Source organism: Nocardioides eburneus, from assembly GCF_040838215.1.
Lineage (GTDB): Bacteria > Actinomycetota > Actinomycetes > Propionibacteriales > Nocardioidaceae > Nocardioides > Nocardioides eburneus.
Genome location: NZ_JBFPJR010000024.1, coordinates 1 through 57,671, shown reverse-complemented (window position 1 = coordinate 57,671; position 57,671 = coordinate 1). Strand labels below are relative to the sequence as shown.

General features: G+C 70.6%; 53 protein-coding genes (1 of these 53 running past the window's edge). 50 read left to right on the top strand and 3 right to left on the bottom strand.

Going from position 1 to position 57,671, the window contains the following annotated elements:
* Positions 1–1,891, bottom strand: the 5' portion of a protein-coding gene (locus AB3X52_RS13785; protein ID WP_367994662.1) for an HAD-IC family P-type ATPase. It extends 539 nt beyond the left edge of the window; the window shows 1,891 of its 2,430 coding nt (coding positions 1–1,891); it begins with the start codon at positions 1,889–1,891; its stop codon lies beyond the left edge, outside the window.
* A gap of 128 nt (positions 1,892–2,019) precedes the next feature.
* On the opposite strand from AB3X52_RS13785, the gene AB3X52_RS13780 reads away from it, so the two are divergent.
* The 9 genes from AB3X52_RS13780 to AB3X52_RS13740 all read left to right on the top strand — a co-directional run bounded on the left by AB3X52_RS13780 (position 2,020) and on the right by AB3X52_RS13740 (position 11,684).
* Complete coding sequence (locus tag AB3X52_RS13780) at positions 2,020–2,790, top strand: YebC/PmpR family DNA-binding transcriptional regulator (RefSeq protein ID WP_367994672.1); 771 nt, start codon at positions 2,020–2,022, stop codon at positions 2,788–2,790.
* Positions 2,791–2,957: 167 nt separating this feature from the next.
* Positions 2,958–3,509 (top strand): crossover junction endodeoxyribonuclease RuvC, encoded by a 552-nt coding sequence (gene ruvC, locus AB3X52_RS13775; RefSeq protein WP_367994661.1) that lies wholly within the window; start codon positions 2,958–2,960, stop codon positions 3,507–3,509.
* Positions 3,506–4,102 carry a Holliday junction branch migration protein RuvA gene (ruvA, locus tag AB3X52_RS13770; RefSeq protein WP_367994660.1) on the top strand — a complete coding sequence of 199 codons (597 nt, stop codon included), beginning with the start codon at positions 3,506–3,508 and terminating at the stop codon, positions 4,100–4,102. The genes ruvC and ruvA overlap by 4 nt, the downstream gene beginning before the upstream one ends.
* A gap of 5 nt (positions 4,103–4,107) precedes the next feature.
* Positions 4,108–5,199, top strand: coding sequence for a Holliday junction branch migration DNA helicase RuvB (ruvB, locus tag AB3X52_RS13765; RefSeq protein WP_367994659.1), 1,092 nt, complete (start codon positions 4,108–4,110; stop codon positions 5,197–5,199).
* 165 nt (positions 5,200–5,364) lie between these two features.
* Positions 5,365–5,748, top strand: a complete 384-nt coding sequence (yajC, locus tag AB3X52_RS13760; protein WP_367994658.1) for a preprotein translocase subunit YajC — start codon at positions 5,365–5,367, stop codon at positions 5,746–5,748.
* Between the two features lie 2 nt (positions 5,749–5,750).
* Entirely contained in the window at positions 5,751–7,478 is a 1,728-nt protein-coding gene (gene secD, locus AB3X52_RS13755; RefSeq protein ID WP_367994657.1) for a protein translocase subunit SecD, read from the top strand.
* Positions 7,478–8,740 carry a protein translocase subunit SecF gene (gene secF, locus AB3X52_RS13750; protein WP_367994656.1) on the top strand — a complete coding sequence of 421 codons (1,263 nt, stop codon included), beginning with the start codon at positions 7,478–7,480 and terminating at the stop codon, positions 8,738–8,740. The genes secD and secF overlap by 1 nt, the downstream gene beginning before the upstream one ends.
* The gene (locus tag AB3X52_RS13745; protein ID WP_367994655.1) at positions 8,737–9,294 is read left to right on the top strand and encodes an adenine phosphoribosyltransferase; all 558 of its coding nucleotides are present in this window, start codon (positions 8,737–8,739) and stop codon (positions 9,292–9,294) included. The genes secF and AB3X52_RS13745 overlap by 4 nt, the downstream gene beginning before the upstream one ends.
* A gap of 158 nt (positions 9,295–9,452) precedes the next feature.
* On the top strand, positions 9,453–11,684 hold the full coding sequence (locus AB3X52_RS13740; RefSeq protein ID WP_367994671.1) for a RelA/SpoT family protein: 2,232 nt from the start codon (positions 9,453–9,455) through the stop codon (positions 11,682–11,684).
* A gap of 128 nt (positions 11,685–11,812) precedes the next feature.
* On the opposite strand, the gene AB3X52_RS13735 is transcribed toward AB3X52_RS13740, so the two are convergent.
* Both AB3X52_RS13735 and AB3X52_RS13730 read right to left on the bottom strand, forming a co-directional pair.
* Positions 11,813–12,730, bottom strand: a complete 918-nt coding sequence (locus tag AB3X52_RS13735) for a type IV toxin-antitoxin system AbiEi family antitoxin (protein WP_367994654.1) — start codon at positions 12,728–12,730, stop codon at positions 11,813–11,815.
* 221 nt (positions 12,731–12,951) lie between these two features.
* Entirely contained in the window at positions 12,952–14,187 is a 1,236-nt protein-coding gene (locus AB3X52_RS13730; protein WP_367994653.1) for a DUF349 domain-containing protein, read from the bottom strand.
* A 161-nt stretch (positions 14,188–14,348) separates the two neighbouring features.
* Between AB3X52_RS13730 and AB3X52_RS13725 the strand changes: the two genes are divergently transcribed.
* From AB3X52_RS13725 to metK, 41 genes are all read left to right on the top strand, one after another.
* Positions 14,349–15,032, top strand: coding sequence for an MBL fold metallo-hydrolase (locus AB3X52_RS13725; RefSeq protein ID WP_367994652.1), 684 nt, complete (start codon positions 14,349–14,351; stop codon positions 15,030–15,032).
* Positions 15,029–16,417: a histidine--tRNA ligase gene (gene hisS, locus AB3X52_RS13720; protein ID WP_367994651.1), complete on the top strand. Its 1,389-nt coding sequence runs from the start codon at positions 15,029–15,031 to the stop codon at positions 16,415–16,417. Before AB3X52_RS13725 ends, hisS begins: the two co-directional genes overlap by 4 nt.
* Complete coding sequence (gene aspS, locus AB3X52_RS13715) at positions 16,414–18,201, top strand: aspartate--tRNA ligase (RefSeq protein WP_367994650.1); 1,788 nt, start codon at positions 16,414–16,416, stop codon at positions 18,199–18,201. Before hisS ends, aspS begins: the two co-directional genes overlap by 4 nt.
* 278 nt (positions 18,202–18,479) lie before the next feature.
* A complete protein-coding gene (locus AB3X52_RS13710; protein WP_367994649.1) occupies positions 18,480–19,502 on the top strand; it encodes an ABC transporter permease in 1,023 nt (340 codons plus the stop codon).
* A gap of 89 nt (positions 19,503–19,591) precedes the next feature.
* Positions 19,592–21,343, top strand: coding sequence for an ABC transporter substrate-binding protein (locus AB3X52_RS13705; protein WP_367994648.1), 1,752 nt, complete (start codon positions 19,592–19,594; stop codon positions 21,341–21,343).
* A gap of 165 nt (positions 21,344–21,508) precedes the next feature.
* Positions 21,509–22,525 (top strand): ABC transporter permease, encoded by a 1,017-nt coding sequence (locus tag AB3X52_RS13700; RefSeq protein WP_367994647.1) that lies wholly within the window; start codon positions 21,509–21,511, stop codon positions 22,523–22,525.
* 6 nt (positions 22,526–22,531) lie between these two features.
* Positions 22,532–23,587, top strand: a complete 1,056-nt coding sequence (locus AB3X52_RS13695) for an ABC transporter ATP-binding protein (RefSeq protein ID WP_367994646.1) — start codon at positions 22,532–22,534, stop codon at positions 23,585–23,587.
* The gene (locus tag AB3X52_RS13690) at positions 23,587–24,774 is read left to right on the top strand and encodes an ABC transporter ATP-binding protein (RefSeq protein ID WP_367994645.1); all 1,188 of its coding nucleotides are present in this window, start codon (positions 23,587–23,589) and stop codon (positions 24,772–24,774) included. Before AB3X52_RS13695 ends, AB3X52_RS13690 begins: the two co-directional genes overlap by 1 nt.
* 125 nt (positions 24,775–24,899) lie before the next feature.
* Complete coding sequence (locus tag AB3X52_RS13685; protein ID WP_367994670.1) at positions 24,900–26,282, top strand: replication-associated recombination protein A; 1,383 nt, start codon at positions 24,900–24,902, stop codon at positions 26,280–26,282.
* An 11-nt stretch (positions 26,283–26,293) separates the two neighbouring features.
* Positions 26,294–26,833 carry a hypothetical protein gene (locus AB3X52_RS13680; protein WP_367994644.1) on the top strand — a complete coding sequence of 180 codons (540 nt, stop codon included), beginning with the start codon at positions 26,294–26,296 and terminating at the stop codon, positions 26,831–26,833.
* Positions 26,830–27,117 (top strand): DUF6167 family protein, encoded by a 288-nt coding sequence (locus AB3X52_RS13675; protein WP_367994643.1) that lies wholly within the window; start codon positions 26,830–26,832, stop codon positions 27,115–27,117. Before AB3X52_RS13680 ends, AB3X52_RS13675 begins: the two co-directional genes overlap by 4 nt.
* Before the next feature lie 23 nt (positions 27,118–27,140).
* Positions 27,141–29,840 (top strand): alanine--tRNA ligase, encoded by a 2,700-nt coding sequence (alaS, locus tag AB3X52_RS13670; RefSeq protein WP_367994669.1) that lies wholly within the window; start codon positions 27,141–27,143, stop codon positions 29,838–29,840.
* The gene (gene ruvX, locus AB3X52_RS13665) at positions 29,840–30,316 is read left to right on the top strand and encodes a Holliday junction resolvase RuvX (RefSeq protein ID WP_367994642.1); all 477 of its coding nucleotides are present in this window, start codon (positions 29,840–29,842) and stop codon (positions 30,314–30,316) included. The genes alaS and ruvX overlap by 1 nt, the downstream gene beginning before the upstream one ends.
* Positions 30,309–31,490, top strand: a complete 1,182-nt coding sequence (gene mltG, locus AB3X52_RS13660) for an endolytic transglycosylase MltG (protein WP_367994641.1) — start codon at positions 30,309–30,311, stop codon at positions 31,488–31,490. The genes ruvX and mltG overlap by 8 nt, the downstream gene beginning before the upstream one ends.
* A gap of 23 nt (positions 31,491–31,513) precedes the next feature.
* The gene (locus AB3X52_RS13655; RefSeq protein WP_367994640.1) at positions 31,514–32,410 is read left to right on the top strand and encodes a shikimate dehydrogenase; all 897 of its coding nucleotides are present in this window, start codon (positions 31,514–31,516) and stop codon (positions 32,408–32,410) included.
* Positions 32,407–33,135, top strand: coding sequence for a prepilin peptidase (locus AB3X52_RS13650; RefSeq protein WP_367994639.1), 729 nt, complete (start codon positions 32,407–32,409; stop codon positions 33,133–33,135). The genes AB3X52_RS13655 and AB3X52_RS13650 overlap by 4 nt, the downstream gene beginning before the upstream one ends.
* A 194-nt stretch (positions 33,136–33,329) precedes the next feature.
* Positions 33,330–34,508, top strand: a complete 1,179-nt coding sequence (gene aroC, locus AB3X52_RS13645; protein WP_367994638.1) for a chorismate synthase — start codon at positions 33,330–33,332, stop codon at positions 34,506–34,508.
* A 19-nt stretch (positions 34,509–34,527) separates the two neighbouring features.
* Entirely contained in the window at positions 34,528–35,043 is a 516-nt protein-coding gene (locus tag AB3X52_RS13640) for a shikimate kinase (protein ID WP_367994637.1), read from the top strand.
* 4 nt (positions 35,044–35,047) lie between these two features.
* The gene (gene aroB / locus AB3X52_RS13635) at positions 35,048–36,163 is read left to right on the top strand and encodes a 3-dehydroquinate synthase (protein ID WP_367994636.1); all 1,116 of its coding nucleotides are present in this window, start codon (positions 35,048–35,050) and stop codon (positions 36,161–36,163) included.
* A complete protein-coding gene (locus AB3X52_RS13630) occupies positions 36,163–36,612 on the top strand; it encodes a type II 3-dehydroquinate dehydratase (protein ID WP_367994635.1) in 450 nt (149 codons plus the stop codon). Before aroB ends, AB3X52_RS13630 begins: the two co-directional genes overlap by 1 nt.
* A 193-nt stretch (positions 36,613–36,805) precedes the next feature.
* Complete coding sequence (gene efp, locus AB3X52_RS13625) at positions 36,806–37,372, top strand: elongation factor P (protein ID WP_367994634.1); 567 nt, start codon at positions 36,806–36,808, stop codon at positions 37,370–37,372.
* A 9-nt stretch (positions 37,373–37,381) separates the two neighbouring features.
* Complete coding sequence (gene nusB / locus AB3X52_RS13620; RefSeq protein ID WP_367994633.1) at positions 37,382–37,819, top strand: transcription antitermination factor NusB; 438 nt, start codon at positions 37,382–37,384, stop codon at positions 37,817–37,819.
* Positions 37,820–37,960: 141 nt separating this feature from the next.
* Entirely contained in the window at positions 37,961–39,274 is a 1,314-nt protein-coding gene (locus AB3X52_RS13615; RefSeq protein ID WP_367994632.1) for a MinD/ParA family ATP-binding protein, read from the top strand.
* Between the two features lie 49 nt (positions 39,275–39,323).
* The gene (locus tag AB3X52_RS13610) at positions 39,324–40,340 is read left to right on the top strand and encodes an NADPH:quinone reductase (protein ID WP_367994631.1); all 1,017 of its coding nucleotides are present in this window, start codon (positions 39,324–39,326) and stop codon (positions 40,338–40,340) included.
* 111 nt (positions 40,341–40,451) lie between these two features.
* Positions 40,452–41,066 carry a bifunctional pyr operon transcriptional regulator/uracil phosphoribosyltransferase PyrR gene (gene pyrR / locus AB3X52_RS13605; protein WP_367994630.1) on the top strand — a complete coding sequence of 205 codons (615 nt, stop codon included), beginning with the start codon at positions 40,452–40,454 and terminating at the stop codon, positions 41,064–41,066.
* Positions 41,063–42,016, top strand: coding sequence for an aspartate carbamoyltransferase catalytic subunit (locus AB3X52_RS13600; RefSeq protein WP_367994629.1), 954 nt, complete (start codon positions 41,063–41,065; stop codon positions 42,014–42,016). Before pyrR ends, AB3X52_RS13600 begins: the two co-directional genes overlap by 4 nt.
* Positions 42,013–43,320: a dihydroorotase gene (locus tag AB3X52_RS13595; RefSeq protein ID WP_367994628.1), complete on the top strand. Its 1,308-nt coding sequence runs from the start codon at positions 42,013–42,015 to the stop codon at positions 43,318–43,320. The genes AB3X52_RS13600 and AB3X52_RS13595 overlap by 4 nt, the downstream gene beginning before the upstream one ends.
* 121 nt (positions 43,321–43,441) lie before the next feature.
* Complete coding sequence (locus tag AB3X52_RS13590) at positions 43,442–44,113, top strand: DUF2397 family protein (RefSeq protein ID WP_367994627.1); 672 nt, start codon at positions 43,442–43,444, stop codon at positions 44,111–44,113.
* Positions 44,104–44,358, top strand: coding sequence for a FitA-like ribbon-helix-helix domain-containing protein (locus AB3X52_RS13585; RefSeq protein ID WP_367994626.1), 255 nt, complete (start codon positions 44,104–44,106; stop codon positions 44,356–44,358). Before AB3X52_RS13590 ends, AB3X52_RS13585 begins: the two co-directional genes overlap by 10 nt.
* A gap of 24 nt (positions 44,359–44,382) precedes the next feature.
* Positions 44,383–44,808 carry a type II toxin-antitoxin system VapC family toxin gene (locus tag AB3X52_RS13580; RefSeq protein ID WP_367994625.1) on the top strand — a complete coding sequence of 142 codons (426 nt, stop codon included), beginning with the start codon at positions 44,383–44,385 and terminating at the stop codon, positions 44,806–44,808.
* A gap of 88 nt (positions 44,809–44,896) precedes the next feature.
* Entirely contained in the window at positions 44,897–46,243 is a 1,347-nt protein-coding gene (locus AB3X52_RS13575; RefSeq protein WP_367994624.1) for a TIGR02679 family protein, read from the top strand.
* A gap of 119 nt (positions 46,244–46,362) precedes the next feature.
* A complete protein-coding gene (carA, locus tag AB3X52_RS13570) occupies positions 46,363–47,499 on the top strand; it encodes a glutamine-hydrolyzing carbamoyl-phosphate synthase small subunit (protein ID WP_367994623.1) in 1,137 nt (378 codons plus the stop codon).
* Between the two features lies 1 nt (position 47,500).
* Positions 47,501–50,881: a carbamoyl-phosphate synthase large subunit gene (gene carB, locus AB3X52_RS13565; RefSeq protein ID WP_367994622.1), complete on the top strand. Its 3,381-nt coding sequence runs from the start codon at positions 47,501–47,503 to the stop codon at positions 50,879–50,881.
* Positions 50,878–51,960, top strand: a complete 1,083-nt coding sequence (locus AB3X52_RS13560; RefSeq protein ID WP_367994621.1) for a quinone-dependent dihydroorotate dehydrogenase — start codon at positions 50,878–50,880, stop codon at positions 51,958–51,960. Before carB ends, AB3X52_RS13560 begins: the two co-directional genes overlap by 4 nt.
* A gap of 4 nt (positions 51,961–51,964) precedes the next feature.
* The gene (pyrF, locus tag AB3X52_RS13555; protein ID WP_367994620.1) at positions 51,965–52,801 is read left to right on the top strand and encodes an orotidine-5'-phosphate decarboxylase; all 837 of its coding nucleotides are present in this window, start codon (positions 51,965–51,967) and stop codon (positions 52,799–52,801) included.
* Positions 52,802–52,846: 45 nt separating this feature from the next.
* Positions 52,847–53,380, top strand: a complete 534-nt coding sequence (locus tag AB3X52_RS13550) for a hypothetical protein (RefSeq protein WP_367994619.1) — start codon at positions 52,847–52,849, stop codon at positions 53,378–53,380.
* A 237-nt stretch (positions 53,381–53,617) separates the two neighbouring features.
* Positions 53,618–53,935 carry an integration host factor, actinobacterial type gene (mihF, locus tag AB3X52_RS13545; protein ID WP_367994618.1) on the top strand — a complete coding sequence of 106 codons (318 nt, stop codon included), beginning with the start codon at positions 53,618–53,620 and terminating at the stop codon, positions 53,933–53,935.
* Positions 53,932–54,600: a guanylate kinase gene (gene gmk, locus AB3X52_RS13540; protein ID WP_437440552.1), complete on the top strand. Its 669-nt coding sequence runs from the start codon at positions 53,932–53,934 to the stop codon at positions 54,598–54,600. The genes mihF and gmk overlap by 4 nt, the downstream gene beginning before the upstream one ends.
* Before the next feature lie 8 nt (positions 54,601–54,608).
* Positions 54,609–54,923: a DNA-directed RNA polymerase subunit omega gene (rpoZ, locus tag AB3X52_RS13535; protein WP_367994617.1), complete on the top strand. Its 315-nt coding sequence runs from the start codon at positions 54,609–54,611 to the stop codon at positions 54,921–54,923.
* A 55-nt stretch (positions 54,924–54,978) separates the two neighbouring features.
* The gene (coaBC, locus tag AB3X52_RS13530) at positions 54,979–56,196 is read left to right on the top strand and encodes a bifunctional phosphopantothenoylcysteine decarboxylase/phosphopantothenate--cysteine ligase CoaBC (RefSeq protein ID WP_367994616.1); all 1,218 of its coding nucleotides are present in this window, start codon (positions 54,979–54,981) and stop codon (positions 56,194–56,196) included.
* A 139-nt stretch (positions 56,197–56,335) separates the two neighbouring features.
* Positions 56,336–57,538, top strand: a complete 1,203-nt coding sequence (gene metK, locus AB3X52_RS13525) for a methionine adenosyltransferase (RefSeq protein WP_367994615.1) — start codon at positions 56,336–56,338, stop codon at positions 57,536–57,538.
* Positions 57,539–57,671: the final 133 nt, after the last annotated feature.

The following is a 57,671-nucleotide window of genomic DNA, read 5'->3' as shown; positions in this document are numbered from 1 at the left end:
AGGCGTTCTTGACCAGGAAGAGGCAGGCGGCGCGCTCGATGTTGGCGATCACCCGTCGCCCTTCGGCCACCACGTCGGGCAGGTGCGCGAACCGGCCGTCGAGCAGCACCAGTTGGGCCACGGCGCGCGTGGCCGGGGCCCCGTTCCCCATGGCGACGCCGATGTCGGCGTCCTTGAGCGCGAGCGCGTCGTTCACGCCGTCCCCGGTCATCGCGACGACGTGGCCGCGGCGCTGCAGCGCGGTGACGATCGCCCGCTTCTGGTGGGGCGCGACCCGCCCGAAGGCGCTGTGCTCGCCGATGACCGCGGCCAGCTCTTCGGGGTCCTCCGGGAGGGTGCGGGCATCGACCGCGTCGGCGGCGCCCGAGACTCCGGGCACGCCGACTGCCGCCGCGACGGCGCCGACCGTGCGCGGGTTGTCGCCCGAGATCACCTTCAGCGCGACGCCCTGCTCGGTGAAGTAGCGCATGGTGTCGGCCGCGTCGTGCCGGATCCGTTCGGCGAGCACGACGAGCGCCGCCGGTTGGAGGTACGACGGCAGCGACGGCGCGCCCCCGTCGGCCGCGCCACGGCCGGGCGCGGCGTCGGACCGGGCGAGGAGCAGCACCCGCGCGCCCTGCTCGGCGAGGGCGTCGGCGGCGCTGCGGGCCTGCTGCTGCGGGCCCGGCGTGGGTGCGGGCAACACCATCTCGGGCGCCCCGAGCACCCAGGTGACCCGGCCGCCGGTCACGACCGCCGACCACTTGCGGGCCGAGGAGAACGGCACCACGTCGGCGGCGCGCCAGGTGGGAGCGGGCATCGCGGCACCGATCGCGGCCGCTGTGGCGTTCGGGTCGCGGGCGGCCAACAGCGCCAGCGCCTGTTCGATGTCGGCCGCCGGGACCCCGAGGGGCTCGACCCGGTCGAACGCGACGTCTCCGTGGGTGAGCGTGCCGGTCTTGTCGAGACAGACCACGTCGACCCGCGCGAGACCCTCGACGGCGGGCAGCTCCTGGACGAGCGTCTGCCGGCGCGCCAGCGCGAGCGTTCCGAGCATGAAGGCGAGGCTGGTGAGGAGAACAAGGCCTTCGGGAACCATTCCGACGAGCGCGGCGACGGCGCCGGTGACCGCGTCCTGCCAGGTCTCGTTGTCGGTGCTGTGGAACTGGCTCCACAACAGCACCGGGCCGACGACGAGCATCATGACCGAGATCCAGCGAAGGATCCGGTTCGTGGCCGCCACGAGCTCGGAGTGGGTGACGGTGAAGCGCCGCGCCTCGGTGGCGAGCCGTGCGGCGTACGCCTCGTCGCCGACGGCGCCGGCACGGAACCGCCCGCCGCCGGCCACGGCGATCGCCCCGGACCGCACCTCGTCGCCTGCGGCCTTCGCGACCGGGTCCGACTCTCCGGTGAGCAGCGACTCGTCGACCTCGAGCCCGGTCGCCTCGAGGAGCAGGCCGTCGGCCGGGATCTGGTCACCGGCCCGGATGACGACGAGGTCGTCGGCGACGACGTCCTCGACCGCGATCTCGCCGAGGGCGCCGTCCCGGACGACCCGGGCGCGGGGTGCGTTGAGGATCGCGAGCCGGTCGAGGGTGCGCTTCGCGCGCACCTCCTGCACGACGCCGATGAGGGTGTTGGCGAGCACCACCAGGCCGAACAGGGCGTTCTGCCAGCGTCCGGTGACGGCGATGACGACGAAGAGGGTGGCGAGCAGGCCGTTGAACGGGGTGAGGACGTTGGCTCGCACGATGTGGAGCAGCGGTCGGCTGGTGCCGGTGTCCGAGGCGTTGGTGCGCCCCGCCGCCACCCGCTGGGCCACCTCCGCGGTGGACAGCCCGGAGGTCGACGTAGGTCGGCTCGGCGACGGCGACTCCGTCGCGTCCGTGCGCTCCGGCGACTCACTGGCCACGTCCTGACAGTAGCGGCACGCCCGGTTCCTGGGGTGCTCGGTAGAATGCAGCGGATCGCCGGGGCGGCGATCCGTACGACCGATCGCAGCCACGCGCGCAGATGCGCAGCAACCAGGACGGGGAAGAGATGAGCGGCCACTCGAAATGGGCGACCACCAAGCACAAGAAGGCGGTCATCGACGCGAAGCGCGGCAAGCTCTTTGCGAAGCTCATCAAGAACATCGAGATCGCGGCGAAGATGGGCGGCCCCGACCCGGCCGGCAACCCCACGCTCTACGACGCCATCCAGAAGGCGAAGAAGCAGTCCGTCCCCAATGACAACATCGACCGCGCCGTCAAGCGCGGCGGTGGGCTCGACGGCGGCGCGGTCGACTACACGACGATCATGTACGAGGTCTACGGACCGCAGGGTGTTGCGCTCCTCGTGGAGTGCCTGACCGACAACAAGAACCGCGCCGCGATGGAGGTCCGCACCGCCGTCACGCGCAACGGCGGAACCATGGCCGACCCCGGCTCGGTCTCGCGGCTCTTCAACCGCAAGGGCGTCGTCGTGGTGCAGAAGAGCCAGGAGGGCAAGGAGGTCACCGAGGACGACGTCCTCGAGGCCACCCTCGACGCGGGCGCCGAGGAGGTCAACGACCTCGGTGAGGCTTGGCAGGTCGTGTCCGAGGCGAGCGACGTCGTCGCGGTGCGTACGGCGCTGCAGGCGGCCGACATCGACTACGACTCCGCCGACGTGGAGTTCGTCGCCAGCATGGACATCCCGGTCGCCGACGCGGCCGCCGCGGGCAAGGTCTTCAAGCTCGTCGACGCGGTCGACGACCTCGACGACGTGCAGAACGTCTTCACCAATGTCGACGTGCCCGACGAGGTCATGGCCGAGCTCGAGGACGCCTGAGCAGCCTGTCCAGGAGTCGACGCAGGGCCCGACAGCGACGTGCTGGCGGGCCCTGCGTCGTCCCGGGCCCGCGTGTCGTACGACGGCCTGTCGGAGGCACCGGATAGCGTGGCGCTGCGAACAGGCGTTCGACGGCAGGCGAGAGCCAGGAGAGGGACGGTGGCGTCGTGAGGGTGCTCGGGATCGATCCCGGCCTGACCCGTTGCGGGATGGGCGTCGTCGACGGTGAGCTCGGCCGGCCGCTCACACTCGTCGACGTCAACGTGCTCCGCACGTCCTCGCAGGTGCCGGTCCCGGAGCGGTTGGTCACGATCGAGAAGGGCATCGACGCCTGGCTCGACGACTACCGTCCCGACGCCGTCGCCGTCGAGCGGATCTTCGCCCGCTCCGATGTCAGCACCATCATGGGCACGGCCCAGGCGAGCGGACTCGCCATGGTCTGCGCGGCCCGTCGGGGGCTCCCGGTCGCGCTCCACACGCCGAGCGAGGTGAAGGCTGCCGTCTCCGGCAACGGACGCGCCGACAAGGCGCAGGTCGGTGCGATGGTGACCCGCATCCTGCGGCTCCCCGCCATGCCGAAGCCTGCCGACGCCGCGGACGCGCTCGCGCTCGCGATCACCCACATCTGGCGCGGTAGCGCCCAGGCACGGATCGATGCGGCCCTGTCGCGGGCCGCGCAGACGCGGCCGGGACGGGCCGCTGGGAAGGCAGTTCGATGATCGCGTTCGTGCGGGGGCGGGTCGCCGCCGTGACCCTGTCCAGTGCCGTGCTCGAGGTGGGGGGAGTGGGCCTCGAGCTGCAGTGCACTCCCGGCACCCTTGCCACCCTCCGCAGCGGTGCGGAGGCGACGCTGCCGACCAGCATGGTGGTGCGGGAGGACTCGCTCACCCTGTTCGGCTTCGTCGACGAGGAGGAGAAGAGCCTCTTCGAGCTCGTCCAGACCGCCTCCGGGGTCGGCCCGAAGCTCGCGCAGGCGATGCTCGCCGTGCTCTCCCCGGACGGCATCCGGCAGGCGATCGCCGCGGACGACGTCAAGACCCTCACCAAGGTGCCCGGGATCGGCCAGAAGGGCGCCCAGCGGATCATCCTCGAGCTCAAGGACCGGGTCGGCCTGCCGTCCGGCGGGCGTGCTACGTCGACCGCGCCCGCTGCCGCGCCGTGGCGCGACCAGGTCGCGGAGGCGCTCGTCGGACTCGGCTACAACGCCAAGGACGCGGACAAGGCCGTCGAGGCCGTGAGCGACCAGGCCGGTGACACGCCCGACATCTCGACGCTGTTGCGTGCGGCTCTCCGCACGCTGTCGAAGGCCTGATCGTCGTGCCGTTCCACGAGGACGAGCTCGAGGCGGCCGAGGAGGCGCACTTCGAGTCGCTGGCCACGCCGTCGCTCACGGCCGCTGAGGCGGAGGGCGACGAGCGCGCCGTCGAAGCGGCGCTGCGCCCGCGCTCGCTCGACGAGGTGGTCGGGCAGGCTCGGGTGCGTGCCCAGCTCGGGCTCGTGCTCGAGGCCGCACGGCAGCGGGGACGGACCCCCGACCACGTGCTGCTCTCCGGTCCTCCCGGGCTCGGGAAGACCACCCTCGCGATGATCATCGCGGCGGAGATGTCGTCGCCGCTGCGACTGACCAGTGGCCCCGCGATCACCCATGCCGGCGATCTGGCCGCCATCCTCTCGGGGATGAACGAGGGCGACGTCCTCTTCGTCGATGAGATCCACCGGATGTCGCGCCCTGCCGAGGAGATGCTCTACATGGCGATGGAGGACTTCCGGGTCGACGTCGTCATCGGCAAGGGGCCGGGTGCGACCGCGATCCCGCTCGACATCCCGCCCTTCACGCTGGTCGGCGCGACCACCCGCGCCGGTCTGCTGCCCGGCCCGCTGCGCGACCGCTTCGGCTTCACCGGCCACCTCGAGTTCTACGAGCCCGACGAGCTCGACCTGATCGTCCGCCGCTCCGCGGGCCTCCTCGGCGTGGAGCTGACCGACGAGGGGGCCGCCGAGATCGCGTCCCGCTCCCGCGGCACGCCCCGGATCGCCAACCGACTGCTGCGCCGGGTGCGCGACTACGCCCAGGTGAAGGCGGACGGGATCGTCACTCACCCGGTGGCCCAGGCAGCGCTCGACCTCTACGAGGTCGACCCGCTCGGCCTGGACCGCCTCGACCGCGCCGTCCTCGACGTCCTCTGCCGTCGTTTCGGCGGCGGCCCCGTCGGCATCTCGACACTCGCCGTGGCGGTGGGGGAGGAGCGGGAGACGGTCGAGGAGGTCGCCGAGCCCTTCCTGGTCCGCAACGGCTTCCTGGCCCGTACGCCGCGGGGCCGGGTCGCGACCGCGGCCGCCTGGAGCCATCTCGGGCTGAGCGCACCGCCCGGCGCGGCCTTCGGGGACGAGGCGCTCTTCGACGAGTGACGTCCCGGCGTACGCCGTCGGCGGCTGCGCGCGAGGAGACCGTGACCAGGGCGTGACCGGCGCGCGAGCGTGCGATTCGTGAAGGCGTCTGTTGCCCTGGTTACACTTGCCCGTCGGTCGGACCCCCGGCCCCGTTCCCCATCTTTGGTTGGAGATTCGTTCCCCGTGGCCACGCTGCTCCCCTTCCTCGTCATCATCGTCGCGTTCTGGTTCCTGCTGATTCGGCCTCAACAGAAGAAGCAGCGTCAGGTCCGCGAGATGCAGTCGACCCTGGCGGCCGGTGACGAGGTCATGCTGACCTCCGGCATCCTCGCCACGGTGGCCGACGTCACCGACGACCACATCCTGGTCACCATCGCCGAGGGCGTCACCGTCAAGGTGGTCCGCGCGGCGATCGGCCAGGTGCTGCCCAAGGCTCCCCTGGAGACCGAGGAGCCCGAGGAGTCGGTGAGCCTCGAGAAGACCGCCGACACCACCGACGCGACCGACGTGACCGGCGCCGCCGAGGCGGAGGCCCAGCCGGTGACCCAGCGGGAAGAGAACGAGTAGACATGGCACGCAAGACCGCGCGGCCCGGACGCACCCTGGCGGTGTTCTTCCTGGCCCTTGCGATCATCTACGCGCTGGTGGCCGCCGGCGGGTCGTGGAAGCCCGAGCTCGGGCTCGACCTGCGTGGCGGGACCGAGATCGCGATGACCGCCAAGGCCACGGACGGTGGCTCCGTGAGCCGTGACAGTCTCAACGAGGCCCGCGACATCATCGACCAGCGGGTCAACGGGAGCGGCATCACCTCCGCGCACGTCACGACCGAGGGCGGCAACGTCATCAAGGTCAGCATCCCGGGCTCGGGGGCCGTGCAGCGTGAGCTCGCCGAGCGCGTGCGCCAGACCGCCAAGCTGCGGTTCCGGTTGGTGGCATGCTCACCGAACGCCGGGTGTGGGGGCGCGGCGGCGTCGAGCACGTCCGGTCTGAGCCAGTCGCTCCCGAGCGGTGCGGCGTCCAACGGCGCCAACCGTGCCCCGGTCGCGTTCGACGACAAGTCGGGCGCGAGCGGCTCGCCGAGCCCCTCGAGCAAGCCGTCGGCCACGGCGAACGCGTCGAGCAGCGCGTCGTCCAGCCCCTCCGCCTCCGCCTCGGCCAGCCCCTCGACGACGTCTGGCAGCAGCAGTGACAACGCCGTCGTCTCGGTCGACTCCGCGGTGAAGTTCATGCGCAGCGTCCCGCAGGCATGGCAGACGAAGTACGCCAGCTTCAGCTGCCCGACCACGGGCAGCAAGCAGGTCGTGGACGACCCGTCGAAGCCGCTCCTGACCTGTGACGCCCAGACCCACGAGAAGTACCTCCTCACTCCGGCGATCATCGAAGGGTCCCAGATCAGCGACGCCGACTACGGCATCCCGCAGAACGCCGTCGGCGCCAACTACGCGGTCACCCTCGACTTCCACGGCAAGGGCCGCTCCGCGTTCGCGGACGCCACCGGTGCCATCGCCGGCACGGGTGAGCTGTTCGCCATCACGCTCGACGGCTCGGTCATCTCCGCGGCGACCGCGGACAGCCGGATCAACGGCAGTGCCCAGATCACCGGCAGCTTCGACCAGGAGACCGCCAAGTCGCTGGCCAACAACCTGAAGTACGGCTCGCTGCCGCTCGACTTCCCCCAGGACAGCATCCAGACCCGCAACGTCGGTCCCTCGCTCGCCGGCAACCAGCTCCATGCCGGACTGTGGGCCGGGGCCATCGGCCTGCTCTTGGTGATGATCTTCTGCCTCATCTACTACCGCGGCCTCGGCATCGTGGTCGTCGGCTCCCTGCTCGTGGCGGGCCTGGCGACGTACGGCATGGTGCTGCTGCTCAGCAAGACCGCCGGCGTCACCCTCGACCTGCCCGGCATCGCGGGCCTCATCGTGGCCGTCGGCATCACCGCGGACTCGTTCATCGTCTACTTCGAGCGCATCCGTGACGAGATGCGCGACGGCAAGTCGATGCGCGTCGCGGTCGACGCCGGCTGGATCCGGGCGCGGAACACCTGCCTGGCGGCCGACGCGGTCTCGTTCCTGGCGGCGCTGACGCTCTACATCTTCGCCAGCAACGAGGTGAAGGGCTTCGCGTTCATGCTGGGCCTCTCGACGGTCATCGACCTGATCATCTTCTTCTTCTTCACCCACCCGACGGTCAAGCTCCTCTCCGGTGTGCGGTTCTTCAACCGCGGCCACACGCTGTCCGGGCTCGACAAGGAGGCTCTCGGGATCGGGGGCGTCGCCATGGGAGGCAAGGCCTGATGAGCAAGCTCACCCGCTTCGGCGGCGACCTCTACTCGGGCCGCAGGTCGATCAACTTCGTCGGCCGTAGGTGGCTGTGGTACGCCATCTCCGCCGTCATCGTCCTGGTCGCCGTCCTCGGTCTGACGGTGAAGGGGATGAACCTCGGCATCGACTTCAAAGGCGGCACGCGCTACACCGTGACCGTCTCGGGTCAGGCGACGCAGTCTCTGGCCGACCAGCTGCGCGACGCGGTCGGCTCGACGGGCGTGCCGGAGGCCGAGACGCCGACCGTCATGACCGCCGGCGACCACTCGGTCGTCATCGAGACCAAGACGATCGATGAGGCCTCGACCGACGACGCGAAGGTCACCGACGCGATCACCACGACGGCCCACGTCAAGGCCAACGACATCAGCCGTGTCGGGGTCGGTGCCAGCTGGGGCAAGCAGGTCGCGACGAAGGCCGCGACCGGGCTCGTGGTCTTCCTGATCCTGGTCGTCCTCTTCATCTGGGCCTACTTCCGGCAGTGGAAGATGTCCGTGGCGGCCGTGGTGTCGCTGGCCCACGACGTCATCATCACCGTCGGTGTCTACGCCTTGAGCGGGTTCGAGGTGACGCCGGCGACGGTCACCGGCTTCCTGACGATCCTCGGCTTCTCGCTCTACGACACGGTGGTCGTGTTCGACAAGGTCCGGGAGAACACCAAGAACCTGCGCGCCACGCGGCGAAGCTACGCCGAGGCGGCCAACCTCGCGCTCAACCAGACCCTGGTCCGCTCGGTCAACACCTCGATCGTCGCCCTGCTCCCGGTGCTCGCGATCCTCTACGTCAGCACCGTGCAGCTGGGCGCCAGCACGCTGAAGGACATCGCGCTCGCGCTGTTCATCGGCATGGCGGCCGGGACGTACTCCTCGATCTTCATCGCGACCCCGCTGCTGGTGCACCTCAAGTCCGGCGAGAAGGAGGTCATCGACGCCGAGCGCCGGGCCCGCGCCCGGCTCAAGCAGGCGGACAAGTACGCCGACGTGCCGGTGTTCACCGACAACATGGCGGTCGAGGACGAGCCCGCCGAGCTCGCCGAGGCAGGTGCGAGCGAGGAGGCGGAGACCGCTGCCGTCGATGACTCCGAGCCGGCCGGCAGCCGCACCGGCTCCCACCCGCGCACCGACGCGATGGGCCGAGGCCGCACCGCTCCGACCCAGCACCGCCCCGTCCGCGAGAGTGGGGCGTCGGGCCGGCCCCAGCCCAGCCGCAAGTCTCGATCGAAGCGTGGGAAGTGACCGCCGACGTGACGTCGCCGGTCCTCGATGAGCTGCTCGCCCGGCTCGTCGCCGACGTCCCCGACTTCCCGCAACCGGGGGTGCTCTTCAAGGACATCACGCCGCTGCTGGCCGACCACGACGGTTTCACCCAGGTCGTCGACGCGCTCGCCGCACCCGGCCGCGATGAGACCGGCGCGACGGCGGTGACCAAGGTGCTCGGGATGGAGTCGCGCGGCTTCATCCTGGGCGCTCCGGTCGCGCTGGCGCTCGGCGTCGGCTTCGTCCCGGTCCGCAAGGCCGGCAAGCTGCCCCGGGAGACCTTCGCGGTCTCCTACGCCTTGGAGTACGGCGAGGCCACCCTCGAGGTCCACCGCGACGCAGTCGCGCCGGGGGAGCGCGTCCTTCTCGTCGATGACGTGCTGGCCACCGGCGGCACCCTCGAGGCGACCCGCCAGCTCGTGAGCCGATGTGGCGGGGTCGTCGCCGGCGTGTCCGTGCTCATGGAGCTCGCCGCGCTCGGCGGACGGGCCGCCGTGAGCGGGGTCGAGATCACCTCGCTCCTGACCGTCTGAGGGACGCCTCGACGACGCGTCTTGGGCAGAGTCGGCCTCACGCGCTGGCCGTGGCCTACTAGACTCGGCTCATGGCAGACGACCGCAGCGTCGCAGCGCCCCGTGCGCGGGTTGCCCAGGTCCGCGAGTCGGGGCCGGCGGCGCCCTCGGGGCGCAGCATGCGTGCCCGGCTCGCGCGGATGGGTTCGCGCAGCCAGAGCGGCAACCCCATGTTGGAACCGCTCTTCCGTGCGGTCCGCGCCAACCACCCCAAGGCCGATCTCGCCCTGCTGGAGCGCGCCTACAAGAAGGCCGAGCGTCTGCACGGCACGCAGATGCGCAAGAGCGGCGATCCCTACATCACGCATCCGCTCGCGGTGACGACGATCCTCGCCGAGCTCGGCATGACCGAGCCGACGCTGGTCGCCGCGCTCCTCCACGACACGGTCGAGGACACGCCGTACACCTTGGACGAGCTGACTCGCGATTTCGGCGAGGAGGTCGCGCTGCTCGTCGACGGCGTGACCAAGCTCGACAAGGTCGTCTACGGCGACTCGGCCCAGGCCGAGACGATCCGGAAGATGATCGTGGCGATGTCCAAGGACATCCGCGTCCTGGTCATCAAGCTCGCCGACCGGCTCCACAACATGCGCACGCTGCGCTACGTCCCGCAGAAGAGCCAGGAGCGGAGCGCGCGCGAGACGCTCGACATCTACGCGCCGCTGGCCCACCGGCTGGGCATGAACACCATCAAGTGGGAGCTCGAGGACCTCGCGTTCGCGACGCTGCACCCCAAGATCTACGACGAGATCGTCCGGCTGGTCGCCGAGCGCGCGCCGTCGCGCGACACGTTCCTCGCCGACGTCATCAGCCAGGTCGAGAACGACCTGCGCGACGCGAAGATCAAGGCGACCGTCACCGGGCGGCCGAAGCATTACTACTCGATCTACCAGAAGATGATCGTCGGAGGGAAGGAGTTCTCCGACATCTACGACCTGGTCGGCATTCGCATCCTGGTCGCGGAGGACCGCGACTGCTACTCCGTGCTCGGCGTGCTCCATTCGCGTTGGAATCCCGTCCTCGGTCGGTTCAAGGACTACGTCGCGATGCCGAAGTTCAACATGTACCAGTCGCTCCACACGACGGTGATCGGGCCGCAGGGCAAGCCCGTGGAGATGCAGATCCGCACCTTCGCGATGCACCGCCGGGCGGAGTACGGCGTCGCGGCGCACTGGAAGTACAAGGAGGACGGCCGCGCCGGGCTCGACACCGACCGGCTGGCGAAGGACGACATGAGCTGGGTCAAGCAGCTCATGGACTGGCAGTCCGAGGTCGAGGACCCGGGCGAGTTCCTCGAGTCGCTGCGGTTCGAGATGAACCGCACCGAGGTCTACGTCTTCACGCCCCGCGGGGACGTCATCGCGCTGCCGCAGGGGGCGACGCCCGTCGACTTCGCCTACGCCGTCCACACCGAGGTCGGTCACAAGACGATCGGTGCGCGCGTCAACGGCCGTCTCGTGCCGCTGGAGTCGACGCTCGAGAGCGGAGACGTGGTGGAGGTCTTCACCTCCAAGTCGCCGACCGCCGGACCCTCGCAGGACTGGCTGACCTTCGTGAAGTCCAACCGCGCCCGCGCGAAGATCCGCCAGTGGTTCACCAAGGAGCGGCGCGACGAGGCGATCGAGAAGGGCCAGGAGCAGATTGCCAAGCTCATGCGCAAGGAGGGACTGCCGCTCAAGCGGCTCATGTCCCACGACTCGCTGATGCTGGCGGCTCGGCACTTCAACATCGCGGACGTCACCGCGCTCTACGCCGCGGTCGGCGAGGGGAACCTCAGCCCGCAGGCCGTCGTACGCCGGGTGATCGAAGAGCACGGCGGCAACGAGGGTGCGGCGGAGGACCTCGCCGAGGCGGTGACCATCACCGGGCGTCGCGGCCGCTCCAAGATGTCGACCTCCGGCTCGGACGCCGGCGTGATCGTCAAGGGCGCCCCGGACGTGTGGGTCAAGCTCGCCAAGTGCTGTACGCCGGTCCCCGGTGACCCGATCCTCGGCTTCGTGACCAAGGGCGGGGGCGTCTCGGTCCACCGGCAGGACTGCACCAACGCCGCCGCGCTCAAGAACCAGCCGGAGAAGCTTCTCGAGGTCGAGTGGGGCCCGACGGCCAACTCGACCTTCCTGGTCAACATCCAGGTCGAGGCGCTCGACCGCGCCCGGCTGCTCTCCGACATCACCATGGCGATCTCGGACTCCCACGTGAACATCCTCTCCGCGCAGCTGCAGACCACTCGCGACCGTGTCGCCAAGAGCCGCTTCACCTTCGAGATGGCCGACGGCAAGCACCTCGACACCGTGCTCAAGTCCGTCCGCGGCGTTCCGGGCGTCTTCGACGCCTACCGCGTCACCCAGTAGCCGATTCGGCGCTTCTGACCGCGCGAGATGTCGGTTGTGGGCGGTCGAGATGTCGGTTGTGACCGGTTGAGATGTCGGTTGTGACCGGTTGAGACGGCGGTTGCGACCGGTCGAGACGGCGGTTCCCGTCACCAGCGGCGGGTGGTGTACGCCGTGCGCAGCGCCTCGCGGAGCTCGCCGATCCAACGCTCGAGGCAGTCACCGGTGAAGTCGCCGAGCTTGATGACGATGACGATCCAGCCGTGGTCGCGGAGCCACTTCCGCCGCGCCCGATCCCGCGCGACCTGGTCCTCATCCCGATCGTGGAAGTCCCAGCCGTCGTACTCGACGCAGATCCTGAGAGCCGGATAGGCGAGGTCGAGGCGGTACGTCGGCACCCCGTCGACGTCGATCCACACCTGTGGTGTCGGGTGGGGCAGCCGTGCGTCGTGGATGGCCAGGAAGGTCCACGCCTCGCGCGGTGACTCGAAGCGCGGATCCACGAGTACGGCGAGCTCGCGGAGCTGCACCACGCCGCGCCGTCGGGCGAAGCGGCGTACTCCCGGCGCCAGCACGGACGCGGTGATGCCGTGGTGACGCGCGAACTGGCAGAGGGCCGCGAAGGCCTCGCGTCGCCGCAGGTGGCAGCCGAGGTCGAGCGCGGTCCGCAGCGGCGTCGTGACGCGGACGCCGTTGACGACCATGACGTCGTCCGCGCTGAGATCGCGGCTGCCGCTGGCGACGTCGCTTCGTCTGGTCGGCGACTTCCCGCGGAGACAACAGGTCTCGACCGCTGGACCCACCTCGCGCTCGGACGTCGAATACGTCTCAAGGCCGTGGACCCAGGCCGCCGTTCGGTCGACGATCACGTGACCCGCGGCGGCCGCGCGGCTGGCGGCGGCGACCCTCAACTCGAAGGTGTCTTCCAAGGTCGAGGCGACGTAGACGCCGCGCAGGATGCGCCGGACGGCGCCGCACGCGAGGAGGCGTCTCAGGTGCGGGCGGGTCAGGCCGAGCTCGGGTAGATCGGCGAGGGTGAACGGTCCGTCTGGCAGTGGGGTGCTCATGGCGGCCAGCGTTCGCCAGCGCGCGGCGTCAGCGAGCGAAGCTACTGACCGGTTGTGGAAACAGCCCGTTCGCGACGTACCTGTGGATGGGAAGTGGCCCGAACGGACCGGCCTGAATCACCGTCCCGACAGGCGACAAACGACATCTCGACCGGTCACAAACGACATCTCGACCGGTCACAACCGACATCTCGACCGGTCACAACCCGCATCTCGACCGGTCAGGAGAAGTCGGCGGAGGCGCGCTTGGCCATCTCGAGGAACTGCCGGCGCGACTCGAGGTTCTCCTCGAGGGAGGCGATCCTGCGGGCGTCGCCGGCGGTGCGGGCCTTCTGTAGGTCGGACTCCACCTGGGCGATGGCGGCCTCCAGCTTGTTGATCATGTCGTCGGCGCGCGCGGACTTCTCCGGGTCGGACCGGCGCCACTGCTCGTCCTCGGCGGCCTTGATGGCCTGCTCGACACGGCGGATGCCGGACTCCAGTTCCTTGATCCGGTCGCGCGGGACCTTGCCGGCCTCGTCCCAGCGCTCGGCGATGCCGCGGAACGCACGCTTCACACCGTCGAGGTCGCCCGACTCGAGCTGGGGGAGCAGGGCCTGCGCCTCGGCGAGCAGCCCCTCCTTGACCACGGCGTTCTCCGCGAACTCCGCGTCGAGGGCCGCGTTGGCCGCGTCGCGCGCTCCGAAGAAGGTGTCCTGCGCGCCGCGGAACCGCTTCCAGAGCGCGTCGTCGACGTCCTTCGGGGCCGGCCCGGCGGCCTTCCACTGACGCATGAGGTCGCGGTAGCGGCCGGCGGTGGCACCCCAGTCGGTCGAGGTGGCGAGCTCCTCGGCCTCGACGACCAGCCGCTCCTTGACGACCCGGGCGGCGTCGCGCTTCTCGTTGAGCTCGGCGAAGTGCGACTTGCGCCGGCGGGTGTAGGCCGTGCGCGCCGTCGAGAACCGGCGCCATAGGGCGTCATCGCTGGCGCGGTCGATGCGGGGGAGCGCCTTCCACTGCTCCAGCAGGTCGCGCAGCCGGTTGGCGCCGTTGCGCCAGTCGTTGCCCTGGGCGAGCTGCTCGGCCTCGGTGACGAGGGCCTCCTTCTGCGCGCGTGCCTCGGCGGAGCGTGCGGCGCGCTCGACGCGACGGGCCTCGCGCTGGGTCGCGATCACCGGCGTGAGCGCGTCGAGCCGGGCGCCGAGCGCGGCGAGGTCGCCAACGGCGTTGGCGTCGGTCACCTTGCCGCGGACCGTCTTCACTGCCTCGGTCGCCTCGTCGGGCGAGGTCTTGCCGGTGTGGACCCGACGCTCCAGCTGCTCGACCTCGAAGGCGAGCTGGTCGTAGCGGTTGGTGAAGAAGGCCAGCGCCTCCTCGGGGGTACCCTCGGGATACTGCCCGACCTCGCGCTCACCGTCGGCCGTCTTGACGTAGACGGTGCCGTTGTCGTCGACCCGGCCCCACTGCTCGCTGGTCACAGATGTTCCCTATCGTCGGAAATCGTTCGCCCGGCTTTCGGCCGGCATGGCACGGAGGGCGCGGCCTGGGCGCGTGACCAGGACCGAACGCCTTCGGGGTGCCCATCGTAGTCAGAGGGCGCGATGCGACGGAGCCCCGACCGTCTCGATAGGGTGAGCCCGTGTTGATCGCCGGCTTCCCCGCGGGTCCGTGGGGCACGAACTGCTATGTCGCGGCCACCGGCCCCGGCAGCGAGTGCGTCGTGATCGACCCGGGCAAGGACTCCGCCGTGGGCGTGGCCGACGTCGTGCGCGAGCACCGGCTCAAGCCGGTGGCGGTCCTCGTGACCCACGGTCACGTCGACCACATGTGGTGCGTGGCCCCGGTCGCCGGGGCGTACGACGCGACCGCCTGGATCCATCCGCGTGACCGCCACCTCCTGAGCGACCCGTTGGCCGGCATGTCGGCCGAGACGACGCAGATGCTCTTGGGTGGCGACTACCAGTGGGCCGAGCCGGACGACGTGCGCGAGCTGTCCGACGCCCAGGCGCTCGAGCTCGCGGGGATGCGGTTCGTCGTCGACCACACACCGGGCCATACCGAGGGGTCGGTCACGTTCCGGACTCCCTATCCCGACCAGGCCGAGGTCAGCGAGGTCATGTTCTCCGGTGACCTTCTCTTCGCGGGCTCGATCGGGCGCACGGACCTCCCGGGCGGTGACCACGCCACGATGCTGCGCAGCCTGACGACCAAGGTGCTGCCTCTCGCCGACGACATCGTGGTGCTCCCCGGCCACGGCGAACAGACGTCCATCGGTCGCGAACGCGCGACCAACCCGTTCCTTCAGGACCTGATCCCCACATGAGCAGACCGACCCCGCTGAGCGGGTTCCCCGAGTTCCTCCCGGCCGAGCGCTTCGTCGAGCAGCAGGTCGTCGCCACCCTCGCCCGCACCTTCGAGTTGCACGGCTTCGCCAACATCGAGACGCGCGCCGTCGAGCCGATGGAGCAGCTGCTGCGCAAGGGTGACACCTCCAAGGAGGTCTACGTCCTGCGCCGTCTGCAGGAGGAGGACTCCGAGCGCGACAAGGGCCTCGGCCTTCACTTCGACCTGACGGTGCCGTTCGCCCGCTATGTGCTGGAGAACGCCGGCAAGCTTGAGTTCCCGTTCCGTCGCTACCAGATCCAGCCGGTCTGGCGCGGGGAGCGGCCCCAGGAGGGCCGCTACCGGCAGTTCACCCAGGCCGACATCGACATCGTGGGCCGCGACACGCTGCCGTTCCACCACGACGTCGAGGTCGCCAAGGTGATGCTCGACGCGCTGCGAAAGCTGGCGTTCCTGCCCGGCTTCACCCTCCAGGTCAACAACCGCAAGCTGATCCAGGGCTTCTACCTCGGGCTCGGGGTCGCCGAGGGCGCAGCTGTCGATGAGGTGATGCGCCTGATCGACAAGCTCGACAAGCTGCCGGTCGCCGAGGTCCGCAAGCTGCTGGTCGCCGAGGCGGGACTGAGCGACGAGCAGGCCGCCCAGTGCCTGGCGCTCGCCACGATCCGGACCGGTGACGACTCGTTCGTCCAGCGCGTCCGCGACCTCGGCGTGACCAGCGACCTGCTCGACGAGGGCCTCGAGGAGCTCGCGACCCTGGTCCGTGCCTGCGCCCCGCTCACAGCGTCCGACTCCGGGGCGAACAAGGTCCGCGTCGTCGCTGACCTGTCGATCGCCCGCGGCCTCGACTACTACACGGGCACCGTCTTCGAGACCCGCCTGGACGGCTACGAGTCCCTCGGCTCGATCTGCTCCGGCGGTCGATACGACGCGCTCGCCTCCGACGGCCGTACGACGTACCCCGGCGTCGGCATCTCGCTCGGCGTCAGCCGCGTCCTGGTGCCGCTGGCGCAGCGCGGGCTCCTGTCCGCGGACCGTCAGGTGCCCTCCGTCGTCCTGGTCGCGCTCAACGACGAGGAGTCCCGGCCCGCCGCCGACGCCACGGCCACGGCGCTGCGCGACCGCGACATCGCCTGCGAGGTCGCGCCCACTCCCGCCAAGTTCGGCAAGCAGATCCGCTTCGCCGAGCGGCGCGGGATCCCGTACGTCTGGTTCGCCGCCTCTGCGTCTGATCCAGGGGCGAGCGACGAGGTCAAGGACATCCGCACCGGAAACCAGGTCGCCGCCGACGCAGCCACCTGGCAGCCTCCCCCGGAAGACCTGCGCCCGCAGGTGATCCTCAACGAAAGCGAGCAGCACCAGTGATCCGCACCCATGACGCCGGCTCGTTGGGCAAGGCCAACATCGGCGAAACAGTCCGACTCGCCGGGTGGGTGGCGCGGCGGCGCGATCACGGTGGCGTGGCCTTCATCGACCTGCGCGAGGCCAGCGGCGTGGTCCAGATCGTCATCCGCGACGAGGAGTTGGCCCACAGCCTGCGCAACGAGTACGTCGTCAAGGTGACCGGCGAGGTCGTCGCGCGCTCCGAGGCCAACGTCAACCCCAACCTCGCCACCGGCGAGATCGAGGTCCGGGTCAAAGACCTCGAGGTGCTCAACGCCGCCGCGCCGCTGCCCTTCCAGATCGACGAGGCTGCGTCCCACTCCCAGGGCGAGGTGGGGGAGGAGGTGCGGCTGAAGTACCGCTACCTCGACCTGCGCCGCTCCGGCCCGGCCGCCGCGATCCGGCTGCGATCCCAGGTCTACAAGGCGCTGCGCGACGTCCTCCACCAGCGCGGATTCGTCGAGGTCGAGACCCCGACGCTGACCCGGTCGACCCCTGAGGGCGCCCGCGACTTCCTCGTGCCCGCCCGCCTGCACCCGGGCAGCTGGTACGCCCTGCCGCAGTCCCCGCAGCTGTTCAAGCAGCTGCTCATGGTCGGCGGCGTGGAGAGGTACTTCCAGATCGCCCGCTGCTACCGCGACGAGGACTTCCGCGCCGACCGGCAGCCGGAGTTCACCCAGCTCGACATCGAGATGAGCTTCGTCGACCAGGACGACGTCATCGAGATGATGGAGGACGTCCTCTCCGCGATGTGGGCGACCATCGGCGTCGAGATCCCGCGCCCGATCCCGCGGATGACCTACGCCGACGCGATGGCGAAGTACGGCTCCGACAAGCCCGACCTGCGCTTCGGCCTCGAGCTGATCGAGTGCACCGACTACTTCAAGGACACCCCCTTCCGGGTCTTCCAGGCCGAGTACGTCGGCGCCGTGGTCATGCCCGGCGGTGCGAGCCAGCCCCGCAAGGTGCTCGACGGCTGGCAGGAGTGGGCCAAGCAGCGCGGCGCCAAGGGCCTGGCGTACGTCCTCTTCAACGAGGACGGAACCCTGGGCGGCCCGGTGGCCAAGAACCTCTCGGAGGCCGAGCAGGCCGGCCTGGCCGCCCAGGTCGGCGCCGAGCCGGGGGACTGCGCCTTCTTCGCCGCCGGCGCGACCAAGCCCAGCCGGGCGCTGCTCGGCGCCGCGCGCCTGGAGATCGGCCGCCGTCTCGACCTGCTGGACCCCGACACCTTCGCCTTCACCTGGGTCGTCGACGCCCCGATGTTCGAGCCGGCCTCCGACGCGGTCGCCTCCGGCGACGTTGCTGTCGGCAGCGGCGCCTGGACCGCGGTGCACCACGCCTTCACCGGGCCCAAGCCGGAATTCGAGGACACCTTCGACACGGACCCGGGCTCGGCCCTCGCCTACGCCTACGACATCGTCTGCAACGGCTCCGAGCTCGGCGGCGGCTCGATCCGTATCCACCGTGAGGACGTCCAGAAGCGTGTCTTCAACGTCATGGGCATCACCGACGAGCAGGCGCAGGAAAAGTTCGGCTTCCTGCTCGACGCCTTCAAGTACGGCGCCCCGCCGCACGGCGGCATCGCGCTGGGCATGGACCGGGTGCTGCAGCACCTGACCAAGACGGACTCGATCCGGGAGGTCATCGCCTTCCCGAAGTCCGGCGCGGGGTTCGACCCGCTGACCGAGGCCCCTGCGCCGATCACGCCCGAGCAGCGCAAGGAGGCCGGTGTGGACGCCGTCCCGGAGGACGACGCCGCCGTCTGAGCTCCTCCTCGCGCCGCCTCTCGACGCCCCCGATCCGGCCTTCGCCGGGTCGGGGGCGTCGTTGTTGACAAGGCCTGCGCCGCCCGCAAGGAACTCGGTCCCGGCCCCGTCCTGGCGCAAGAGATTGCGCCTGAGCGCGGTTCTGGCGAAACAACTCGGCAACCGGTTGAGACCAGATCGTTACCAGCAGACGGCTGGTCGAGCGGCTCTGCTGGCATAGACTCCCGCACGTCCTGGGTGATCCCGAGCCGCCCAGACGAGTCGTTGGAAAGGCACCGATGTCCTTCGTCAGCCCTGGATCCGCCATCGATCAGGAAGCGCAGCTGCCACCTGAGCGTGAGCTCGAGGCCGACGCCGCCGCGAAGGTGGTCGGCCGCTCGCCCACCCGGCTCGCGATGGCGCGCTTCCGTCGTGACAAGCTGTCGATGGTCTCCTTCACCATCGTCGTGATCTACGTCGTCGGCGCGATCCTCGCGCCGTTCCTGGTGAAGTTCGGGGTGCTCGATCCCTACGGTCCGCACCAGAGCCTCCTCGACCCCGCGCTCGGCGGCATCCCGAAGAGCCACTGGGGGATCAGTCTCCACCACCCGCTCGGCGTCGAGCCGGGCGCCGGCCGCGACGTGCTGTCGCGGCTGTGGTACGGCATCACCTTCTCGCTGATGATCGCGATCTCGGCGACGTTGGTCGCCATGGTTGTCGGGACGGTGCTGGGCATCATCGCCGGCTTCAGCCGCGGGGTGGTCGACACGCTCATCAGCCGACTGGTTGACCTCACGCTCTCGTTCCCGCAGACGCTGATGCTGCTGGCGCTCTCGTCGACCGGAGTGGCGCTCTTCGCGAAGGCGCTGCCCGGCAACCAGGCCGCAGCGCTGCCCAACGCGGTCTACGTGATCCTCGTCCTCGGCCTCTTCGGCTGGCCGGGCATGGCCCGTCTCATCCGCGGCCAGGTGCTGACCATCCGCGAACGTGAGTTCATCGACGCGGCCCGCGTCCTCGGCGCCTCGAACGGCCGGATCTACTTCAAGGAGATCCTGCCCAACCTGTGGGCGCCGGTGCTGGTCCAGTTCACCCTGGTGATGCCGCTCTACATCTCGGCCGAGGCGGCCCTGAGCTTCCTCGGAGTCGGCATCCCGCCGCCGACGCCGACGCTGGGCAACGTGCTGACCGACTCGATCAACTACTCGACCGGTGACTTCTTCTTCTTCCTGTTCCCGGCCCTGCTGATCGCGATCGTGGTGCTCAGCTTCAACCTGCTCGGTGACGGACTGCGCGACGCGCTCGACCCCAAGGGAGATCGCTGAGCACCGCTCACGACAACAGCAAGACTTCGGCCGCACTGTGCTGCCGACCGTGCCGCCAGTTCTGGCGCGTCACACAATGAGGAGAGGTAATGGCCAGCAATCGAAAGAAGGCCTTCGCGGCCGTTGCTGCGCTGGCGAGCGCGTCCGTCGTGCTCGCGGGGTGCGGTGGCGGTAGCGGTTCGAGTGGCAGCAACGGCAACTCGAACACCACCGCGAAGGCGACCAAGGGTGGCACCCTGACCTACTACATCCGCGACGCTCTCGAGCACACCGACCCCCAGCGGGTCTACCTGGGCCGTGAGTTGACGAACCTCGACAGGACGGTCTACCGCCGCCTGGTCTCCTTCCCGGCCTCGACGGACACGACGAAGGCGACCACGCCGGTCGCCGACCTCGCGACCGACACCGGTCACTCGTCGCAGGGCGGCAAGGTCTGGAAGTTCACGGTCAAGAGCGGCGTGAAGTGGCAGGACGGCAAGCCGATCACCTGTGAGGACTTCAAGTACGGCGCCTCGCGGGTCTTTGCGACCGACGTGATCACCGGTGGCCCCAACTACCTGCTGAGCTACCTCGACATTCCCCTCGGGAGCGACGGGCTGCCGACGTACAAGGGCCCGTACACCACCAAGAACAACGACGTGGCCTCCTTCAACAAGGCGATCACCTGCCAGGGCCAGACCATCACCTATCACTTCAAGCAGCCGTGGCCGGACTTCCCGCTCGCCGTGGCCTCGCTGGGGATGATGGACCCCTACCGCAAGGACAAGGACCAGGGCGACAAGTCCAACTTCCAGATCTTCTCCAACGGGCCCTACATGGTCCAGGGCAAGCTCGACCACAACCGGGGCTACACGCTGGTCCGCAACCCGAACTACGACCCGAAGACGGACAACCCGGAGATCCGCGAGGCGAACCCGGACAAGATCGTCTACGACATCGGCAAGACCGGTGAGCAGATCGCCGACCAGCTGATCGCCGACAACGGTGCGGCGCAGACGGCCGTGACCGACCGGTCCATCCCGCCGGCGTACTACACCCAGATCACCGGCTCTGTCGCCGACCGCGCGGTCAACGTGCAGTCGCCGTTCACCGACTACCTGGTGCTCAACTTCGCGCGGGTGAAGAACCTTGCCGTCCGGCAGGCGCTCGCCGCCGCGACCAACGACCAGGGCTGGATCGACGCAGGTGGTGGCTCCAAGTCCTACGACCCGGCGGACTCGATCGTGAGCCCGACCGTGAAGGGCTACCAGTCGAACCCGGCGTTCAAGCGTCCCTCGAGCGGTGACGTCGACGCGGCGAAGCAGATCCTGCAGAAGGCCGGCGTCAAGACGCCGATCAACCTGTCGTTCACCTACCCGAGCACGCCGACCGCAGACAAGCAGGCCGCCGTGCTGAAGGACACCTGGAAGCAGGCCGGCTTCAACGTCACGCTCGACGGTGTGGCCAACTCGAGCACCTACTACACCAACATCCAGCAGCCGGACCAGAAGGCCGACATCATCTGGGCCGGGTGGGGTGCCGACTGGCCGTCGGCGATCACGGTGACGGCGCCGCTGTTCGACAGCCGTCCGAACCTGCGCAAGAACACCAACGGCCAGGACTACGGGCGCTATCAGAGCGACGCGTTCAACAAGTTCATCACGCAGGCGCAGACGGCGTCCTCGCTCGACGCGCAGACCAAGGCGCTGCAGCAGGCCGACATCCAGCTCGGCAAGGACGTCGCCTACATCCCGCTCGAGATCCAGAAGTTCTACCTGCTCCGCGGCTCGAAGGTCACCGGCTACATGACCGACGCTGCCTCGAGCATGTACCCGGACCTCGGTCCGATCGGTGTCCAGTGACGCCTGGCCGTTGACTCGGTCACGGACGGCTCCGGCCGTCTGAACACCGGGGTGGGACCGGCCACAAGCCGGTCCCACCCTTCCATGTGAGCCACGGGCCATCTGCCTGTGGCTCCTCATCGAGACTCGGCTCGACCGCAGGTCGATTCATGAGGTGGTTGGAGAATGTTCGCCTACATCGTCAGGCGCGTGGTCGTCGGCGTCATCATGCTCGTCGTGATGAGCTTCGCGACCTTCGCGCTGTTCTTCGCGACACCGGTGAACCCGGCCCAGTTCGCGTGCGGGAAGAACTGCTCCCCGGAGCTGCAGCATCAGGTCAGCAAGGCGCTGGGCTACGACAAGCCGTGGATCCAGCAGTGGAGCGACTTCGCGGTCGGCGTCGTCAAGGGTCGTGACTACCCCGAGGACAAGTCGCTGCGCACGTCGGCGCCCGAGCTGATCTCGCACTGCCCGGCGCCGTGCCTGGGCTACTCCCGTGTGCAACTCCAGAATGTCACGTCGGAGCTGAAGGATCGGATCCCGGTGTCGGCCTCGATCGCGCTGGTGGCCTTCATCATGTGGATCGCGGGTGGGGTGATCTTCGGGGCGATCTCGGCACTGACGAAGGGCTCGATCATCGACCGCGGGCTGGTCGGGCTGAGTCTCGTGTTCTATGCCTTCCCGACGTTCTTCATCGGGCTCTTCGCCATCAAGTTCTTCGCGGTGAAATGGGGGCTCTTCCCCACGCCGCAATACACCCCGATCGCCGACGGTGGGCTCTGGCACTGGTTCCAGAACCTGCTCCTCCCAGGTCTGGTCCTCGCCCTGGTCTACATGGCCGGCTATGTCCGCATGACCCGTGCCTTCGTGCTCGAGTCGATGGGGGAGGACTACCTGCGGACGGCGAGGGCCAAGGGCCTCAAGGGCGGCAAGATCCTGGTCAAGCACACGATGCGGGCCGCGCTGACGCCCCTGGTCACGATGGCTGGCATCGACCTGGCAGGGCTCCTCGGCGGCGCGGTCATCGCCGAGCAGGTCTTCAACTACAACGGCCTCGGCAAGCTGGCCGTCCAGTCGGTCATCAACTTCGACCTACCATCAACGGTGGGCCTCGTCCTGATGCTCGGGGCCTTCGTCATCGTCGCGAACATCATCGTCGACGTGCTCTACGCGGTCATCGACCCCCGCGTCCGTCTCGCCTGAGGAACCATGGTTACTGACACTCCACTGCTCTCCGTCCGCGACCTGGTCGTGCACTTCCCCACGCAGGACGGCATTGTGAAGGCCACAGAGGGGCTGACCTACGACCTCGATCGTGGCAAGACTCTGGGCATCGTCGGCGAGTCCGGCTCCGGGAAGTCGGTCTCGAGCTCGGCGATCATGGGTCTCCACCGCGGCTCCAATGCCCAGGTCAGCGGCGAGATCCTGCTCGACGGAGTCGACCTGCTCACGCTCAGCGACGAGGGCATGCGCAAGCGCCGCGGTCGCGACGTCGCGATGATCTTCCAGGACCCGCTCTCCGCGATGCATCCGTACTACACGGTCGGCAACCAGATCGCCGAGGCCTACCGCGTGCACCATGACGTGAGCAAGAAGGTCGCGAAGAAGCGCGCGATCGAGATGCTCGACCGGGTCGGCATCCCGCAGCCCGACGTGCGTGTGAACGACTACCCGCACCAGTTCTCCGGCGGCATGCGGCAGCGCGCGATGATCGCGATGGGCCTCATCAACGACCCGGCCCTCATCATCGCCGACGAGCCGACCACGGCGCTCGATGTGACGGTGCAGGCACAGATCCTCGACCTACTGCAGGACCTGCAGCGCGAGTTCAACTCCGCGATCATCATCATCACCCACGACCTCGGCGTCGTGGCGGAGATGGCCGACGACGTTCTCGTGATGTACGCCGGGCGTGCCGTCGAGTACGGCCCGACCAAGGAGATCCTGACCGACCCGGAGATGCCCTACACCTGGGGGTTGCTCTCGAGCGTCCCCGACGTCTCCGCGCCGGTCGACGCGAAGCTCATCCCGATCCGGGGCAACCCGCCGAGCCTGCTCAACCCGCCGCCGGGCTGCCCGTTCAACCCGCGCTGCGACCACGTCGACAAGGTCGTCGACGACCTGTGTCGGACGCTGCTGCCCGAGCTCACGCCCGCCCGGAGCGGCGGCAACCACGTGAAGCGCTGCCACCTGGCGAACCCTGCGCGCGTCTACGAGCAGGAGATCCTGCCCGAGATCGCCCCTGACCTGGTCGAGGAGGACTGATGAGCGACGCGAAGACGTCCCTGACCAAGGACCCCGCGCCGGCGGCCGAGACGAAGCCCGTGCTGTCGGTCGACAACCTGCGGATGTACTTCCCGGTCAAGACCAGCGGCATCATCCGGCGTACGGTCGGCCACGTCCAGGCCGTCGACGGGGTCTCCTTCGAGGTCGGCGCCGCCACGTCGCTCGGCCTGGTGGGCGAGTCGGGGTGTGGCAAGTCCACCACGGGGCGGATGGTCACCCGGCTCTACAAGCCGACCGGCGGCGAGATCAAGTTCGAGGGTCGGGACATCGCCACGCTGAACGCGCGCGCGCTGATGCCGCTGCGTCGCGAGATCCAGATGATCTTCCAGGACCCCTCGACCTCGCTGAACCCGCGCCACACCGTCGGCACGATCATCGGAGCGCCGCTGCGCATCCACAAGATCGTGCCGAGGGACAAGGTCCTGCCCCGCGTGCAGGAGCTGCTCGAGGTCGTGGGCCTCAACCCCGAGCACTACAACCGCTACCCGCACGAGTTCTCCGGCGGCCAGCGACAGCGCATCGGCATCGCCCGCGCGCTGACGCTCAACCCGAAGCTCCTCGTCGCCGACGAGCCGGTCTCGGCGCTCGACGTCTCCATCCAGGCGCAGGTCATCAACCTGCTCCAGGACATCCAGAAGGAGTTCGGCGTCTCGTTCCTCTTCATCGCGCACGACCTCGCCGTCGTCCGGCACTTCTGCCCGGAGATCGCCGTGATGTATCTCGGCAAGATCGTCGAGATCGGTGACCGGGACAGCATCTACGAGGCGCCGCAGCATCCCTACACGCAGGCCCTGCTCTCCGCGGTGCCCGACGTGAAGCAGGCGCAGGTCGGCGGACGGCGCGAGCGCATCCGCCTCGAGGGCGACGTCCCGAGCCCGATCAACCCGCCGTCGGGCTGCCGGTTCCGCACGCGCTGTCCGATCGCGCAGGACATCTGCGCCCGGGTCGAGCCGCCGCTGCTCCAGATCGGCAAGAAGCATAAGGTCGCGTGCCACTTCCCGGGCGTGATCGGCAAGCACCCCGAGAAGCCGGTCACCGCGCGCCTCCTCGGCGTCGACGACGAGGGCCGTCCCGACCCCGGCGGCAGCCCGGCCGACATCGGCAACGCGCCCGGCTACGCCGACACGTGGTTCGACCTGGAGAACAACAGCATGGGTCGCGCCTGACCGACGCGCTGTGCGAGGGGCTCGGCCACGGCGACCGCTGCGGTCGACGGGCCGGGGCCCCGCGATGTGCCGGTTGGACGGATCGCTGCGCTTACTAGGCTGGCTGCGTGGACGGGCTCTTCGAGATGGACGCGGGTCGTACGCCGGCGGGCGGGTCGCTCGCGGACAGCGACCATGGTGCTGCGCCGCTGGCGGTGCGGATGCGCCCGCGCACCCTCGACGAGCTCGTCGGCCAGGAGCAGCTGCGGGCGCCCGGCTCGCCGCTGCGGCAGCTGATCGAGGGCGACCAGTCCCTCTCGCTGCTGCTGTGGGGTCCGCCGGGGACGGGCAAGACCACGATCGCCTCGATCGTCAGCCGCCACACCGACCGCCGCTTCGTGGAGGTCTCCGCTGTCTCGGCCGGGGTGAAGGAGGTGCGGGCCGCGATCGACGGTGCCCGCGCCGAGCTGGTCGCGACCGGCAAGGAGACGGTGCTCTTCGTCGACGAGGTCCACCGCTTCAGCAAGGCCCAGCAGGACGCCCTGCTCCCCGGCGTGGAGAACCGCTGGGTGACGCTGGTCGCGGCGACCACGGAGAACCCGTTCTTCTCGGTGATCAGCCCGTTGCTGTCCCGCAGCCTGCTGCTGCGGCTGGAGTCGCTCACCGACGATGACATCCGCGGGGTCCTGCAGCGCGCGTTGACCGAGGAGCGCGGCCTCGGCGGCTCCGTGACCATCACCGACGAGGCGCTCGACCACCTCGTCCGGCTGGCGGGCGGTGACGCGCGCCGGTCGTTGACCTACCTCGAGGCGGCGGCCGGGGCGGCGCGGAGCCGCGCGGCGAGCACCGAGGAGGCATCGGCCGCCATCCCCGTGATCGACGTGGCGACCGCGGAGACGGCGGTCGACCAGGCCGCGGTGCGCTACGACCGGCAGGGTGACCAGCACTACGACGTGGTCAGCGCGTTCATCAAGTCGATCCGCGGCTCGGACGTGGACGCCGCGCTGCACTACCTCGCCCGGATGCTCGAGGCGGGGGAGGACCCGCGCTTCATCGCCCGGAGGCTGATGATCCTCGCGAGCGAGGACATCGGGCTCGCCGATTCCACGGCGCTCCAGACGGCGGTCGCCGCGGCCCAGACGGTGCAGCTCATCGGTCTGCCCGAGGGCCAGCTCACCCTCGCCCACGCGACGATCGCGCTGGCGGTCGCGCCGAAGTCCAATGCGGTGACGACCGCGATCGGGGCGGCTCTCGCCGACGTGAAGGCCGGGCGGATCGGGACCGTCCCGGCCCATCTGCGCGACGCGCACTACTCGGGCGCCAAGAAGCTGGGGCACGGCACGGCGTACAAGTACGCCCACGACGAGCCGTTCGGCATCGCCGAGCAGCAGTATCTCCCCGACGTCGTCGCCGATGCCGACTACTACCACCCCACGACCCACGGCGCCGAGGCCGGCGTGAAGGAGCGCTGGGAGCGGGTCCGGCGCATCGTCCGGGGCACGACGGGCGACGGCCGGTCGTCGCGATAGGGTCGGACGCCATGACGACCGAGTGGAGCGTGCCAGCCTGGGCCGCCGCGCTGACGGTGGGGGTGCTCGTGCTCCTGCTGCTCGTGGCCGTCCTCGTGGCGCTGCGCAGCCGGGCCCGCGCCCGGCGCCGCGTCGCCGCCGCCGAGTCCGCCACCGTCGAGCTGCGCGAGCGGCTGGACGCGTTGGAGGCGCGCGTCGCCACCACCGCCTCGGGCCGCACGGCGGCCGGTCGCGGCGTCGTGCGCACGGAGCAGGAGTTCGTCATCACCTCGCTCGGAGAGGAGCGCGCGGAGGCCTCCGGACCGGTGTCGGCGCTGTCTGCGCCGGCTTTCGCCGACGCGGTCCTGCGCGACACCGTCGTCCATGCGGCCGCCCTGGTCCACGGCGTACGCCGGGCGCTGTCTCCCGAGGTCCGCAACCGGATCCGGTTCGAGATGAAGCGCGAGCTCAAGCGCACCCGGAAGGAGCGCAAGACGGAGGTGCGCGAGGCACTGCGCGAATACCGCGCCAAGCACCGCGCCGATGTCCCCGACCTGGACGGAGTGGCATGAACCGGGCGATCTGGTTCGCGGCCGGCGCCGGTGCCGGCGTCTACGCGATGATCCGCGGGCGGCGTGCCGCGGAGGTCTTCACCGCCGACGGCCTGCGCGGCCGCCTCCAGGCGCTCGGCGTCGGCGCGCGCGTGTTCCGCGAGGAGGTCGCCGCCGGGCGCGCCGAGAGAGAGACCGAGCTGCGCGAGCGGTACGCCGCGGCGTACGACTCCACCCCCCAGCTCAACCCTGCGAGCAATGCCGGGACCACCGGGTCCCCCGAGATCGAGAGAGGCCAGCAGTGACCGACTCCAGCGCGGACATCCCGATGAGCACGGCGGAGATCCGCCGGCGCTTCACCGCGCACTTCGCGACCAACCAGACGATCGGCGAGCACACGGTCGTGCCGTCGGCATCGCTGCTGCTCGACGACCCGAACCTGCTGTTCGTCAACGCCGGCATGGTGCCCTTCAAGCCCTACTTCCTGGGCCAGGAGACGCCGCCGTTCACGCGTGCGACCAGCGTCCAGAAGTGCATCCGCACGCCCGACATCGAGGAGGTCGGCAAGACCACTCGTCACGGCACGTTCTTCGAGATGTGCGGCAACTTCTCCTTCGGCGACTACTTCAAGGAGGGCGCCATCACGCTCGCCTGGGAGCTGGTCACGAAGTCGATCGCCGACGGCGGCTTCGGCTTCGACGAGTCGGTCCTCTACCCGAGCGTCCTCGACGGCGACGACGAGGCGGTGGCGATCTGGCGCAAGGTCACCGGGCTGCCCGATGACCGCATCGTCCGGCTGCCTCCCAAGGAGAACTACTGGTCCATGGGGGTCCCCGGGCCCGGCGGGCCGTGCTCGGAGATCCTCGTCGACCGTGGCGGCGCCTACGGCAAGGATCGTGACTGGGACGCGGGCGACCGCTACATGGAGATCTGGAACCTCGTCTTCATGCAGGACGAGCTCTCCGCCGTACGCTCCAAGAGCGACTTCGACATCGCCGGCCAGCTGCCGCAGAAGAACATCGACACCGGCATGGGCCTCGAGCGGGTCGCCTACCTGCTCCAGGGCAAGGGCAACATGTACGAGACCGACGTGGTCTTCCCGGTCATCGAGAAGGCGGAGACGCTCACCGGGAAGCGCTACGGTGCGTCGTACGACGATGACGTCCGCTTCCGTGTGGTGGCTGACCACATCCGCAGCTCGCTGATGCTCATCAGCGATGGTGTCACCCCCGGCAACGAGGGCCGCGGCTACGTCCTGCGCCGGCTCATGCGCCGCGCGATCCGCAACATGCGGCTCCTCGGCTACGAGGACCCGGCGATGCCCGAGCTGCTGCCGGTCTCGCGCGACAAGATGGGGGAGACCTACACCGAGCTCCACCATGAGTGGGACCGGATCAAGCGGGTCGCCGACGCCGAGGAGGAGGCGTTCCGCAAGACCCTCCAGGCCGGGACCCAGATCTTCGACCTGGCCGCAGGCCAGGTGAAGGAGAGCGGCGCCACGACGTTCCCCGGGGACCAGGCGTTCCAGCTCCACGACACCTACGGCTTCCCGATCGACCTGACCCTCGAGATGGCGTCCGAGGCCGGCCTCGAGGTCGACGAGCAGGGCTTCCGCAGCCTGATGGCCGAGCAGCGCGAGCGGGCCAAGGCCGACGCGCGCGCCAAGAAGGGCCAGCACGCCGACCTCTCGGTCTACCGCGACATCCTCGACACCAACGGCCCGACCGACTGGCAGGCCTACTTCACGCTCGAGACCGAGTCGAAGCCGATCGCGCTGCTGCGCGAGGGCAAGGCAGTGCCGACACTCGCCAACGGCGAGATCGGTGAGCTGGTCCTCGACCGCACGCCGTTCTATGCGGAGTCCGGCGGCCAGTCGGCCGACGCGGGCATCATCGAGTTCGACGGCGGCCGCCTCGAGGTCGTCGACGTCCAACGCCCCGTGAAGGGCCTCGTCGTCCATCAGGTCCGGGTGGTCGACGGCGAGTTCGAGCCGTCGCGGCCGGTCCACGCCCAGGTCGACAAGGAGTGGCGCCTCGGTGCCCGCCAGGCGCACTCCGGCACCCACGTCGTCCACGCGGCGCTGCGCGAGGTGCTCGGCCCCACGGCCCTGCAGTCCGGGTCGTTCAACCGGCCGGGCTACCTCCGGCTCGACTTCGGCTGGACGAAGGCGCTGACGCCGGGCCAGGTGCACGAGATCGAGGAGGTCTCCAACAACGCCCTGCGCGCCGACCTGCCCGTGTCGTGGCAGTACATGACGCTGCAGGAGGCCAAGGACTGGGGCGCCATCGCGCTCTTCGGTGAGACCTACGACGACAGCAAGGTGCGCGTCGTCGAGATCGGTGGCCCGTGGAGCCGTGAGCTCTGCGGCGGCACCCACGTCGAGCACTCCTCCCAGGTCGGGACGATCGTCGTGACCGGCGAGTCGTCGGTGGGGTCGGGCAACCGCCGCATCGAGGCCTTCACCGGTCTCGAGGGCTTCTGCTACCTCGCTCGCGAGCGCGACCTCGTCGGCGACCTGACCGACCTGCTCAAGACCCAGCCCGGCGACCTGGTGAGCCGGGTCGGCGACCTCGTCGAGCGGCTGAAGAGCACCGAGAAGGAGCTCGAGCGCGTGCGTACGGCGCAGCTGCTCGCCTCCGCCGGTGCGATCGCCGACGCCGCGAGCGATATCGACGGCACCGCGGTCGTGGCTCACCGTGCCAGCGGCGTCGGCGGCGGCGACCTGCGCACGCTCGCCATCGACATCCGCAGCCGCCTCGGGCAAGCCCCGGGGGCAGCGGACCGTCCCGTGGTCGTCGTCCTCCTGGGCGACGCGGGCGGCAAGGTGTCGCTGGTCGCGGCGACCAACGACGCAGCCCGGGCGCGCGGGGTCAGGGCCGGTGAGTTGATCCGCAGCCTCGGCCCGGTCGTCGGCGGCAAGGGCGGCGGGAAGGACGACTTCGCCCAGGGTGGCGGCAGCGACACCTCGCGGATCGACGAGGCGCTCGGCCTCGTCCCCGGTCTCGTGCACGGCGCGGCCGGCGCCTGATGCGCCACGGCGTACGTCTCGGCATCGACCCGGGGGACGCCCGGATCGGCGTCGCGCGCAGCGACCCGACCGGGTTCCTCGCCACGCCGGTGGAGACGGTCAGACGCGGGAAGGGGGATCTGGCCCGGATCAGCCGGATCCTGGCGGAGATCGCCGAGGACAGCAGCGCCGTCGTCGAGGTTGTCGTGGGGCTGCCCCGCTCGCTCCGGGGCGGGGAGAACCCCGCGACGGCGAAGGTCCGCGACTTCGCGGGCAAGCTCGCGCGACGGGTCGCGCCGGTGCCGGTGCGTCTGGTCGACGAGCGTCTGACGACGGTCTCGGCGGAGGCTATGCTCCGGGACCGCGGCCGCAAGGGGGCCGACCGACGCGCCGTGGTCGACCAGGCCGCCGCCGTACTCATCCTGCAGCACGCGCTGGACACCGAACGCGCCACCGGCCGGGCGCCTGGAGAGATCGTCGAGGTCGCCGATGCCTGATCACCCGTCCGAGGACCAGCCCGGGTACGAGCCTGACGACGCGTACGACTCCCCGGTGCCCGGCGTCGGCGGTCACCGCGCCGAGAAGCGCGGGCGGGCGCTGCCCGGGTGCCTCGCGGTCCTCCTCGCCCTGGTCGTCGTGGTCGGCGGCCTGTGGTTCGGCGGCTCGAAGGGCTACCACGCGCTCAAGGACGCGCTCGGCGGCGGACCCGCGGACTTCGCCGGTCCCGGCACGGGCAAGGTGACGTTCCAGGTCCACCGCGGCGAGACCGCGACGGCGATCGGTCGCAACCTGAAGTCCGCCGGCGTCGTGAAGTCGGTCGACGCGTTCGTCGACGCGGCCAACGCGGATCCGAAGTCGAGCGGCATCCAGGTGGGCTACTACGTCCTCAAGAAGCAGATGAAGGCGTCCGACGCCCTCGCGCTGCTGGTCAATCCGAAGAACCTCGTCCAGAGCCTGGTCACGATCCCCGAGGGCTACCGCGTCGCGGACATCGTGGCCCGGCTGACGAAGGAGACGAAGTTCTCCAAGCAGCAGTTCGAGAAGGCGCTGGCCTCGGGGAAGATCGGCCTGCCGGACTATGCCCACGGCAACCCGGAGGGCTATCTCTTCCCGGCGACCTACACCTTCCCGCCCGGTACGACGCCCGTCCAGATGCTCACGGCGATGGTCGATCGGTGGAAGCAGGCGCTCGGCGACAACTCGCTCGCCGCCGAGGCGAAGGCGATCAGCTACACCCCGGAGCAGGTCATGACGGTCGCCAGCCTCGTGCAGGCGGAGGGTCGCGGACGTGACATGGGCAAGATCGCGCGGGTGATCTACAACCGCGTCGAGAACCCTGGCGCCGCCGGGCAGACCGGACGCCTCCAGATCGACGCCACCGTCAACTATGCGCTGGGCCGGCAGGGCGTGGTCGCGGTGAGCTCCGAGGACCAGCAGGTCGACTCGCCGTACAACACCTATCTGCATGCCGGCCTGCCGCCGGGCCCCATCGGCTCGCCGGGGGACGACGCGATCCAGGCGGCGCTCCACCCGACGCCGGGCGACTGGTACTACTACGTCACGGTCAACCTCAAGACGGGCGAGACGAAGTTCGCCTCCAGCTATGCGGAGTTCCTGAAGTACAAGGCGGAATACAAGCGGTATTGCGAGACGCAGTCGGACCGCTGCTGAGACCGCTGCCGAAAGGGAGAACCATGAAGTGTGCGGTCCTCGGCGACCCGATCGACCATTCGCTCTCGCCGGTCCTCCACCGGGCCGGCTACGCCGAGCTCGGCCTGACCGGATGGTCGTACGACGCCGTGCGGGTGCCCGCCGGGACGCTGGCCGACCAGTTGGCGCTCCTGAGCGAGGATCGTGCCCATGCGCTCGGGAGCGCGTGGCCACCGGGCGCATGGCGTGGGCTGTCGCTCACGATGCCGCTCAAGCGTGAGGCCGTGCCGCTGCTGGCCTCGATGTCGGCGCGCGGGCGCCTCGTCGGCGCGGTCAACACCCTGGTCCGCACGTCCTATGGCTGGGCCGGCGACAACACCGACCTTCCCGGGGCGGTCGCGGCCGTCCGTGAGCGCTCCTCGGCGAGGGTCATGCACGGTGTGGTCCTGGGCGCCGGCGCGACGGCGGCCTCGACCGGCCTGGCTCTGGTCGAGCTCGGCGCTCGTGACGTCACCCTGCTCGCCCGCGACGCCGACCGGGCCGCCGAGACCGTGGCGGTGATCGCCAGCCATCCCGCAGCGCCGACGGTGAGCGTGCAGCCGCTTGAGGCCAGGCCCGAGGCGGACATCCTCGTGTCGACGGTGCCTGTCGCCGCGCAGACCACGGATCTGGTGGCCCGCTGGCGCTCGGTGCCGGTCCTCTTCGACGTCGTCTACGACCCGTGGCCGACGCCGCTCGTCACCGGCGTCTCCGCGGCGTCCGGCGTCGTGGTCTCCGGGCTGGACCTGCTGGTCCACCAGGCGGCCCTCCAGTTCACGCTCTTCACCGGCCGGGATGCGCCGCTCGGCGCCATGCGGGCCGCGGGGGAGCAGGCGCTGGGGCTGACGCCCGCCGAGGCTGCGGGCGAGGACGGGCCGGCCGAGGCGGTCACCCCGGCATGAGCACGGGGCTGGTCGCGCTGCTGTGCGCGGTCGCGGCCGGCGTACTCGGTCTGCTCGTGCCGCCGGCCATCCGCCGGCTCCCCGAGCCGGCGCCGGAGTCGCTGGGTGACGTGCCGGAGGACGAGGGACCCAAGGAGCTGTACGCCGACCTGGGCCGCCTCCCCGGGCTGGCGTCCGTGGCGGCGCTCGTCTCGGCGGTGGTCGCCGGAGCGTGTGGTCTCCGACTCGGAACGGGCGCCGAGGGACGGCTGCTGTGGGTCCTCGTGCCGCTCGTGCCGGTGCTGGTCCTCCTCGCCGTCGTCGACGGGCGCACGCGGCTGCTGCCGCGCATCGTCGTCCTGCCGGCGACCGGGGCGCTGCTGGCGCTGCTGGTCGTCGAGTGGACGTTCACGCAGGAGACCCACGTGTTGGTGCGCGCGGTCGTCGCGATGCTCGTGGCGCGGTCGTTCTTCTGGGTGCTGTGGTTCGTCAAGCAGGCCGGGATGGGCTTCGGCGACGTCCGGCTCGCCGCGCTCGTCGGCCTCGTCCTGGGCCGGTTGGGGTGGAACGAGTGGCTCGTCGGCCTCTACGGCGGGCTCGTCGTGTTCGCGCTCTGGGGTGTGGGCCGCGCGCTGGTCAAGCGGTCGCGTGCTGCACTCAAGCAGGCCCTGCCCTACGGGCCGTTCATGATCCTCGGGCTCGTCCTCGGCGTTCTCGCCGGCTCGACCGTGGCACTCGTCGGCTGATCGGGCTTCGCCCCGAGGCTTCGGCATTCCCCCGCCATGGCGGCGCAGTGGCGGCGTCCGACCGGGTGGGGCGCCACCACTTCCCGCCATCGCGGGATCGTGCCCGACGGCGGCGATCCTCACCCGCCGGAGCTCGCGTCTCAGCGGCACGGACCGAGGCAGGGACACCGCGCGGAGGATGAAAGACTGGCCCCATGTTGCGTTGGCTCACTGCGGGCGAGTCCCACGGCCCGTCCCTGGTCGCGATCCTGGAGGGGCTTCCGGCCCATGTCCGTGTGACGAGCGAGGAGATCGGCGACGCGCTGGCGCGGCGCCGTCTCGGCTATGGGCGCGGCGCGCGGATGAAGTTCGAGCGTGACGAGATCACGATCATCGGAGGCCTGCGCCACGGCGAGACCCAGGGCGGACCGGTGGCGATTCAGATCGGCAACACCGAGTGGCCCAAGTGGGAGAAGGTGATGGCGGCCGACCCGGTCGACCCCGCCGAGCTCGAGGGGCAGGCGCGCAACGCGCCGTTGACGCGTCCGCGGCCCGGACACGCCGACCTGGTCGGCATGCAGAAGTACGACTTCGCCGACGCTCGCCCGATCCTCGAGCGCGCCTCGGCGCGCGAGACGGCCGCGCGGGTGGCCCTGGGCCGCGTCGCCCAGGCCTTCCTCGCCCAGACGGTGGGCGCGCAGGTGCTCTCCCACGTCATCGAGCTCGGCGGCGTACGCGTGCCGGCAGGCGTGCTCCCGCAGCCCGAGGATCTCGCCCGGGTCGACGACGACCCTGTCCGCTGCCTCGACGCCGACACGTCGAAGCTGATGGTCGAGCGGATCGACCAGGCCCACAAGGACGGCGACACGCTCGGCGGCGTCGTCGAGGTCGTCGTCCACGGCCTCCCGCCGGGCCTCGGGTCCCACGTGCACTGGGACCGGCGTCTCGACGCCCGGCTCGCCGGTGCGCTGATGGGCATCCAGGCGATCAAGGGCGTCGAGGTCGGCGACGGCTTCGAGCTGGCCGCCACGCCGGGGAGCCAGGCGCACGACGAGATCGTCCCGACCGACGAGGGCATCCGCCGGGTGAGTGGCCGTTCGGGCGGCACCGAGGGTGGCATGACCACCGGCGAGATCCTCCGCGTCCGTGCGGCGATGAAGCCGATCGCCACGGTCCCGCGGGCGCTGCGTACGGTCGACGTGGCCACCGGTGAGGCGGCCGTCGCCCACCACCAGCGCTCCGACGTCTGCGCCGTGCCGGCTGCCGGCGTCGTCGCGGAGGCGATGGTGGCACTCGTGCTGGCCGACGCCGTCCTGGAGAAGTTCGGCGGCGACTCGGTGGCCGAGACGAAGCGCAACGCCGAGTCCTACCTCGACACGCTCCGGTTCACGTGATCCCACAGGTGGGTGGCGCATGACCAAGCCGAAGGCCGTGCTCATCGGTCCGATGGGCGCGGGCAAGTCCACCGTCGGCCGTCTGCTGGCGGAGTCGCTGGCCGTGAGCCTGCGTGACACCGACGAGGACGTCGAGGCCGTGGCCGGCAAGTCCGTGCAGGACCTCTTCGTCGACGAGGGCGAGGCCCACTTCCGCCGGCTGGAGAAGGCCGCGGTCGCGGCGGCCGTCGCCGAGCACGACGGTGTCGTCTCCCTCGGCGGTGGCGCCGTACTCGACCCGGACACCCAGCGGCTCCTGCGCGGCCACGAGGTGGTCTTCCTGCGCGTCGGCCTGGCGGATGCGGTCAAGCGGGTCGGGCTCGGCAGCGGTCGCCCGCTCCTGCTCGGCAACGTGCGCGCGCGCGTGAAGCAGCTGCTCGAGGAGCGGGCTGCCATCTATGAGTCCGTCGCGACCATCGTCGTCGACACCGACGGCCGTACGCCCGAGGACGTCGCGGACGAGATCCGCGCCGCCGTCGCAGGGGAGAGGACCTGACACCATGGCCGAGAGCCAGCAGAGCCACACCGAGATCCACGTGGGCGGGGCGTCGCCGTACGACGTCGTGCTCGGCCGGGGCCTCGCCGAGAGACTGCCGTCGATCCTGGGCGAGCGGACCGAGCGGGTCGCGCTTCTGTACGCCGCCGAGCTCGCCGAGCAGGCGCAGCCGGTGCTCGACGCGCTGGTGCCCCACTACGACGTCCTCGGCCTCGGGCTGCCCGAGGGGGAGGACGCCAAGACCAGTGCCGTCGCCGAGGGCTGCTGGGACGCGCTGGGGGAGAAGGGCTTCACCCGCTCCGACGCGATCGTGACGTTCGGCGGCGGGGCGACCACCGACCTGGGCGGCTTCGTGGCCGCGACCTGGCTGCGTGGCGTCCGCGTCGTCCACGTCCCCACGACGCTGCTGGCGATGGTCGACGCCGCTGTCGGCGGCAAGACCGGCATCAACACCGCCGCCGGCAAGAACCTGGTCGGCGCCTTCCACGAGCCCGCCGGCGTGCTCTGCGACCTCGATCTGCTGCGCAGCCTGCCTCGTGAGGAGCTCGTCGCCGGCCTGGGCGAGGTCGTGAAGTGCGGCTTCATCGCCGATCCGGAGATCCTGCGGTTCGTCGAGTCGACCGACCCCGCGTCGCTCACCGCGGAGTCGCCCGTCCTGACCGAGCTGGTCGAGCGCGCTGTCCGCGTCAAGGTCGACGTCGTCGTCGCGGACCTCAAGGAGACCGGCGGTGCCGACGGGCACCCGGGCCGGGAGATCCTCAACTATGGCCACACCCTCGGCCACGCCGTGGAGAAGCACTCGGGCTACGCCATCCGCCATGGCGAGGCCGTGGCCGTGGGCTGCGTCTACGCCGCCGAGCTCGCGCGCCTGGCCGGGCTCCTGCCCGACGAGGTCGCGGCCCGGCACCGCGAGGCGTTCGCGCGCGTCGGGCTCCCGGTCAGCGTCTCCGGTGCCGGCGCCGAGGCCGGCTTCGACGACCTGATCGGCGCGATGCGCGTGGACAAGAAGGCCCGCGGCTCCCAGTTGCGCTTCCTCGTCCTGACCGGCGTCGCCGAGCCGATGATCCTGGCCGGTCCCGACGAGGCGCTGCTGCGTGCGGCGTTCGAGGCGGTGGCATGATGGCGGCGCGCTCGGACCTGCGGCGGGTGCTCGTGCTGAACGGCCCAAACCTCGGCCGGCTCGGCAGGCGGCAGCCGGAGATCTACGGCACCACCACCCACGACGAGCTGTCGGCGCTGTGCGTCGAGTGGGGGCTCGGTCTCGGGCTCGACGTGGAGGTCCGGCAGACCAACCACGAGGGTGTCATGGTCGACTGGCTCAACGGCGCCGCCGACGACGAGACGCCGGTCGTCCTCAATGCCGCGGCCTGGACGCACTACTCCTACGCCGTCTATGACGCCTGCGCCCAGCTGACGGCGCCTCTCGTCGAGGTCCATCTCAGCGATCCGATGGCCCGACCCGAGGAGTGGCGTCACCACTCGGTGGTGACGCCGCACGCGGCCGCGGTCGTCGCCGGCCGGGGTGTGGACGGATACCGCGAAGCACTGGAGACCATCGCCGCGGCCTGACGGCAGGGATCCTCCCGGCCCTGCCGCGCGATTCGGCCTGCGGCGGCTCCCGCGAGGACACGGCCCGATTTTCTGCTCGGTGTTGCTGCGCCGATAGACTCCATCGCTGGCGCCCGTGCGCCGTACGACCACTTGACAACCTGCACCGCAGGAACAGACGACACACCGACGAACGAAGGCTGGCTCGCACGCGATGGCAACGACGAACGACCTCAAGAACGGCATGGTGCTCAACCTCGACGGCCAGCTCTGGCAGGTCGTCGAGTTCCAGCACGTGAAGCCCGGCAAGGGCCCGGCCTTCGTCCGCACCAAGCTGAAGAACGTCGAGTCGGGCAAGAACGTCGACAAGACGTTCAACGCCGGCACCAAGGTCGAGACCGCGACCGTGGACAAGCGCACGATGCAGTACCTCTACAACGACGGCACCAACTACGTCTTCATGGACGTGCAGACCTACGACCAGATCGAGGTCTCGCCGGAGATCGTCGGTGACGCCGCGAACTTCATGCTCGAGAACACCGAGGCGATCGTCGCGACGAACGAGGGTCGCGTCCTCTTCATCGAGCTCCCTCCGTCGGTCGAGCTCACGATCACCTACACCGAGCCGGGCGTCGTGGGCGACTCCGCCACCGGTCGCACCAAGCCCGCGACCCTCGAGACCGGTGCGGAGATCCAGGTCCCGCTCTTCATCGAGCAGGGCGAGAAGATCAAGGTCGACACCCGTGAGGGCGGCTCCTACCTCAGCCGCGTGAAGGGCTGACGCCGCCTGATGGCTGACCGCACCCAGCGCCAAGGGACGGGGACGGCCCGGACCAAGGCACGCAAGCGCGCGCTCGACCTGCTCTTCGCGTCCGAGGCGCGTGGCATCGCCGCCGGCGAGCTGCTCGACCAGCAGCTCGCCGAGGGCGAGGTCCCCAACAACCCCTACACCGTCACGCTCGTGCGCGGTGTCGAGCGCGAGCGAACGCGCATCGACGAGCTGCTGGCGAGGTACGCCCAGGGCTGGACCCTCGAGCGGATGCCCGCGGTGGACCGCAACGTGCTGAGGCTCGGGGTGTGGGAGATCCTCTATGCGCCCGACGTCCCTGACGAGGTGGCGGTCAGCGAGGCGCTCGCCCTCGTGCGGGAGCTCTCCACCGACGAGTCGCCGACGTTCGTCAACGGCGTCCTCGGCGCCATCCAGCGCGACCGCGACTCGCTCGCCTGACCTTCCGCTGCTGTCCGGCCGGCCCCTGATGCGCTCACGTCGCGGGCCGACCGGGCGGCGCGTGCGCCGGTCGGTGTCCTCGGCCCTCAGCCGGATTCGGCATACTGGGCCCGAACGCGTCCCTGCTCGGAGGAGACACGCATGACCCAAACACCCGGCGCCGCAGGACAGCACGACCCGCTCACCGCGCCGCTCGACGAGGCCGGCGAGCCGATCGTCAGCCCTCCGGCGAGCCACGCTGACCACGAGTACGCCGGTCCGCCGGCCCCACCGGTGGCGCCTCCGCCGGGACCGCCGCCGACGTCACAGGTCGCGCCGCCGCCCGTCCCGCCCGCGCCGCCTACGCGGCAGCCCGAGCCGGGCTGGGGCCAGAAGCCCCCGGAGGAGCACACCCACCCGAACGGCGTCCCGGTCCTCGCGCCGCCTCCGGCGCAGACCCCGAGCTCGGCCGTCTCGCCCGCGCCGCCCCTCGAGGACGCCTCCTTCCAGGCGGGACAGCCCGAGGGCGACGTACGCCGCTTCATGACGGCGACGGACTTTCTGGAGCGACGCGCGGACTCCGTGGGGCACGGCCCGGCGACGTGGGGCTGGCGGGGCGCCGTACGCCGGATGTCGGGTGGCCTCATCAAGCCGGCGATGGGCCGCAAGGAGCTCGCCTACGAGCAGGACCGCGCCGCGATCCAGCGCGACTTCGACGGCCCGCGGACCATCGTCTTCATCAACCCGAAGGGCGGAGCGGCGAAGACCACCGGCGTGCTCGCAGCGGGCTATACCTTCGGGACGGTCCGCGGTGGCGGGGTCGTGGCGTGGGACAACAACGAGACGCGCGGAACGCTCGGCATCCGGGGGACGCGGAGCAACCACCGCAACACGACCCGCGAGCTGCTCGACGACCTGGGCCGCTTCTCCGACGTCTACCAGAGCCGGATCGGCGACCTTGGCGCGTTCGTCCGCAGCCAGGGGGACGCCCACTTCGACGTGCTCGCCTCCGACGAGCGCCCGGACGTGACCGGCCAGATCCATGCCGACGACTTCACCGCGGTCCACCAGCTGCTCGAGCGCTTCTACCGGATCATCCTCGTCGACACCGGCAACAACATGCGGGCCGAGAACTGGCTCGCCGCCGCCGAGGCGGCCGACCTGCTGGTGGTCACGAGCACGGTGCGCGAGGACACCGGCTACAGCGGGCTGTGGATGCTCGACGCCCTGCAGGAGTCCGGCTACGCCAACCTGAAGTACAAGACCGTGACGGTCCTGTCCGACCCCTCGCCCAAGGTCGACGACAAGCTGGCCCAGGACCTCGTCGACGTCTACCAGCAGCGCACCCGAGGGGTCCACCGGGTGCCGTTCGACCCGATCCTGGTCGGCGGCTCGTCGGTGCAGTACGCCCAGCTCTCCAGGGACACCCGGATGTCGTGGCTCAAGGCCTGTGCGGGGATGGCCCAGGCGCTGTGAGGCGGTGTGCGCGCCCGAGGGCTCGGGACCGGTCGGTAACGTCGTTCGCATGCGCGCTGTCGTCTACACCGAGACCGGTCCGTCCTCCGTCCTGACGCTCGTCGAGCGCGACACCCCCGTGCCCGGGCCCGGTGAGCTCCGGGTGCGACTGATGCGCGCCGGCGTCAACCCGACGGACCATAAGCAGCGGGCCGGAGGCACCTACGCCGCGCTGCCCTATCCCGAGATCACGCCCGGCCAGGACGGTGCGGGTGAGGTCGACGCCGTCGGCGACGGCGTGGAGGGGTACGCCGCCGGCGACCGCGTCTGGGTGATGCTCGCCCAGCACGGTCGTCCGTTCGGCACCGCCGCGGAATATGTCGTGGTGCCGGTCGACCGGGTGTTCCGGCTGCCCGAGGGGGCGTCGTACGACCTGGGGGCGAGTCTCGGCGTGCCCGCGATCACCGCCCACCGCGCGCTCACCTCGGGGGAGTCGGTGAGCCGGCTCGCGCCCGGGGCGCTCACGGGTCAGACGGTGCTCGTGCACGGCGGCGCGGGCGCGGTCGGCAACGCCGCGGTCCAGCTGGCGAGCTGGGCCGGAGCCACGGTCGTCGCGACGGTGAGCAGCGACGAGAAGGCCGCGCTGGCGGTCGCGGCCGGGGCCGCGCAGACGGTCAACTACACGGTCGGTGACCCGGTCGCCGAGGTCAGGGCGCTGGCGCCCGACGGGGTGGACCTCGTCGTTGACGTCGCGCCGGCCCAGAACAACGACCTCGACCGTGAGGTCACGAGGGTCCGCGGCACGATCGCGATCTACGCCAACAACGGTGGCGACGAGCTGACGATGCCGCTGCGGGCGACGTTCTCGAAGAACCTCCGCTACCAGTTCATCCTGCTCTACACGCTCGGCGAGGACCTCCTCCGCGCCGCGGCCGAGGACGTGAGCGCCGCCGTCGCCGCCGGTGCCCTGCGCGTCGGTGAGGACGCAGGCGTGCCGCTCCACCACTTCCCGATCGAGCGGGCTGCCGACGCCCACCAGGCGGTCGAGGACGGTGCTGTCGGCAAGGTGCTGCTCGACCTGGCCTGAGCGGCGCTCGGTGTCGCGGTTCGGCGCTGACCGTCGGACGACGGTAGGGTGACGCCGTCCGACATCCTTTAACGAGCCGTCCCGTGAGGCGGAGAAGGAGGTCCGGCTCGCATGACAGACGCGAGCTCCGCCGCGCGTGCAGCGACCGACGAGCCCAGTGCGGCCCCAGGCCCCGGTGAGCAGGGTCGGGTCGTCCTCGACGCGAACGACATCGCCCGGGCGCTGACCCGCATCGCGCACGAGATCCTCGAGCGCAACAAGGGCGCCGAGGACCTGCTGCTGCTCGGGCTGCACACCCGTGGCGTCCCGCTGGCCCGCCGGATCGCGGCCCGCATCGAGGAGGTCGAAGGTACGCCGGTCGTCACCGGGTCCCTCGACGTGACGATGTACCGCGACGACCTGCGCTCCCACCCGACGCGCACTCCGCACCGCACCGAGCTGCCGGCCACCGGGCTCGACGGCAAGACCGTGGTGCTGGTCGACGACGTGCTCTACTCCGGCCGCACCATCCGGGCGGCGCTCGATGCGCTCTCCGACCTCGGCCGGCCCGCCGTCGTACGCCTGGCCGTGCTGGTCGACCGCGGTCACCGCGAGCTGCCGATCCGCGCCGACCACGTCGGCAAGAACCTCCCGACGGCCCGCAGCGAGCGTGTCCGGCTCCGCCTCGAGGAGACCGACGGCATCGACGAGGTCCGGATCATCGACGTGGAAGGACCGACAGCGTGACCCGCCACCTGCTCTCCATCGACGACGTCACCGCCGAGGAGATCCAGCAGCTCTTCGAGACCGCCGCCGAGATGCACGACGTGCAGCGGCGTGAGGTCAAGAAGCTGCCGGCCCTGCGCGGCCGCACCGTGATCAACCTCTTCTTCGAGGACTCCACCCGCACCCGGTCGAGCTTCGAGATCGCCGGCAAGTGGCTCTCCGCCGACGTCATCAACCTCTCCGCGAAGGGGTCGTCGGCGTCGAAGGGCGAGAGCCTGCGCGACACGGTCCTCACCGTGACCGCGATGGGCGTCGACGGCCTCGTCATCCGCCACTCCGCCTCTGGCGCCGCGCACCAGGTGGCGCAGTGGGTGGACGTCCCGGTCGTCAACGCGGGCGACGGGATGCACGAGCACCCCACCCAGGCGCTGCTCGACGCCTACACGCTGCAGCGTCACTTCGGCGCGGGGAGTGTCGAGCGTGGTGCGCTGGAGGGCCGGCGGATCGCCATCGTCGGCGACCTCACCCACAGCCGGGTGTTCCGCAGCAACGTCAAGAGTCTCGCGAAGCTCGGTGCGGAGGTGGTCGCCGTCGCGCCGCCGACGCTTATGCCATCGGGCGTGGGGGAGTGGGCCAAGGCGGACGGCTTCGCGACGTCGTACGACCTCGACGAGGTCCTGCCCGAGGTCGACGGGGTCATGATGCTGCGTGTCCAGCGCGAGCGGATGAGCGGGGGCTACTTCCCCAGCCCGCGGGAGTACACCGTCGGCTACGGCCTCACGCGCGACCGTCTCCGCCGGCTCGACGAGGGTGTGCCGATCCTCCACCCGGGGCCGATGAACCGCGGGCTGGAGATCTCCGCTGACGCCGCCGACGCGGTGGGCTCGGTCGTGCTGGACCAGGTCTCCGCAGGCGTCGCCATCCGCATGTCCGTGCTCTACCACCTGCTCGCCGGGGAGGAGACGCTGTGAGTGTCTTGATCAAGGGTGCCTCGCTCCTCGGGGGTGAGAAGGCCGACCTGTACGTCGAGGACGGGCTGATCCGCGAGGTCGGCTCCCTCGGGGCGAAGACCGGTGCCGACCGGGTCGTCGACGCCGACGGGCTCGTGGCGCTGCCCGGGCTCGTCGACCTTCACACCCACCTGCGTGAGCCCGGCCGCGAGGACGCGGAGACCGTCCTCACCGGCTCGCAGGCCGCGGCGGTCGGCGGGTACACCGCCGTCCTGGCCATGGCGAACACCAACCCGGTCACCGACACCGCGGAGGCGGCGCTCGGCGTGTGGGAGGCGGGCCGCGAGACCGGTCTCGTCGACGTCGCGCCGGTCGGCGCGGTGACGAAGGGCCTCCGCGGCGAGGAGCTCGCCGAGCTCGGGCTGATGGCACGCTCGCGCGCACGGGTCCGGGTCTTCTCCGACGACGGCCGCTGCGTCGCCGACCCGCGGGTGATGCGGCGGGCGCTGGAATACGTCAAGACGTTCGGCGGTGTCATCAGCCAGCACAGCCAGGATCCGGCGCTGGCGCCGTACGGCAGTGCCTGCTGCCACGAGGGCGAGCTCTCCGGGCGGCTCGGTCTGCCCGGCTGGCCGGGCGTCGCCGAGGAGGTCATCGTCGCCCGCGACGTGATGCTCGCTCGGCACACCGGCTCTCGCGTCCACGTCGCCCACGTCTCCACCGCCGGCTCGGTCGAGGTGCTTCGCTGGGCCAAGGCCCAGGCCGAGAAGGACGGGTCCTGGGAGGTGACCGCCGAGGTCACGCCCCACCACCTGCTGCTGACGACGGACCTGCTGGCGGGCTACGACCCGACGTACAAGGTCAACCCGCCGCTGCGTCCCGCCGAGGACGTCGAGGCGCTCCGCCAGGCGCTCGCCGACGGCACGATCGACGCCGTCGCGACCGACCATGCCCCGCACGCGCGCCACGACAAGGAGCACGCCTTCGTCGACGCGGCCTTCGGGATGCTCGGCCTGGAGACCGCACTGTCCGTCGTGACGACGGTCATGGTGGAGTCGGGTCTCCTCGACTGGGCCGGTGTCGCGCGGGTGATGTCGACCAATCCGGCGCGCATTGCCGGTCTCGAGGGTCACGGCCGCGCGCTCGCCACCGGGTCGCCGGCCAACCTCGTGCTGGTCGACCCCGCTGCCCAGGTCGTGGTCGACAAGGACGCCTCGCTCTCGCTCTCGCGCAACAACCCGTGGCACGGCCGCAAGCTCACCGGGGCCGTGGTCGCCAGCTTCCTGCGCGGCACCCCGACCGTCCTGGACGGCGCGCTGCTCTGACTGAGTTGTCAGACACGCCTCCAAGGTGCCGGCGGCTGCACATTCGACCGGCCTGCCCGCTGTGCCAAGGGTGGTACGGAACGCCGAAGGACTGTCGGTGGGCTCTGCAAGGATGCGGCGTATGAGCGAGGAGGACACGACCGGGTACGGGCCGTTCGCCTATCTCTCTACACCCAACGCCGGCCTCTACCGGCGGGTGATGCGGGCGCTGCTGGCCGAGAAGGAGCGCTTCACCGTCCACGTGCGCCCGGAGCAGGTCTATGCCGCGCTGTGCCGTGACGGCGGTGAGCCGGTCACCCAGGATGCCGTCCGCAGCGCGATGGAGAGCCTCGCGGCGCCGGGCTGGGGCAACCTGCTCGCCTTTCCCGACTCCTCACGGGTGACTGCCCTGGAGGACTTCTACCGTCGCCGCATGCTTTATCAGCTCTCCCGCGCGGGCGAGGCCGCCGAGCGCGCGCTGGGGCAGTACGACGCCGCGCTCGGCACCCGGGGTGCCTTGCAGTCGGTCGCGCTGGCCGACATCGTCACCTTGCTCACCTCCCTTCGCGACCATGCGGCAGCGCACACGGGCGGCCGTCCGGTCGACGAGGCGGTGATCCATTCCGATCTGCGATCGCTGCGCGAGCGGTTCAGCGAGCTGGCCGAGAACGCCGTGGCGTTCATGGGGTCGATCCAGCGCACGATCGACCTGCACGACGCCGACGTCGAGGCGTTCCTAGCGCAGGATGCTAGTCTGAATGCAGTGCATGCAGGAGGTAACCAGCGTCGGGAGGCGGTGGCGCGATGGCGATGATGACGGTGCGGAACCTCTCGCCCGAGGTGCAGGCGAAGCTGAAGCGGCGTGCCGCGGCCCACGGGCGGTCGATGGAGGCCGAGGCGCGGTCGATTCTCGAGGCGGCGGTCACGGAGGACGAGGAGCCGTTCGACCTCCTAGGGTCCTTCCTTTCGCTCGGTGCCGAGATCGGGTTGACCGACGACGAGGCGGCAGAGCTGATCACCGACAGGACAGCGTCGATGCCTCGGGCCATCGATCTCTGAGCCGCTCGTGAATGAGCCTCTGACGTGATCATCATCGACACCAACGTCGTCTCCGAGCTGCTCAAGGAGCGACCAGACGGCCATGTTCTGGCGTGGCGGCAGAGCGTCTCGCCGGGAGAGACATGGTTGACGGCGATCACGCGGGGCGAGATCCGCTACGGGATCGCGAGGCTTCCGGTGGGGAGGCGCCGTTCGCGGATCGACCGGGCCGCCACGCGGCAGCTGGAGCTGGCGGCCGAGCGCACGCTGGCCTACCACGTTCGCGCAGCGGACGTCTATGGAGATGTTGTCGCGGAGCGGGAGCGCAGCGGGCGTCCGATCTCCCACCAGGACGCCCAGATCGCAGCGATCGCGCGGGTGCATCGAGCTGCGGTCGCGACCAGGAACGTGTCGGACTTCGAGAACACGGGCATCCGCGTCATCAACCCGTTCGACCCGAGCGCGTGGTGACCATCGCGATGAGACCGGCAGCAGGGGGCGAGGACATCGCGGTCGGTCGATGCCGTCCGCTGCGGGGCTCCGTATGGTCGGAGACGCCATGAGTGGCGACCGAGTGGTGCTGGAGCGGCTGCTAGGCGGGCCGGATGTGGCCTGGCTGCTCCAGCGGGTGCGTCGACGGATCGTCGGCGCGTGCGACGACGCGCTTGCGGGTGACGACGCGCTTGCGGGTGTGGTGACGCTGGAGACGCCCACCCCCGAGCAGCGAGCGGCCATCACGCGGCTTGTCGGACCGCCGCGGCGGGCGTCGTCGTTGCGGGTGGATCTGGCGACGGTGGAGGCCGTTCTCCGTCGCGGTCCGTGGCCACCGGGCCTTGCCGACGCGGTCGAGACCCTGACCGGTCCGGTCGTCGACAGACAAGCGTCGCGGCGACAGGAGGCCGCGGCGTGGAACGCCGCCCGCGACGTCCTCGCGCCGGTCGCGGAGCGGCACGGCGTCGCTGGCTGGTGGACATCCTGGTGTGCTGCGGGTGGGCTCAAGCGGGCGGCGAGAGCCGAGGCGTCACGACGCGGCAGCGACCCGTCTCCGCAGCTTGCGGCGGAGCTGGTCGGGCTGCTCGCGGAGGTGCTCAGTGCGCTTCCGGCAGACGAGGAGCCACTCGCCGTGCTTGCGCGTCGCGTGATCGGAGACGCGCACGCACTCGACGCAGACCGCGCGCTCGGTCGGATGGCCCAGGCGATCGTGGGTGTCGCCTTCGCCTCGTCCGGGGAGGCCACCGTGGATCAACCGAGCTTGCCGGCTCGCGATCTGTGGGCAGCCGCCGGTGTCGCACTCTCCGCCGTCTCCTCGTCAGTGATCTGCCTCGGCGTCCCCGGCCGGTCGCAGGAGGAGGTCGAGGACCGGCGGGCGACGGCGACGGCGACCACGTTGGAGGCGATGCGCGCCGCTCGGATGCCGGTCATCCTCACCCTCGACCAGGTGCGCTCCGGCGGGATCGCGCCGTTGGCTGGGGACGCGGTCGTCCACGTCTGCGAGAACCCGACGGTGATCGAGGTGGTCGCCGACCGGTGGGGTCGAGCGGAAGAGGCGTCAGGACCGGTCCTCGTCTGCAGCTATGGTCAGGCGAGTGCAGCGGTGGTCGCGCTGCTGCGCATCCTCACTGGTGCCGGAGCCTCCTGCCGCTACCACGGAGACTTCGACTGGGGCGGGCTGCGCATCGCCACGGCGCTTGCGCGACAGGTGCCCTGGACCCCGTGGCGCTTCACCGCGGCCGACTATCTCGCAGCACTCTCCTCCGGCCACCCGTCACACAGGCTCACCGGCGTGCCCGCCGAGTCCCGTTGGGACCCCGCGCTCGCCGATGCGATGGCGACGGCCGGCGAGGTCGTCGAGGAAGAGGCGGTCGCAGATCTTCTGGCCAGGGATCTGCTCGGCTCCGCGACGTGATCTGACGAACAGGTCCGAGGGCCGTGCCGACTGCAGTCACGACCGCCGCCGCTGATAGGGTCGGGCCCGAACCGAACATCCTTTAACCACCGTCCCGTGAGGCGGAGAAGGAGGCCCGGGTGCACAGTCGTGCCGCCACCACCCCAGCGTTGCTCGTCCTTGAGGACGGCCGCTCCTTCCGCGGTGAGTCATTCGGCGCCGAAGGCGAGACCTTCGGCGAAGCGGTCTTCTCCACCGGCATGACCGGCTACCAGGAGACTCTCACCGACCCCAGCTACCACAAGCAGGTCGTCGTCATGACCGCGCCGCACGTCGGCAACACCGGCATCAACGATGAGGACCCCGAGTCGCGCCGGATCTGGGTCGCCGGGTACGTCGTCCGCGACCCCGCCCGCGTGCCGAGCAGCTGGCGCTCGCAGCGCTCGCTGGACGACGAGCTGCGCGCGCAGGGGATCGTCGGCATCTCCGGCGTCGACACCCGCGCGCTCACCCGTCACCTGCGCGAGCGCGGCGCGATGCGCGTCGGCATCTCCACGGTCGAGTCCGACCCCGAGGCCCTGCTCGCCAAGGTCCGCGCCAGCGCCGAGATGAGCGGTGCCGAGCTCGCCGACGAGGTGACGACGACCGAGGCCTACGTCGTGCCGGCCCAGGGGGAGAAGCGGTTCACCGTCGCCGCGCTCGACCTCGGCATCAAGGAGATGACGCCCGAGCGGATGGCCGAGCGCGGCATCGAGGTGCACGTGCTCCCCGCGACGGCGACGCTCGCGGAGGTGCAGGCCGTCGCGCCCGATGGCCTCTTCTACTCCAACGGTCCGGGTGACCCGGCTGCCACCACCCACCAGATCGAGGTGCTCCAAGAAGCACTGGGCGCCGGCCTTCCCTACTTCGGGATCTGCTTCGGCAACCAGCTCTTCGGTCGCGCGCTCGGCTTCGGCACCTACAAGCTGAAGTACGGCCACCGGGGCATCAACCAGCCGGTCAAGGACCTCACCACCGGCAAGGTCGAGGTCACGGCGCACAACCACGGCTTCGCCGTCGACGCACCGACCGACCGGCCGACGCAGACGCCGTACGGCGTCGCGTCCGTCTCCCACGTCAACCTCAACGACAACTGCGTCGAGGGCCTCGAGCTCAAGACCGAGGACGGCCGGCTCAAGGGCTTCTCCGTCCAGTACCACCCGGAGGCCGCGGCCGGACCGCACGATGCGGCCTACCTCTTCGACCGGTTCGTTTCTCTGATGGCGGGGGATCTCTGACATGCCGAAGCGTGAAGACATCAAGTCGGTCCTCGTCATCGGCTCCGGCCCGATCGTCATCGGCCAGGCCTGCGAGTTCGACTACTCCGGCACCCAGGCCTGCCGGGTGCTGAAGGAGGAGGGCCTCCGGGTCGTCCTCGTCAACTCCAACCCGGCCACGATCATGACCGATCCGGAGTTCGCCGACGCGACCTACGTCGAGCCGATCACCCCGGAGTTCGTCGAGAAGGTCATCGCCAAGGAGCGCCCCGACGCCCTCCTCGCGACCCTCGGCGGCCAGACCGCGCTCAACTGCGCGGTCGCCCTGGACGCGAACGGCGTCCTGGAGAAGTACGGCGTCGAGCTGATCGGCGCGAGCATCGACGCGATCGAGCGGGGTGAGAACCGCGAGCAGTTCAAGAAGATCGTCGAGGAGCTCGGCGGCGAGTCCGCCCGCTCGGTGATCTGCCACTCGGTGGACGACCTGCTCGCCGCGGCCGACGAGCTCGGCTACCCGATGGTGGTGCGCCCCTCCTTCACCATGGGCGGTGCCGGCTCCGGGATGGCGTACGACGAGGCCGACCTGCGCCGCATCGGCGGTACCGGCCTCGCGGCGAGCCCCACCACCGAGGTGCTCCTGGAGGAGTCGATCCTCGGCTGGAAGGAGTACGAGCTCGAGGTCATGCGCGACCGGGCCGACAACTCCGTCATCGTCTGTTCCATCGAGAACCTCGACCCGATGGGCGTCCACACCGGTGACTCGATCACGGTCGCGCCGGCGATGACGCTGACCGACCGCGAGTACCAGAAGCTCCGCGATCTCGCGATCGGCATCATCCGCGCGGTCGGCGTCGACACCGGCGGCTGCAACATCCAGTACGCCGTCAACCCCGCCGACGGCCGGATCATCGTCATCGAGATGAACCCCCGCGTCTCGCGCTCCTCGGCGCTGGCGTCGAAGGCCACCGGCTTCCCGATCGCGAAGATCGCGGCGAAGGTCGCCATCGGCTACACCCTCGACGAGATCCAGAACGACATCACCCAGGAGACCCCGGCGTCCTTCGAGCCGACGCTCGACTACGTCGTCGTCAAGGTCCCGCGGTTCGCCTTCGAGAAGTTCCCGGGTGCCGACACCACCCTCACGACCCACATGAAGTCGGTCGGCGAGGCGATGGCGATCGGCCGCAACTTCACCGAGGCGCTGCAGAAGGCGCTGCGCTCACTGGAGCGGCCGGACGCGGTCTTCGACTGGCATCAGGAGCAGGTCGAGCTCGACAAGGCTGCCCTGCTCGAGGAGATCTCGATCCCGACCGACGGTCGGCTGAAGAAGGTCATGGACGCGATCCGGGCCGGCGCGAGTGCGGAGGAGATCTTCGAGAGCACGAAGATCGACCCCTGGTTCATCGACCAGCTCTTCCTCATCAACGAGATCGCCGGCGAGATCATCGCGGCGCCCGAGCTGACCCCACAGATCCTCCGGCTCGCCAAGCGGCACGGCTTCTCCGACGTCCAGATCGGCAAGATGCGCGGCATGACGGCCGACGTCGTCCGCGGGGTGCGGCATGCGCTCGGCATCCGGCCGGTCTACAAGACCGTCGACACCTGTGCGGCCGAGTTCGCGGCGAAGACGCCCTACCACTACTCCTCCTACGACGAGGAGACCGAGGTGGCGCCGCGCGAGCGGGCGGCGGTCATCATCCTCGGCAGCGGGCCGAACCGGATCGGCCAGGGCATCGAGTTCGACTACTCGTGCGTCCACGCCTCGCAGGCGCTCGCCGAGGCCGGCTACGAGACCATCATGGTCAACTGCAACCCCGAGACCGTCTCGACCGACTACGACACCTCCGACCGGCTCTACTTCGAGCCGCTCACCCTCGAGGACGTGCTCGAGGTCGTCCACGCCGAGCAGCAGGCCGGCCCGGTCGTCGGCGTCGTCTGCCAGCTCGGCGGTCAGACGCCCCTGGGGCTCGCCCAGGCGCTGAAGGACAACGGCGTGCCGATCGTCGGCACCAGCCCCGAGGCGATCAACCTGGCCGAGGAGCGCGGGGCGTTCGGTCGCGTGCTCGCCGAGGCGGGCCTGACCGCGCCGAAGCACGGCATGGCCACCACCTTCGTCGAGGCCCGGGCGGTCGCGGCCGAGATCGGCTACCCGGTCCTGGTCCGCCCGTCCTACGTCCTCGGTGGACGCGGCATGCAGATCGTGTACGACGACGAGGCGCTGCGCGCCTATATCGAGGCCGCCACGCTCATCAGCCCGGACCGACCGGTGCTCGTCGACAAGTTCGTCGACGACGCCGTCGAGATCGACGTCGATGCGTTGTACGACGGCCAGGAGCTCTTCCTCGGCGGCGTGATGGAGCACATCGAGGAGGCCGGGATCCATTCCGGCGACAGCTCGTGCGCTCTGCCGCCGATCACGCTCGGAGCGGCTGAGATCGAGCGGATCCGCACCGCGACCGAGGCGATCGCCCGGGGCGTCGGCGTCCACGGTCTGATCAACATCCAGTTCGCGCTGGGCTCCGACGTGCTCTACGTCCTCGAGGCCAACCCGCGTGCCTCCCGCACCGTCCCGTTCGTCTCCAAGGCGACCGCGACGCCGCTCGCGAAGGCAGCCGCGCGGTTGATGCTGGGCGAGTCGATCGCGGAGCTCCGGGCCGCCGGCGTACTCCCGGCGAGCGGGGACGGCGGGTCGCTCCCGCCGGAGCAGCCGATCGCGGTGAAGGAGGCGGTCATGCCGTTCAACCGCTTCCGGACGCCGGAGGGCCACCAGGTCGACACGGTCCTCGGCCCGGAGATGAAGTCGACCGGTGAGGTCATGGGCCTCGACGCCGACTTCGGCCGTGCGTTCGCCAAGAGCCAGGCCGGCGCGTTCGGCCCGCTCCCGCTGGCATCGAAGGACGGGGGCAGCCGGATCTTCGTGTCCATGGCCAACCGCGACAAGCGCACGATGATCTTCCCGATCAAGGTCCTCGCGGACTACGGCTTCGAGATCCTCGCGACCCAGGGCACGGCCGAGGTGCTGCGCCGCAACGGCGTACCGTCGACGGTCGTGCGCAAGCACTCCGAGGGCGCCGGTCCGGAAGGGGAGAAGACGACCGTCCAGATGATCCTGGACGGCGAGGTCGACCTCGTCATCAACACTCCGAACGGATCCTCGAGCGGCAAGAGCGCCCGCATCGACGGCTACGAGATCCGGACCGCCGCGGTGATGGCCAACATCGCCTCGGTCACCACGGTCCAGGGACTCGGCGCCGCGGTGCAGGCGATCGAGGCGCAGGGCCGCGGCGACATCGGTGTGCGGAGCCTGCAGGAGTGGGCGGCGCTGGTCGGCCACAACGCCGGCTCCCCGGCCGCGGAGCCGGCGGCGGAGACGGCCCCGGCGGGCTCGGGAACGGCGCAGTGAGGCCCTACCGGACCCTCTTCGACCAGTTCCTGGTGCGCTCCGACCCCGAGCGCGCCCACCACCAGGCGTTCGCGGCGATCCGCGCGGCGCGGCCCGTGCTGGCGCGCTGGGGCGTCCCGGGGGCGCCGGTCCAGGCGATGGGGCTCACGTTCCCCAACCTGCTCGGGCTGGCCGCCGGGTTCGATAAGAATGCCGTCGGCATCGACGCGCTCGCGGGTCTCGGCTTCGGCCACGTCGAGGTCGGCACGGTCACCGGGGAGCCGCAGCCCGGCAACCCCGCGCCGCGGCTCTTCCGGCTGCCGGTCGACCGGGCGATCGTCAACCGGATGGGCTTCAACAACGACGGCGCCGAGGTGGTCGCCCACCGGTTGGCCGCGCGTGCCAGGAAACGGCGCGAGTCGGCGTCGCTGGACGCCGCCTCGGCGCGAAGGTCCGTCCTCGGGATCAACATCGGCAAGACCAAGGTGGTGCCCGAGGACGACCAGTCGGCGGTACACGCCGACTACGCCAAGTCGACCCGCCTGCTGGCGCCGTACGCCGACTACCTGGTCGTCAACGTGAGCAGCCCCAACACGCCGGGACTGCGCTCGCTGCAGTCGGTGGAGAAGCTCCGGCCGCTGCTGGAGCACGTGCGCGCGACGGCCGACTCGGTGACGCGGTCCCGCGTCCCCCTGCTGGTCAAGATCGCGCCGGACCTCGCTGACGAGGACGTCCTGGCGGTCGCCGACATGGCCCTCGCCATCGGGCTCGACGGGATCATCGCCACGAACACCACGATCGCGCGGGACGGGCTGCGCAGCCACCCGCACGACGTGGCGGAGATCGGCGCCGGCGGACTCTCGGGCGCTCCGCTCGCCGCGCGTGCGCTCGAGGTGATGCGGCTCCTCAAGGGGCGCGTCGGCGACCGGCTGACGCTCGTCGGCGTCGGCGGGATCACCACGGTCGAGGACGCACGTGCGCGGCTCGAGGCGGGCGCCGACCTGCTGCAGGGCTACAGCGCGTTCATCTACGAGGGTCCGCTGTGGCCGCGCCGGATCGCGGCGGGCGTCGCCGCGGCCCAGACCGGTGGGGGAGAGTGACCGGATGAGCTTCGGAGCACGCTACGTCGCGGCGCTGGCCGAGCGCGGCCACCTGTGCGCGGGGATCGACCCGCACGCCGGCCTGATCCAGGCGTGGGGCCTCGACGACACCCCGGCGGGGCTGGAGCGCTTCGCGCTGACGGCCGTCGAGGGGCTGGCGCCGCACGTCCCACTGATCAAGCCGCAGTCCGCGTTCTACGAGCGGCACGGCAGCAGGGGCGTCGCCGTCTTGGAGCGGGTCATCGCCGAGTCGCGGGCGGCCGGCGCTCTCGTCCTGCTCGATGTGAAGCGTGGCGACATCGGCTCGACCAGCCAGGCGTACGCCGATGCCTATCTCGATCCTGCGAGCCCGCTCGCCGCGGACGCGGTGACGGTGAGCCCCTACCTGGGCTTCGGCTCGCTCCAGCCGTTCGTCGACACGGCGACGAAGCACGACGCCGGGCTCTTCGTCCTCGCGTTCACCTCCAACAAGGAGGGCGCCGAGGTGCAGCACGCCACCGCGGCCGGCGGCGGGACCATCGGCGGTCTCATGCTCGACCACCTGCGGCAGCTCGACGCCGGCGCCGCGCCGCTGGGCTCGTTCGGTGCGGTCATCGGTGCCACCATCGGGGCGGTGCACGATCCGGACGCGGGACTCGACTACGACTTCAACGGGCCGATCCTGGCGCCGGGCTACGGTGCGCAGGGCGGCACCCCCGACGACCTCGCCCGCATCTTCGGCCCCGCCGCGCGCCACGTGGCGGCGAGCTCGAGCCGGGGACTGCTCCAGGCGGGTCCCTCGACCACGGCCCTGCGCGACGCCGCCCTCGCCGCGCGCGAGGAGCTGGCGGCGCTGGCCTGACAGGTCCTGCCGAGCGCTGTTCTGCGAGCAGGTACCGTGTCCGCCGTGCTGAGCCCGGACCGCCGCTGTGACGACCGACGGGACCACCGTCGGGACCACCGAGGAGAGCAGACCCCGGAGCGCGGCCGCCGAGGCGCGATCGCTCGCTGCGCGGCGGCCGTCGTCGGCGTACTCCTGGTGGCGCCGCTGACCGCGTCGTGCGGAGGAAGCTCCACCGACGCCTACTGCGACGCGGTGAAGGGCCACCAGAAGGAGCTCACCGACCTCTTCTCGGCGCCGGGTGACGGGGCGGTGCTCAAGGCGCTGCCGGCGTTGCGGGACCTGCGCGATGCCGCGCCGTCCGACATCCGGGCCGACTGGAACCAGCTCGTGGGCGCGCTCGGTGACCTGCAGAGCGCGCTCGACGCCGCGGACGTCGCGCCCGGCGACTACGCCGCCGGGAAGCCGCCGGCGGGGCTGACGGCCGCGGAGCGGGCGCGGATCACCGCGGCGGCCAACGAGGTGAGCGGAGCGCAGGAGGCCTCCGCGCACGTGTTGCAGGAGGTCCGCGACGTCTGTCACACCCCGCTGACCCTCTGACCGTGTTCCGCGTACGACGCCGCCGGAGCGACGACTCGGGGAGTGCCCCGGCGATTGCTGCTGTCACCGCTTGTGACTAGATTGTCGCGGGCGTGACGCCGTGGCGTCGATGCCGTGTCGGACATCCGTCCGGTCGGTGTCAGGCGCAGGCCGGACAGGCGTCCGGCCGGTGTCAGCGCGCGGCTTCACAAGATTGCGCCGACCCGTCCGGGCGGCGTCGTGGCGAAAGGTTCGTTCGTGGCTCTGCCCCCGCTCACCCCTGAACAGCGACAGGCGGCTCTGGAGAAGGCGGCCGCGTCCCGTCGGGAGCGAGCCGAGGTGAAGAACCGCCTGAAGAACTCCGGTGCCTCGATCGTCGAGGTCATCGAGGAGGGTCAGGCCAACGAGGCCGTCGGCAAGATGAAGGTGATCGACCTCCTGCAGGCCATGCCGGGTCTCGGCAAGGTCCGCGCGAGCCAGCTCATGGAGCGGCTCGGCATCGCCGAGGGCCGCCGGGTCCGGGGCCTCGGCGCGAAGCAGATCGCCGCGCTGGCCGAGGAGTTCGGCAGCAAGTGAGCGAGGCCTCCAGCGACACCGCCGTGGATGCCGTCGCAGAGGACGCCGCACGGCGGCCGCGCCTGACGGTGCTGGCCGGGCCGACGGCCGTCGGCAAGGGGACGGTGTCCGCCGCCGTACGCGAGGACCATCCGGAGGTCTTCCTCTCGGTCTCGGCGACGACCCGTCCGCCGCGACCGGGGGAGCAGGACGGCGTGCAGTACCTGTTCGTCTCCGACGAGGAGTTCGACCGGATGATCGCCGAGGACGAGCTGCTCGAGTGGGCGACCGTCCACCAGGTCGCGCGCTACGGCACGCCGCGCCGGCCGGTCGAGGAGGCCCTCGCCGCGGGCCGGCCGGCGCTGCTCGAGATCGACCTGCAGGGTGCGCGCCAGGTGCGCGAGACGCTCCGCGCGATCGGGTGGGCCGACGCGGTCTTCGTGTTCCTCGCGCCGCCCTCCTGGGAGGAGCTCGTACGACGCCTGGTCGGTCGTGGGACCGAGACCGAGGCCGAGCGGGAACGGCGGCTGGAGACGGCCCGCGTCGAGCTCGCCGCGGAGCCCGAGTTCGACGTGACGATCGTCAACCGCGAAGTTCATCAGGCTGCGGATGAGTTGGTAACCTTGATGACGCTCGGCACCCCGAGCGGCCGCTCCCTCGGACGCGGCGACACAGACGACCAGTGAGGCTGAACGTGGCTGCCCCCGAAATCGACGCCCAGGGCGTGACCAACCCCTCCATCGACGACCTGCTCACGAAGACCGACAGCAAGTACAAGCTGGTGCTCTACAGCGCCAAGCGCGCGCGTCAGATCAACGCCTACTACTCCCAGCTCGGCGAGGGTCTGCTGGAGTACGTCGGCCCGCTCGTCGACACCCACGTTCAGGAGAAGCCTCTCTCGATCGCGCTCCGCGAGATCAACGAGGACCTCCTGACCTGTGAGGACATCGACCCCGCCGAGGTCGCCGCGGAGACCGCGGAGTCCGCGGCCGCCGCCGCGGCCGAGTGACCCAGCCACTCGAGGACCTGCGCTGACCACCAGCTCCGACCGGGCCGCTTCCCCGATGGGGGAGCGGCCTCGCGTCGTTCTCGGCGTCTCGGGCGGGATCGCGGCCTACAAGGCGGCCGAGCTGCTGCGGCGCTTCGCCGAGTCGGGGCACGACGTCACCGTCGTGCCGACCGCGGCCGCGCTGGAGTTCGTCGGCGCGCCCACGTGGAGCGCGCTGTCCGGCAAGCCGGTCTCACCCTCGACGTGGGACCACGTCGAGGAGGTGCCGCACGTCCGGATCGGCCAGCAGGCCGATCTCGTCGTGGTGGCGCCGGCGACCGCGGACCTGCTCGCCAAGGCCGCCCACGGTCTCGCCGACGACCTGCTGACCAACACGCTCCTGACGGCGCGCTGCCCGGTCGTCTTCGCCCCGGCCATGCACACCGAGATGTGGGAGCACCCCGCCACGCAGGACAACGTCGCCACCCTGCGCCGTCGCGGTGCGCTCGTGATCGAGCCGGCCGAGGGCCGGCTCACGGGGAAGGACACCGGCAAGGGCAGGTTCCCCGAGCCGGCGGAGATCTTCGAATACGCCCGCTCGGTGCTCGCCGGCGGCGGACGGACCGATCTCGCGGGTCGCCGGGTCGTGGTCTCCGCGGGAGGCACCCGGGAGTATCTCGACCCGGTCCGCTTCCTCGGCAACCGCTCGTCGGGTCTGCAGGGCTATGCCCTGGCGCGCGCGGCGGCGGCCCGCGGGGCGGAGGTGACCTTGGTGGCCGCCAACGTGACGCTGCCGGACCCCGCGGGGGTCAAGATCGTCCGGGTCGAGACGACGGCCGAGCTTCGGGACGCCGTCGTCACCGCGGCGTCCGGTGCCGATGCGGTGGTGATGGCGGCCGCGCCCGCAGACTTCCGGCCGACCTCGGTCAGCGACGCCAAGATCAAGAAGGCGACCGACGGCTCGGCGCCGAGCATCGAGCTCACGCAGAACCCGGACATCCTCCACGAGATCAGCCACCACCGGTCCCGTCCCAACTCGGTCATCGTCGGCTTCGCCGCCGAGACCGGCGACGAGACCGGCTCGGTGCTCGAGCTCGCGCGGGCCAAGCTGGCGCGCAAGGGCTGCGACCTGCTCGTCGTCAACGACGTCAGCGGAGGTGCGGTGTTCGGGAGCCCGGTCAACGAAGCCATCATCCTCGGCAAGGACGGCTCCGCCATCGACGTGCCGGCCGGTGCGAAGTCCGCGCTGGCGGAGGTCATCTGGGACCAGGTCGCCGCGAGACTCGGTCACTAGACTCGCCGTACGCCCCTGTCCGTCCCCGATATGGGGGCTGCCACAATGAGACCGCGGTCCCGCCACCCGGGCCCGCCGCTAGGCTTTGTCGACCAGAGTGCTGGTGAATCAGCCGAACCACCCTGAACGGAGTTTCCCCGTGACCGGACGTCTCTTCACGTCGGAGTCGGTGACCGAGGGTCACCCGGACAAGATCGCCGACCAGATCAGCGACACCGTCCTGGACTACCTCCTCGAGCACGACCCCAAGAGCCGGGTCGCGGTGGAGACGCTGCTGACCACCGGCCTGGTCGTGGTCGCCGGCGAGGTCACCACGGAGGCCTACGCGCCGGTCGCCCAGCTCGTCCGTGACAAGATCCTCGAGATCGGCTACGACAGCTCCGAGAAGGGCTTCGACGGCAGCAGCTGCGGTGTCCAGGTGGCCATCGGTGCCCAGTCCGCCGACATCGCGCAGGGCGTCGACGACGCCTACGAGGACCGTGTCGAGGCCTCGATCGACGAGCTCGACCGACAGGGTGCGGGTGACCAGGGCCTGATGTTCGGCTACGCCTGCGACGACACCCCGGAGCTCTTCCCGCTCCCGATCAAGATCGCCCAGTCGCTCGCCGAGCGGCTCTCGCAGGTCCGCAAGGACGGGACGCTGCCCTACCTGCGCCCCGACGGCAAGACGCAGGTCACGATCGAGTACGACAACGACAACCGCGCGGTCCGCGTCGACGCGATCGTGCTGTCCACGCAGCACGCCGAGGACATCGACCTCGAGAAGACCCTGCAGCCCGACATCAAGAAGCACGTCATCGAGCCGGTCCTGGAGCAGTTCAAGGACGTCGTCCCCTCCGAGGGCTACAAGCTCTACATCAACCCGACCGGCCGGTTCGTCGTCGGCGGCCCGATGGGTGACGCCGGGCTCACCGGTCGCAAGATCATCGTCGACACCTACGGCGGCATGGCGCGGCACGGCGGCGGTGCCTTCTCCGGCAAGGACCCGTCGAAGGTCGACCGCTCGGCGGCGTACGCCATGCGCTGGGTCGCGAAGAACGTCGTCGCGGCCGGCCTGGCTCGACGCTGCGAGGCGCAGGTCGCCTACGCGATCGGCAAGGCCGCCCCGGTCGGCGTCTTCATCGAGACCTTCGGGACCGAGACCGTGCCGGTGGAGACCATCCAGAAGGCCGTCCTCGAGGTCTTCGACCTCCGCCCGGCGGCGATCATCCGCGACCTCGACCTGCTGCGTCCGATCTATGCCAAGACGGCGGCGTACGGCCACTTCGGTCGTGAGCTCCCCGAGTTCACCTGGGAGCGGACCGACCGCGCCGAGGCGCTGAAGGCAGCTGCCGGCGCCTGACGTCCTCGCCGAGTCGTTCACCTCCGGCCGGGTCGGCGTACATGCAGCATCTCCGTCGGCTCGACGAGCCGCCCACCCCCGGCCACACGGAGGAGGACCTCCTCGGCCTGGTCTCGGGGGCGCTCCACCGGGC

Bases quoted from the DNA above. Each gene is read 5' to 3' on its own strand.
- AB3X52_RS13780 (WP_367994672.1), top strand. From the start codon at position 2,020: ATGAGCGGCCACTCGAAATGGGCGACCACCAAGCACAAGAAGGCGGTC.
- ruvA (WP_367994660.1), top strand. From the start codon at position 3,506: ATGATCGCGTTCGTGCGGGGGCGGGTCGCCGCCGTGACCCTGTCCAGT.
- secD (WP_367994657.1), top strand. From the start codon at position 5,751: ATGGCACGCAAGACCGCGCGGCCCGGACGCACCCTGGCGGTGTTCTTC.
- secF (WP_367994656.1), top strand. From the start codon at position 7,478: ATGAGCAAGCTCACCCGCTTCGGCGGCGACCTCTACTCGGGCCGCAGG.
- AB3X52_RS13740 (WP_367994671.1), top strand. From the start codon at position 9,453: ATGCGTGCCCGGCTCGCGCGGATGGGTTCGCGCAGCCAGAGCGGCAAC.
- AB3X52_RS13735 (WP_367994654.1), bottom strand. From the start codon at position 12,730: ATGAGCACCCCACTGCCAGACGGACCGTTCACCCTCGCCGATCTACCC.
- hisS (WP_367994651.1), top strand. From the start codon at position 15,029: ATGAGCAGACCGACCCCGCTGAGCGGGTTCCCCGAGTTCCTCCCGGCC.
- AB3X52_RS13710 (WP_367994649.1), top strand. From the start codon at position 18,480: ATGTCCTTCGTCAGCCCTGGATCCGCCATCGATCAGGAAGCGCAGCTG.
- AB3X52_RS13705 (WP_367994648.1), top strand. From the start codon at position 19,592: ATGGCCAGCAATCGAAAGAAGGCCTTCGCGGCCGTTGCTGCGCTGGCG.
- AB3X52_RS13700 (WP_367994647.1), top strand. From the start codon at position 21,509: ATGTTCGCCTACATCGTCAGGCGCGTGGTCGTCGGCGTCATCATGCTC.
- AB3X52_RS13695 (WP_367994646.1), top strand. From the start codon at position 22,532: ATGGTTACTGACACTCCACTGCTCTCCGTCCGCGACCTGGTCGTGCAC.
- AB3X52_RS13690 (WP_367994645.1), top strand. From the start codon at position 23,587: ATGAGCGACGCGAAGACGTCCCTGACCAAGGACCCCGCGCCGGCGGCC.
- AB3X52_RS13685 (WP_367994670.1), top strand. From the start codon at position 24,900: ATGGACGCGGGTCGTACGCCGGCGGGCGGGTCGCTCGCGGACAGCGAC.
- AB3X52_RS13680 (WP_367994644.1), top strand. From the start codon at position 26,294: ATGACGACCGAGTGGAGCGTGCCAGCCTGGGCCGCCGCGCTGACGGTG.
- AB3X52_RS13675 (WP_367994643.1), top strand. From the start codon at position 26,830: ATGAACCGGGCGATCTGGTTCGCGGCCGGCGCCGGTGCCGGCGTCTAC.
- alaS (WP_367994669.1), top strand. From the start codon at position 27,141: ATGAGCACGGCGGAGATCCGCCGGCGCTTCACCGCGCACTTCGCGACC.
- ruvX (WP_367994642.1), top strand. From the start codon at position 29,840: ATGCGCCACGGCGTACGTCTCGGCATCGACCCGGGGGACGCCCGGATC.
- mltG (WP_367994641.1), top strand. From the start codon at position 30,309: ATGCCTGATCACCCGTCCGAGGACCAGCCCGGGTACGAGCCTGACGAC.
- AB3X52_RS13655 (WP_367994640.1), top strand. From the start codon at position 31,514: ATGAAGTGTGCGGTCCTCGGCGACCCGATCGACCATTCGCTCTCGCCG.
- AB3X52_RS13650 (WP_367994639.1), top strand. From the start codon at position 32,407: ATGAGCACGGGGCTGGTCGCGCTGCTGTGCGCGGTCGCGGCCGGCGTA.
- aroC (WP_367994638.1), top strand. From the start codon at position 33,330: ATGTTGCGTTGGCTCACTGCGGGCGAGTCCCACGGCCCGTCCCTGGTC.
- AB3X52_RS13640 (WP_367994637.1), top strand. From the start codon at position 34,528: ATGACCAAGCCGAAGGCCGTGCTCATCGGTCCGATGGGCGCGGGCAAG.
- aroB (WP_367994636.1), top strand. From the start codon at position 35,048: ATGGCCGAGAGCCAGCAGAGCCACACCGAGATCCACGTGGGCGGGGCG.
- AB3X52_RS13630 (WP_367994635.1), top strand. From the start codon at position 36,163: ATGGCGGCGCGCTCGGACCTGCGGCGGGTGCTCGTGCTGAACGGCCCA.
- efp (WP_367994634.1), top strand. From the start codon at position 36,806: ATGGCAACGACGAACGACCTCAAGAACGGCATGGTGCTCAACCTCGAC.
- nusB (WP_367994633.1), top strand. From the start codon at position 37,382: ATGGCTGACCGCACCCAGCGCCAAGGGACGGGGACGGCCCGGACCAAG.
- AB3X52_RS13615 (WP_367994632.1), top strand. From the start codon at position 37,961: ATGACCCAAACACCCGGCGCCGCAGGACAGCACGACCCGCTCACCGCG.
- AB3X52_RS13610 (WP_367994631.1), top strand. From the start codon at position 39,324: ATGCGCGCTGTCGTCTACACCGAGACCGGTCCGTCCTCCGTCCTGACG.
- pyrR (WP_367994630.1), top strand. From the start codon at position 40,452: ATGACAGACGCGAGCTCCGCCGCGCGTGCAGCGACCGACGAGCCCAGT.
- AB3X52_RS13590 (WP_367994627.1), top strand. From the start codon at position 43,442: ATGAGCGAGGAGGACACGACCGGGTACGGGCCGTTCGCCTATCTCTCT.
- AB3X52_RS13585 (WP_367994626.1), top strand. From the start codon at position 44,104: ATGGCGATGATGACGGTGCGGAACCTCTCGCCCGAGGTGCAGGCGAAG.
- AB3X52_RS13575 (WP_367994624.1), top strand. From the start codon at position 44,897: ATGAGTGGCGACCGAGTGGTGCTGGAGCGGCTGCTAGGCGGGCCGGAT.
- carB (WP_367994622.1), top strand. From the start codon at position 47,501: ATGCCGAAGCGTGAAGACATCAAGTCGGTCCTCGTCATCGGCTCCGGC.
- pyrF (WP_367994620.1), top strand. From the start codon at position 51,965: ATGAGCTTCGGAGCACGCTACGTCGCGGCGCTGGCCGAGCGCGGCCAC.
- coaBC (WP_367994616.1), top strand. From the start codon at position 54,979: ATGGGGGAGCGGCCTCGCGTCGTTCTCGGCGTCTCGGGCGGGATCGCG.